This window comes from Pseudomonas sp. PIC25, from assembly GCF_002286785.1.
Lineage (GTDB): Bacteria > Pseudomonadota > Gammaproteobacteria > Pseudomonadales > Pseudomonadaceae > Pseudomonas_M.
Map to the genome: position 1 here is coordinate 1 of NZ_MUJY01000181.1, position 57,510 is coordinate 57,510.

General features: G+C 65.5%; 50 protein-coding genes and 2 tRNA genes (1 of these 52 only partly in view). 11 read left to right on the top strand and 41 right to left on the bottom strand.

Annotated elements, in window-relative coordinates; genetic code table 11:
- Positions 1-6: 6 nt before the first annotated feature.
- The 26 genes from BZL41_RS23790 to BZL41_RS23915 all read right to left on the bottom strand — a co-directional run bounded on the left by BZL41_RS23790 (position 7) and on the right by BZL41_RS23915 (position 29,602).
- Positions 7-83 (bottom strand) — tRNA-Arg (locus tag BZL41_RS23790).
- Positions 84-187: 104 nt separating this feature from the next.
- Positions 188-278, bottom strand: a tRNA-Ser gene (locus BZL41_RS23795).
- Between the two features lie 62 nt (positions 279-340).
- Complete coding sequence (csrA, locus tag BZL41_RS23800) at positions 341-526, bottom strand: carbon storage regulator CsrA (protein ID WP_084339110.1); 186 nt, start codon at positions 524-526, stop codon at positions 341-343.
- Positions 527-706: 180 nt separating this feature from the next.
- The gene (locus BZL41_RS23805) at positions 707-1,942 is read right to left on the bottom strand and encodes an aspartate kinase (protein ID WP_084339111.1); all 1,236 of its coding nucleotides are present in this window, start codon (positions 1,940-1,942) and stop codon (positions 707-709) included.
- Between the two features lie 100 nt (positions 1,943-2,042).
- Positions 2,043-4,667, bottom strand: coding sequence for an alanine--tRNA ligase (gene alaS / locus BZL41_RS23810; RefSeq protein ID WP_095601549.1), 2,625 nt, complete (start codon positions 4,665-4,667; stop codon positions 2,043-2,045).
- 145 nt (positions 4,668-4,812) lie between these two features.
- Positions 4,813-5,814: a low-specificity L-threonine aldolase gene (gene ltaE, locus BZL41_RS23815; protein ID WP_095601550.1), complete on the bottom strand. Its 1,002-nt coding sequence runs from the start codon at positions 5,812-5,814 to the stop codon at positions 4,813-4,815.
- A 100-nt stretch (positions 5,815-5,914) separates the two neighbouring features.
- Positions 5,915-6,916, bottom strand: coding sequence for a succinylglutamate desuccinylase (gene astE / locus BZL41_RS23820; protein ID WP_095601551.1), 1,002 nt, complete (start codon positions 6,914-6,916; stop codon positions 5,915-5,917).
- Between the two features lie 75 nt (positions 6,917-6,991).
- Entirely contained in the window at positions 6,992-7,273 is a 282-nt protein-coding gene (locus BZL41_RS23825; RefSeq protein WP_095601552.1) for a topoisomerase II, read from the bottom strand.
- A 75-nt stretch (positions 7,274-7,348) separates the two neighbouring features.
- The gene (gene astB / locus BZL41_RS23830; protein ID WP_095601553.1) at positions 7,349-8,695 is read right to left on the bottom strand and encodes an N-succinylarginine dihydrolase; all 1,347 of its coding nucleotides are present in this window, start codon (positions 8,693-8,695) and stop codon (positions 7,349-7,351) included.
- Positions 8,696-10,162 carry a succinylglutamate-semialdehyde dehydrogenase gene (astD, locus tag BZL41_RS23835; RefSeq protein WP_174706203.1) on the bottom strand — a complete coding sequence of 489 codons (1,467 nt, stop codon included), beginning with the start codon at positions 10,160-10,162 and terminating at the stop codon, positions 8,696-8,698. It abuts the gene before it with no gap.
- 8 nt (positions 10,163-10,170) lie between these two features.
- The gene (astA, locus tag BZL41_RS23840; RefSeq protein WP_095601555.1) at positions 10,171-11,196 is read right to left on the bottom strand and encodes an arginine N-succinyltransferase; all 1,026 of its coding nucleotides are present in this window, start codon (positions 11,194-11,196) and stop codon (positions 10,171-10,173) included.
- Between the two features lie 70 nt (positions 11,197-11,266).
- Complete coding sequence (aruF, locus tag BZL41_RS23845; protein ID WP_095601556.1) at positions 11,267-12,283, bottom strand: arginine/ornithine succinyltransferase subunit alpha; 1,017 nt, start codon at positions 12,281-12,283, stop codon at positions 11,267-11,269.
- Positions 12,284-12,467: 184 nt separating this feature from the next.
- Positions 12,468-13,688, bottom strand: coding sequence for an aspartate aminotransferase family protein (locus BZL41_RS23850; protein ID WP_095601557.1), 1,221 nt, complete (start codon positions 13,686-13,688; stop codon positions 12,468-12,470).
- Positions 13,689-14,159: 471 nt separating this feature from the next.
- Positions 14,160-15,140, bottom strand: coding sequence for a transcriptional regulator ArgR (gene argR / locus BZL41_RS23855; protein ID WP_095601558.1), 981 nt, complete (start codon positions 15,138-15,140; stop codon positions 14,160-14,162).
- Positions 15,141-15,171: 31 nt separating this feature from the next.
- A complete protein-coding gene (locus BZL41_RS23860) occupies positions 15,172-15,936 on the bottom strand; it encodes an ABC transporter ATP-binding protein (protein ID WP_095601559.1) in 765 nt (254 codons plus the stop codon).
- A 26-nt stretch (positions 15,937-15,962) separates the two neighbouring features.
- The gene (locus BZL41_RS23865; protein ID WP_095601560.1) at positions 15,963-17,075 is read right to left on the bottom strand and encodes a succinylglutamate desuccinylase/aspartoacylase family protein; all 1,113 of its coding nucleotides are present in this window, start codon (positions 17,073-17,075) and stop codon (positions 15,963-15,965) included.
- Positions 17,076-17,085: 10 nt separating this feature from the next.
- On the bottom strand, positions 17,086-17,784 hold the full coding sequence (locus BZL41_RS23870; protein WP_095601561.1) for an ABC transporter permease: 699 nt from the start codon (positions 17,782-17,784) through the stop codon (positions 17,086-17,088).
- Positions 17,781-18,470 (bottom strand): ABC transporter permease, encoded by a 690-nt coding sequence (locus tag BZL41_RS23875; RefSeq protein ID WP_084339125.1) that lies wholly within the window; start codon positions 18,468-18,470, stop codon positions 17,781-17,783. Before BZL41_RS23875 ends, BZL41_RS23870 begins: the two co-directional genes overlap by 4 nt.
- 191 nt (positions 18,471-18,661) lie before the next feature.
- On the bottom strand, positions 18,662-19,435 hold the full coding sequence (locus BZL41_RS23880) for an ABC transporter substrate-binding protein (protein ID WP_095601562.1): 774 nt from the start codon (positions 19,433-19,435) through the stop codon (positions 18,662-18,664).
- Between the two features lie 1,018 nt (positions 19,436-20,453).
- Positions 20,454-22,415 carry an acetate--CoA ligase gene (acs, locus tag BZL41_RS23885; protein WP_095601563.1) on the bottom strand — a complete coding sequence of 654 codons (1,962 nt, stop codon included), beginning with the start codon at positions 22,413-22,415 and terminating at the stop codon, positions 20,454-20,456.
- Positions 22,416-22,744: 329 nt separating this feature from the next.
- Positions 22,745-23,749 carry a TRAP transporter substrate-binding protein gene (locus tag BZL41_RS23890; protein ID WP_095601564.1) on the bottom strand — a complete coding sequence of 335 codons (1,005 nt, stop codon included), beginning with the start codon at positions 23,747-23,749 and terminating at the stop codon, positions 22,745-22,747.
- Positions 23,750-23,816: 67 nt separating this feature from the next.
- Positions 23,817-24,644 (bottom strand): CoA ester lyase, encoded by an 828-nt coding sequence (locus BZL41_RS23895; RefSeq protein WP_095601565.1) that lies wholly within the window; start codon positions 24,642-24,644, stop codon positions 23,817-23,819.
- 231 nt (positions 24,645-24,875) lie between these two features.
- Complete coding sequence (locus BZL41_RS23900) at positions 24,876-26,075, bottom strand: CaiB/BaiF CoA-transferase family protein (RefSeq protein ID WP_095601566.1); 1,200 nt, start codon at positions 26,073-26,075, stop codon at positions 24,876-24,878.
- Positions 26,076-26,202: 127 nt separating this feature from the next.
- Positions 26,203-27,549, bottom strand: coding sequence for an MmgE/PrpD family protein (locus BZL41_RS23905; protein ID WP_095601567.1), 1,347 nt, complete (start codon positions 27,547-27,549; stop codon positions 26,203-26,205).
- Positions 27,550-27,558: 9 nt separating this feature from the next.
- Positions 27,559-28,728 carry an acyl-CoA dehydrogenase family protein gene (locus BZL41_RS23910; protein WP_095601568.1) on the bottom strand — a complete coding sequence of 390 codons (1,170 nt, stop codon included), beginning with the start codon at positions 28,726-28,728 and terminating at the stop codon, positions 27,559-27,561.
- A 46-nt stretch (positions 28,729-28,774) separates the two neighbouring features.
- Positions 28,775-29,602 (bottom strand): MaoC family dehydratase N-terminal domain-containing protein, encoded by an 828-nt coding sequence (locus BZL41_RS23915; protein WP_095601569.1) that lies wholly within the window; start codon positions 29,600-29,602, stop codon positions 28,775-28,777.
- A gap of 207 nt (positions 29,603-29,809) precedes the next feature.
- Here BZL41_RS23915 and BZL41_RS23920 point away from each other — a divergent pair, with 207 nt between their 5' ends.
- A complete protein-coding gene (locus tag BZL41_RS23920) occupies positions 29,810-30,709 on the top strand; it encodes a LysR family transcriptional regulator (protein WP_095601570.1) in 900 nt (299 codons plus the stop codon).
- 160 nt (positions 30,710-30,869) lie between these two features.
- On the opposite strand, the gene BZL41_RS23925 is transcribed toward BZL41_RS23920, so the two are convergent.
- Positions 30,870-32,426 carry a sigma-54-dependent transcriptional regulator gene (locus BZL41_RS23925; RefSeq protein ID WP_095601571.1) on the bottom strand — a complete coding sequence of 519 codons (1,557 nt, stop codon included), beginning with the start codon at positions 32,424-32,426 and terminating at the stop codon, positions 30,870-30,872.
- 246 nt (positions 32,427-32,672) lie between these two features.
- Here BZL41_RS23925 and phhA point away from each other — a divergent pair, with 246 nt between their 5' ends.
- The 3 genes from phhA (at position 32,673) to BZL41_RS23940 (ending at position 35,115) form a co-directional block, all read left to right on the top strand.
- On the top strand, positions 32,673-33,458 hold the full coding sequence (gene phhA, locus BZL41_RS23930; RefSeq protein WP_095601572.1) for a phenylalanine 4-monooxygenase: 786 nt from the start codon (positions 32,673-32,675) through the stop codon (positions 33,456-33,458).
- A gap of 104 nt (positions 33,459-33,562) precedes the next feature.
- A complete protein-coding gene (locus tag BZL41_RS23935; protein WP_084339774.1) occupies positions 33,563-33,919 on the top strand; it encodes a 4a-hydroxytetrahydrobiopterin dehydratase in 357 nt (118 codons plus the stop codon).
- The gene (locus BZL41_RS23940) at positions 33,916-35,115 is read left to right on the top strand and encodes an amino acid aminotransferase (protein WP_095601573.1); all 1,200 of its coding nucleotides are present in this window, start codon (positions 33,916-33,918) and stop codon (positions 35,113-35,115) included. The genes BZL41_RS23935 and BZL41_RS23940 overlap by 4 nt, the downstream gene beginning before the upstream one ends.
- 384 nt (positions 35,116-35,499) lie before the next feature.
- On the opposite strand, the gene BZL41_RS23945 is transcribed toward BZL41_RS23940, so the two are convergent.
- The 6 genes from BZL41_RS23945 to nosR all read right to left on the bottom strand — a co-directional run bounded on the left by BZL41_RS23945 (position 35,500) and on the right by nosR (position 43,366).
- A complete protein-coding gene (locus tag BZL41_RS23945) occupies positions 35,500-36,054 on the bottom strand; it encodes a nitrous oxide reductase accessory protein NosL (protein WP_095601574.1) in 555 nt (184 codons plus the stop codon).
- Positions 36,055-36,088: 34 nt separating this feature from the next.
- A complete protein-coding gene (locus BZL41_RS23950) occupies positions 36,089-36,919 on the bottom strand; it encodes an ABC transporter permease (protein ID WP_095601575.1) in 831 nt (276 codons plus the stop codon).
- On the bottom strand, positions 36,916-37,827 hold the full coding sequence (locus BZL41_RS23955; RefSeq protein WP_095601576.1) for an ABC transporter ATP-binding protein: 912 nt from the start codon (positions 37,825-37,827) through the stop codon (positions 36,916-36,918). The genes BZL41_RS23950 and BZL41_RS23955 overlap by 4 nt, the downstream gene beginning before the upstream one ends.
- A complete protein-coding gene (locus tag BZL41_RS23960) occupies positions 37,824-39,095 on the bottom strand; it encodes a nitrous oxide reductase family maturation protein NosD (RefSeq protein ID WP_095601577.1) in 1,272 nt (423 codons plus the stop codon). Before BZL41_RS23960 ends, BZL41_RS23955 begins: the two co-directional genes overlap by 4 nt.
- Positions 39,096-39,239: 144 nt before the next feature.
- Positions 39,240-41,144 (bottom strand): TAT-dependent nitrous-oxide reductase, encoded by a 1,905-nt coding sequence (gene nosZ, locus BZL41_RS23965; protein WP_095601578.1) that lies wholly within the window; start codon positions 41,142-41,144, stop codon positions 39,240-39,242.
- A gap of 41 nt (positions 41,145-41,185) precedes the next feature.
- Positions 41,186-43,366 (bottom strand): transcriptional regulator NosR, encoded by a 2,181-nt coding sequence (gene nosR / locus BZL41_RS23970; protein ID WP_095601579.1) that lies wholly within the window; start codon positions 43,364-43,366, stop codon positions 41,186-41,188.
- A gap of 278 nt (positions 43,367-43,644) precedes the next feature.
- Between nosR and BZL41_RS23975 the strand changes: the two genes are divergently transcribed.
- Complete coding sequence (locus BZL41_RS23975; RefSeq protein WP_095601580.1) at positions 43,645-43,959, top strand: c-type cytochrome; 315 nt, start codon at positions 43,645-43,647, stop codon at positions 43,957-43,959.
- A 62-nt stretch (positions 43,960-44,021) separates the two neighbouring features.
- Here the strand turns inward: BZL41_RS23975 and BZL41_RS23980 are convergent, their stop codons facing one another.
- From BZL41_RS23980 to BZL41_RS23995, 4 genes are read right to left on the bottom strand one after another with little or no spacing between them, the layout of a single operon-like run.
- Entirely contained in the window at positions 44,022-45,212 is a 1,191-nt protein-coding gene (locus BZL41_RS23980) for an NnrS family protein (protein ID WP_095601581.1), read from the bottom strand.
- Complete coding sequence (locus BZL41_RS23985) at positions 45,199-45,441, bottom strand: hypothetical protein (RefSeq protein ID WP_095601582.1); 243 nt, start codon at positions 45,439-45,441, stop codon at positions 45,199-45,201. Before BZL41_RS23985 ends, BZL41_RS23980 begins: the two co-directional genes overlap by 14 nt.
- Positions 45,442-45,490: 49 nt before the next feature.
- The gene (hmpA, locus tag BZL41_RS23990; protein ID WP_095601583.1) at positions 45,491-46,672 is read right to left on the bottom strand and encodes an NO-inducible flavohemoprotein; all 1,182 of its coding nucleotides are present in this window, start codon (positions 46,670-46,672) and stop codon (positions 45,491-45,493) included.
- Positions 46,673-46,688: 16 nt separating this feature from the next.
- Entirely contained in the window at positions 46,689-47,036 is a 348-nt protein-coding gene (locus BZL41_RS23995; RefSeq protein ID WP_095601584.1) for a hypothetical protein, read from the bottom strand.
- Positions 47,037-47,185: 149 nt separating this feature from the next.
- On the opposite strand from BZL41_RS23995, the gene norR reads away from it, so the two are divergent.
- On the top strand, positions 47,186-48,742 hold the full coding sequence (gene norR / locus BZL41_RS24000) for a nitric oxide reductase transcriptional regulator NorR (protein WP_095601585.1): 1,557 nt from the start codon (positions 47,186-47,188) through the stop codon (positions 48,740-48,742).
- Positions 48,743-48,948: 206 nt separating this feature from the next.
- Positions 48,949-49,170 carry a hypothetical protein gene (locus tag BZL41_RS24005; RefSeq protein WP_084334555.1) on the top strand — a complete coding sequence of 74 codons (222 nt, stop codon included), beginning with the start codon at positions 48,949-48,951 and terminating at the stop codon, positions 49,168-49,170.
- Positions 49,171-49,259: 89 nt separating this feature from the next.
- Here the strand turns inward: BZL41_RS24005 and BZL41_RS24010 are convergent, their stop codons facing one another.
- Positions 49,260-50,759: a helicase HerA-like domain-containing protein gene (locus tag BZL41_RS24010; RefSeq protein ID WP_095601586.1), complete on the bottom strand. Its 1,500-nt coding sequence runs from the start codon at positions 50,757-50,759 to the stop codon at positions 49,260-49,262.
- Positions 50,760-50,970: 211 nt separating this feature from the next.
- Between BZL41_RS24010 and BZL41_RS24015 the strand changes: the two genes are divergently transcribed.
- The 4 genes from BZL41_RS24015 to BZL41_RS24030 all read left to right on the top strand — a co-directional run bounded on the left by BZL41_RS24015 (position 50,971) and on the right by BZL41_RS24030 (position 56,147).
- Positions 50,971-52,860: a methyl-accepting chemotaxis protein gene (locus tag BZL41_RS24015; protein ID WP_095601587.1), complete on the top strand. Its 1,890-nt coding sequence runs from the start codon at positions 50,971-50,973 to the stop codon at positions 52,858-52,860.
- A 431-nt stretch (positions 52,861-53,291) separates the two neighbouring features.
- Positions 53,292-54,407: a glycosyltransferase family 1 protein gene (locus tag BZL41_RS24020; protein WP_095601588.1), complete on the top strand. Its 1,116-nt coding sequence runs from the start codon at positions 53,292-53,294 to the stop codon at positions 54,405-54,407.
- A complete protein-coding gene (locus BZL41_RS24025; RefSeq protein WP_095601589.1) occupies positions 54,400-55,155 on the top strand; it encodes a DUF2334 domain-containing protein in 756 nt (251 codons plus the stop codon). The genes BZL41_RS24020 and BZL41_RS24025 overlap by 8 nt, the downstream gene beginning before the upstream one ends.
- Positions 55,152-56,147, top strand: coding sequence for a lysylphosphatidylglycerol synthase transmembrane domain-containing protein (locus BZL41_RS24030; protein ID WP_095601590.1), 996 nt, complete (start codon positions 55,152-55,154; stop codon positions 56,145-56,147). The genes BZL41_RS24025 and BZL41_RS24030 overlap by 4 nt, the downstream gene beginning before the upstream one ends.
- Here the strand turns inward: BZL41_RS24030 and BZL41_RS24035 are convergent.
- The 3 genes from BZL41_RS24035 to purU all read right to left on the bottom strand — a co-directional run.
- Positions 56,133-56,342 carry a hypothetical protein gene (locus BZL41_RS24035; RefSeq protein ID WP_095601607.1) on the bottom strand — a complete coding sequence of 70 codons (210 nt, stop codon included), beginning with the start codon at positions 56,340-56,342 and terminating at the stop codon, positions 56,133-56,135. The two genes, BZL41_RS24030 and BZL41_RS24035, sit on opposite strands and share 15 nt — an antisense overlap.
- A 125-nt stretch (positions 56,343-56,467) precedes the next feature.
- Complete coding sequence (locus BZL41_RS24040) at positions 56,468-56,899, bottom strand: CBS domain-containing protein (protein WP_084334571.1); 432 nt, start codon at positions 56,897-56,899, stop codon at positions 56,468-56,470.
- A gap of 45 nt (positions 56,900-56,944) precedes the next feature.
- Positions 56,945-57,510 carry the 3' portion of a formyltetrahydrofolate deformylase gene (gene purU, locus BZL41_RS24045; protein WP_095601591.1) on the bottom strand. The gene runs 286 nt beyond the window's last position, so only the last 566 of its 852 coding nucleotides appear in the window; its start codon lies off the right edge, out of view; the stop codon is at positions 56,945-56,947.

Here is a 57,510-nt window from a genome sequence, read left to right on the forward strand (position 1 = left end):
TCGATATGGCGCACTCAGGAGGATTCGAACCTCCGACCGCCCGGTTCGTAGCCGGGTACTCTATCCAGCTGAGCTATGAGTGCGTGGGCTGCGCATTATAGGGATCGAAATCCGATTATCAAGTGCTTTTTCGAACAAGCTCAATCACTTACCGATCAGCACCTGCATCACACCCTAGGTAATGCAATGGCGGAGAGGGGGGGATTCGAACCCCCGACACCCTTTTGAGGTGTACTCCCTTAGCAGGGGAGCGCCTTCGGCCTCTCGGCCACCTCTCCGCAACACGGGGCGCATCATACCCATCTTTGCCCCGCTTGCAAAGCCAAAAATTAGAGAAAAATTAGTGGCTTGGTTCTTGATCTTTCTCTTTCTGGATTCTCTGGTAGATCTCTTCACGGTGCACGGCCACCTCCTTCGGGGCATTGACGCCTATGCGCACCTGATTACCTTTCACACCCAACACGGTGACAGTCACCTCATCACCTACCATCAGGGTCTCTCCGACCCGGCGAGTCAGAATCAGCATTCCTTTCTCCTTCACGGTACAGGACCAACAGTCTGCAAAAAGAAAAATGGTGTCAGCGCTCGGCCGAACGGCCGGACCTACACCCAAGTATTGACCAGCCCGGATAAAAGGAAAGTTCCTCCAGGCCAGTCAAAAAAGACGAAAGGCGCGGGTTTCGTCCGCGCCTTCCGGGGCAAAGCCTCACTCGCCCTGTCGGGCCGGAGCGTCCAGCTCGAAAGCGGTATGCAGCGCACGCACCGCCAGCTCCAGGTACTTCTCCTCGATCACCACGGACACCTTGATTTCGGAGGTGGAGATCATCTGGATGTTGATGCTTTCCTTGGCCAGCGCCTCGAACATGCGGCTGGCAACCCCGGCGTGGGAGCGCATGCCGACGCCGACGATGGAAACCTTGGCGATCTTGGTGTCACCGACCACTTCGCGGGCACCGATCTCGCGGGCGGTGCTTTCCAGCACCTGCAGCGCGTTATGGTAGTCGTTACGGTGCACGGTGAAGGTGAAGTCGGTGGTGTTATCGTGCGCGACGTTCTGCACAATCATGTCGACTTCGATGTTCGCGGCGCTGATCGGGCCGAGGATCTTGAAGGCCACGCCGGGAGTATCCGGCACGCCACGGATGGTCAGCTTGGCTTCGTCGCGGTTGAAGGCGATGCCGGAAATGATCGGCTGTTCCATGGATTCCTCTTCATCAAGGGTAATGAGGGTGCCCGGACCCTCCTGGAAGCTGTGCAGCACGCGCAGCGGAACATTGTACTTGCCGGCGAACTCCACCGAACGGATCTGCAGCACCTTGGAGCCGAGGCTGGCCATTTCCAGCATTTCCTCGAAGGTGATCTTGTCCAGGCGACGGGCCTGCGGCACCACGCGCGGATCGGTGGTGTAGACGCCGTCGACGTCGGTGTAGATCTGGCATTCGTCGGCCTTCAGGGCCGCCGCCAGCGCCACGCCGGTAGTATCGGAACCGCCACGGCCGAGCGTAGTGATGTTGCCGTGCTCGTCGACGCCCTGGAAACCGGCGACCACCACAACGCGACCGGCCTTGAGGTCGGCGCGGATCTTCTGGTCGTCGATCTGCAGGATGCGCGCCTTATTGTGCGCGCTGTCGGTCAGGATGCGGACCTGGTTGCCGGTGTAGGAAATCGCCGGAACGCCGCGTTTGATCAGCGCCATGGCCAGCAGCGCGATGGTCACCTGCTCGCCGGTGGAGACCATTACGTCCAACTCGCGCGGTACCGGCTGTTCGCTGATCTGCTTGGCGAGGTCGATCAGGCGGTTGGTCTCGCCACTCATGGCGGAGACCACGATCACCAGATCGTTGCCCGCCTCGTGGAACTTCTTCACCTTCTCGGCCACTTGCTCGATCCGCTCGACGCTACCGACCGAGGTGCCCCCAAATTTCTGTACGATCAAAGCCATTTCAAAGCCGCCTAATCCCGTAAAGGGCGCCCATTAAACATTCAACGCGGCTTACCTGCCAAGGCCCGCCGGGCGTGGGGCGGCGCCTTGGCCGAGAGGCTCAGAGCCCCTGTTCGACGAAGGGCACGGCCAGCGCCAGCGCCTGGTCCAGCGCCGCGGCATCGCTGCCGCCGCCGCGAGCCATGTCGGGACGCCCGCCGCCCTTGCCGCCGACTGCCGCCGCGGCCTGTTTCATCAGATCGCCGGCTTTGAGTTGGCCGGTCAGGTCCTGGGTGACACCGGCGACCAGTGTCACCTTGCCCTCCAGCGCCCCGCCGAGCAGGATCACTGCGCGGCCGAGCTTGTTCTTCAATTGATCGACCAGCGCCAGCAGCGCATCGCCGTCCAGACCATCCAGGCGTGCGGCCAGGACGTTCACGCCCTTGACCTCGATCGCCGAGCCGGCCAGATCGTCGCCAGCCGCGCTGGCGGCCTTGGCCTTGAGCTGCTCCAGCTCCTTTTCCAACTGACGATTGCGCTCCAGCACGCTAGCCAGCTTGTCCAGCAGGTTCTCGCGACTACCCTTGACCAGCGCCGCCGCTTCCTTCAACTGCTCTTCGGCATTGTTCAGGTAGGCCAGTGCCGCCGCGCCGGTAACTGCTTCGATCCGGCGCACGCCGGCCGCCACGCCACCTTCGCTGGTGATCTTGAAGAGGCCGATGTCGCCGGTGCGGGAGACGTGAGTACCGCCACACAGCTCGACGGAGAAACCGCCGCCCATGGTCAGGACGCGTACCTGATCGCCGTACTTCTCGCCGAACAGCGCCATGGCACCCTTGGCCTTGGCGGTGTCGATGTCGGTTTCCTCGGTCTCGACCTCGGAATTCTTGCGAATCTCGGCGTTGACGATGTCTTCCAGGGCCTTCAGTTGCTCCGGCTTGATCGCCTCGAAGTGGCTGAAATCGAAGCGCAAGCGCTGGCTGTCCACCAGCGAGCCTTTCTGCTGCACATGCTCGCCGAGCACCTGACGCAGCGCCGCATGCAGCAGGTGGGTCGCAGAGTGGTTGAGCGCGGTGGCCTGGCGCACCGAGGCATCGACAGTGGCTTCGATGCTCGCACCGACCTCCAGCACGCCGCAGTCCAGCACACCGTGATGAAGGAAGGCGTTACCAGCCTTGGTGGTGTCGCGCACGTCGAAGCGCAGGCCATTGGCCGACAGGTAACCGCAATCGCCTACCTGGCCGCCGGACTCGGCGTAGAACGGGGTACGGTCGAGGACCACGACGCCCTGCTCACCTTCTTTCAGGCGCTCGACGACCACGCCGTCGCGGAACAGCGCAACGACCTTGCCGCTGCCCTGGGTGCCCTGGTAGCCGGTGAAGACAGTCTCGCCTTCCACCTTGACCAGCGCGTTGTAGTCCATGCCGAAGGCGCTGGCGGCACGGGCGCGCTCGCGCTGGGCCTCCATTTCGCGCTCGAAGCCCTCTTCGTCGAGGGTCAGCTCGCGTTCGCGGGCGATGTCGTTGGTCAGGTCGACCGGGAAACCGTAGGTGTCGTACAGCTTGAACACCACGTTGCCGGGAATGACCGAACCCGACAGTTCGGCCAGATCCTGCTCAAGAATCTTCAAGCCCTGTTCCAGGGTCTTGGCGAACTGCTCTTCCTCGGTTTTCAGCACGCGCTCGATGTGCGCCTGCTGTTGCTTCAGTTCGGGGAACGCCTCGCCCATCTCGGCCACCAGGGCGGCGACGATCTTGTGGAAGAAGCTGCCCTTGGCGCCCAGCTTGTTACCGTGGCGGCAGGCGCGACGGATGATCCGGCGCAGCACGTAGCCGCGGCCCTCGTTGGACGGCAGCACACCGTCGGCGATGAGGAAGCTGCAGGAGCGGATGTGGTCGGCCACCACCTTCAGCGATGGCTGGCCTTCCTCGGCACAACCGATGGCATCAGCCGCAGCCTTGAGCAGATTCTGGAACAGGTCGATCTCGTAGTTCGAATGCACGTGCTGGAGCACGGCGCTGATCCGCTCCAGTCCCATACCGGTGTCCACGCTTGGCGCCGGCAGCGGGTGCATCACGCCGTCGGCCGTGCGGTTGAACTGCATGAATACGTTGTTCCAGATTTCGATGTAGCGGTCGCCATCTTCTTCCGGGGAACCGGGCGGGCCGCCCCAGATATCCGGGCCGTGGTCATAGAAGATCTCGGTGCACGGGCCGCAGGGGCCGGTGTCGCCCATCGCCCAGAAGTTGTCCGAGGCGTAGGGGGCGCCCTTGTTGTCGCCGATGCGCACCATGCGCTCGTGAGGCACGCCGACTTCCTTGGTCCAGATGTCGTAGGCCTCGTCGTCGCTGGCGTAGACGGTGACCCAGAGTTTGTCCTTGGGCAGGCCCAGCCATTTTTCGGAGGTCAGGAATTCCCAGGCGTAGGTGATGGCATCGCGCTTGAAATAATCACCGAAGCTGAAGTTGCCCAGCATTTCGAAGAAGGTGTGGTGGCGCGCGGTATAGCCGACGTTCTCCAGGTCGTTGTGCTTGCCACCGGCGCGAACGCACTTCTGGCTGCTGACGGCGCGGGTGTAGGCGCGCTTTTCCAGGCCGAGGAAGCAGTCCTTGAACTGGTTCATCCCGGCGTTGGTGAACAGCAGGGTCGGGTCGTTGCCCGGAATCAGGGAGCTGGAGGCGACGCGGGTGTGCCCCTTCTCTTCGAAGAAGCGGAGGAAGGCTTCACGGATTTCTGCGCTTTTCATAGTTTCATCCAGGGAAAACAGCGGCCACGGAAACGCCGGCAAAGGGCCGCATTATATCGGCCCTGCGCCATCGGGGTAGTGCTTTGTTCGTTAGATGCCGACTACGAGCAAAGGCTCATGGGCCCGACGAACGCCAACGCCGCCCTCAGCGACGGACAGAGGCGAAGAAGTCGATCACCCGCTCGATATCGCAGGCGGATATATCCATGTGGGTCACCATGCGAAGACGTGGCGCCGCGATCAGCCAGATTCCCCGCTCGGCGGCCGCCGCCTTGAACGCCTGGGCCCGCTCGCCGGCATTCAGGTAAACCATATTGGTCTGCACCGGCTCCACCTCGAAGCCCAGGGCACGCAAGCCCTCGCCGAGACGGGCAGCATTGGCGTGATCCTCTGCCAGGCGCTCGGCCTGATGCTCCAGTGCGTAGAGCCCTGCCGCCGCCAGCACGCCGGCCTGGCGCATGCCGCCGCCGACCATCTTGCGCCAGCGCCGCGCCTTGCCGATCAGCTCGGAAGAGCCGCAAAGCACCGACCCCACCGGCGCTCCCAACCCCTTGGACAAGCAGACCGAGACGGAGTCGAAGTGCCCGGCGATGTCCCGGGCATCGACCCCGAGCTTGACCGCCGCGTTGAACAACCGGGCCCCGTCCAGATGCAGGGCGAGGCCATGGCGCCGGGTGAAATCGCGCGCGGCGGCCAGGTAGGACATCGGCAGCACCTTGCCCTGCATGGTGTTTTCCAGCGCCAGCAGGCGGGTCCGGGCGAAATGGAAGTCGTCCGGCTTGATCGCCGCCGCAACCCGCCCCAGGTCGAGCGAGCCGTCGGCCTCCATTTCCACCGGCTGCGGCTGGATCGAGCCGAGCACGGCAGCGCCACCGCCTTCATATTTATAGGTGTGCGCCTGCTGCCCGACGATGTATTCGTCGCCCCGCTCGCAGTGCGCCAGCAGACCGAGCAGGTTGCTCATGGTGCCGGTGGGGACGAAAAGCGCGGCGGCGAAGCCGAGACGTCCGGCCAAGTAGGCTTCCAGCCGGTTGACGGTGGGGTCCTCGCCGTAGACATCGTCCCCAAGTTCGGCCTGCAGCATCGCTTCGCGCATGCCGGGCGTGGGCTGGGTGACGGTATCGCTGCGCAGATCGATGACGGACATCTGAGAGGCTCCTTGATCAAGGTGTCAGGTTTGACACCCTACCCGGAGCGCCTCCGCGCCGATAGATACAGACAGGTGAAAAACCGGGCGGACGCCCGGTTCAGAGACTCGCGGGCACCACCAGAATGCCGGCGCGCAGACCGTTCTTCACCTTGGGATTGGGGAAGATGATGCGTGCGCCCTCCTCCTCGATCACCCAGCGGGTATCAGCGATGTCCTCGGCCAACAGGTAGCCCACCGGCAGCTCGCTGAAGTTCTCGATGTCATCCGGCAGATGCAGGCGGAAGCCTTCGCTGTGTTTGATGATTTCCCGGGCCACGGTGAACAGTTGCATGCCGTCCAGCCCACCTTCTTCTTCGCTCTCCGCTTCGCGCCCTTCGATGAGCTGCTCCAGCAGGGTTTCGAGACGGTCCAGCTTGACGATGCCGTTCTGCCCGAAGGGCCGTGCCTTGCCCAGCTCCAGGGTGAAGGCTTCGGCCTCCAGATGGGCGTAGGTGAAGGAGCTGAAGGTTATGCCGGTCTTGTTCTGCAGCAGCACCGCCTCGATGCCCGCCGCCTTCAACCGGGCCAGCTCCCGCTGCGAATGCGCGCGGCCATCGCGGTAGGGATAGAGCGCGAACTGCTCGATCTTCGAACCGCGAATGGCGGTGTGCAGGTCGTAGTGCAGGCGGGTGCGCCCCGGCTTGCTGAAGAAGGATGTTGCCAGACGCTCCAACTCGGCGGCACGCAACGCCTCGAAACCGCTGGCTTCCTCGTGCCGGCCGCAGAACAGCCGGTTGATGTCGTGCTCGACGTAGCGTTCGCCCCGGCGCATGGCATCGGGGTTGCCAAGCAGGAAGAGGATCCGCGCGCGCGGCCTCAGCTCGCCACGGGCGACGCCCTGGACCAGGCGGTCCAGCAGTTCGATGGGAGCGGTTTCGTTGCCATGGATGCCGGCGGAGAGCAGCAGGTCGAGCCCGCAATCGGCGGCTCCGGGCGGAGTGATTTCCAGCGCGCCTTCCGTCAGCCAGTGCAGGCGCGTCCCCTCGGCGGTCAACTGGATCTTCTCGGTCGGCTCGCGGCCGGCCAGGGTCAGGTCAAGCAGTTTGCCGAGGGCTAGCATAGGGATACCTCTACAGCCATTGATCAATCCTGGTGCGGTGGGGCCGCCTGCTGAGCGCCCCTTGTGTGGCGCCGGTCAGTGATTGCAGTCCGGGCCGTGCACATGCTCCTCGTCATCCGCCTCGATCGGCTCCATTTCCAATTGCAGGCTGACCAGGTTGGTCGCCAGCGGACGCAACAGCAGGTTGGCGTATTCCGTGTCGCTGTCCTCGACGTCCACGCCGATCAGTAACTGGCCGTTGCCGGCCTGCTGAATCCACACTTCGCGGCCTTGCCAGACCACGGCGAAACGCGTGCAAGACGTTTCCAGTTGGGTGCCGTCGGTATCTTCGAGGATCAGTTGCAGGGTATCGGACATCACATCAGCTCCAAGCTATAGGCCACAAGCTGCAAGCCTGGGCGAGCATGCAGCCTGCCGCCTGGAACTTGAAGCTCAATCGATCTGGAAGGGATAAACCGAGCCCAGTTTAAGGATCTGCGTCAGTTCATCCAATGCCGTTCTGCACTCTACCAGCAATTGTGGATCAGCCAGGTCAGCTTCGCTGAGACGATCGCGGTAATGCTTCTCGACCCAGGCGGTCAGTGCCCCGTACAGCGCGGGAGTTAGGATCACACCCGGGTTCACCGCGTTCAGCTCGTTTTCCTTGAGCGCCACGCGCAAACGTAGGCAGGCCGGGCCACCGCCGTTCTGCATGCTCTGCTTGAGATCGAAGACCTTCACCTCGCGGATCGGGCCGTCCTCGGCCGTCAGGCGTTGCAGGTAGCGCCAGACGCGCTCGTTGAGGCGGCACTCCTCGGGCACGATCAGCAGCATGCTGCCGTCGGCACGGGTGAGCAGTTGGCTGTTGAACAGGTAGGACTGCACGGCATCCTCGACGCCGACCGCCTCGCGCGGCACGCAGACCGCCTGGAAGCGGCCGCCGCGGCGGCCCAGCTTGTCGTGCAGCTCGGCCAGCACGCGATCGGTCTCGAGGAAGGCATCCTCGTGGTGGAACAGCACTTCGCCGTTGCCCACGGAAATCACGTCATTGTGGAACACACCCTGGTCGATCACCGCCGGATTCTGCTGGGCATAGACCACGCCCTCCTCGTCGAGCCCGTGCAGGCGGGCCACCGCCTGGCAGGCTTCCAGGGTCTGCCGCGCCGGGTAACGCTGCGGCGCCGGGAAGCGGCTGTCGAAGGCGCTGCGGCCGAAGACGAAGAACTCCACGCCGGCTTCGCCATAGCTCTTGCAGAAGCGGGTGTGGTTGGCCGCCCCTTCGTCGCCGAACTGGCTCACCGCCGGCAGCGCCGCGTGGTGGGCGAAGTGCCGAGGGTCGGCAAACATGGCGCCGAGCACACGGCTGGTGGTGGGGTGCTCGATGGAGCGGTGGAACTTGCAGTTCAGGTTGGCGGCGGTGAAATGCACGCGGCCGTCGGCGGTGTCGGCACTCGGGCTGACCGTGCAGGCGTTGGCCGTCCACATGCTGGAGGCCGAGCTGCAGGCCGCCAGCAGCGGCATGGCTTCCTTGGCGGCCTTCTGGATCACCTCGGCATCGCTGCCGGAGAAGCCCAGACTGCGCAGCGCGGCGACATCCGGGCGCTCCTGCGGGGCCAGCACGCCCTGCTTGAAGCCCATCTCCATCAGCGCCTTCATTTTCGCCAACCCCTGCAGGGCGGCTTCCTTCGGGCTGGAGACCGCCTGGCTGTTGCTCTGCGACGCTACGTTGCCATAGGACAGGCCACCGTAGTTGTGGGTAGGGCCGACCAGTCCGTCGAAATTCACTTCATAGGCTTTCATTTACAAACTCACTCCCGGGGTCAGGGTAGCGGGCAGGCTGAGGGCTTCGCTTTCCAGAGAGGCGACCGGATAAGCGCAGTAATCGGCGGCATAGTAGGCGCTCGGACGGTGGTTGCCGGACGCGCCGATCCCGCCGAAGGGCGCACTGCTGGCGGCACCGGTGAGCTGCTTGTTCCAGTTGACGATGCCGGCGCGGCTTTCCACCCAGAACTGCTGGTAACGCTCGCGGGAATCGGACAGCAGGCCGGCGGCGAGACCGTATTGGGTCGCGTTGGCTTCGGCGATGGCGGCGTCGAAGTCGGTGTAGCGGATCACTTGCAGCAGCGGGCCGAAGAACTCCTCGTCGGGGCGCCCGGCCACAGCGGTGACATCGAGGATACCCGGCGTCAGCAGGGCAGCATCCGCCTCCAGCTGGGTCATCGTCAGCAGGGCAACGGCGCCCTTGGCCAGCAACGCGGCCTGGGCCTCGAGCAATTGGCGAGCCGCCAGCAGGGAGACCACCGAGCCCATGAAGGGCGCCGGCTGCTCATCGAAGCGGCCGACCTTGAGCTGCCCGGCGACCTGCACCAGCCGCGCCAGCAGCGCATCGCCCCAGGCACCCTGCGGCACCAGCAGGCGGCGCGCACAGGTGCAGCGCTGGCCGGCAGAAATGAACGCGGACTGGACGATGGTGTAGACGGCGGCATCCACATCGGCGACCTGATCGACGATCAGCGGGTTATTACCGCCCATTTCCAGGGCGAGGATCTTGTCCGGACGACCGGCGAACTGCTGGTGCAACAGGTTGCCGGTACGGCTCGAACCGGTGAAGAACAACCCGTCGATACCAGCATGTCCGGCCAATGCGATGCCGGTCTCGCGGCCCCCCTGCACGAGGTTGAGCACGCCAGCCGGAATCCCGGCCTCAATCCAGCATTTCACCGTCAGCTCGGCGACTTTCGGCGTCAACTCGCTGGGCTTGAACACCACGGCATTACCCGCCAGCAACGCCGGCACGATGTGCCCGTTGGGCAGATGACCGGGGAAGTTATACGGGCCGAATACCGCCACCACGCCATGCGGTTTATGTCGCAGCACGGCGGTGGCGTCGGCCAGCGGGCCGGACTTCTCACCGGTGCGCTCGCGGTAGCTCTGGATGGAAATGGCGACCTTGTTGACCATGCTGGTCACTTCGGTGGCGGCTTCCCACAGCGGCTTGCCGGTCTCCTCTCCGATGGCGCGGGCCAGTTCGTCGCCGTGCGCCTTGAGGGTGGCGGCGAAGGTTTCCAGAATCGCGATGCGCTCTTCCAGCGGGCGACGGGCCCAAGCCGGGAACGCGGCACGCGCGGCCTGCACGGCGGCGTCCACCTGCATGGGGCTGGCGTCGGCGCCCTGCCAGAGCACGGCCTGGCCGACGGGGTTGCGGGATTCGAGGGCGTCGCCCTCGCCGGCCTGCCAAGCGCCAGCGATGTAATGGGTAGTCATGATCGGACTCCTTAGTTCGCCAGCGGCTTGGCCGACAGGGGCACGGCGCGGACCTGGGCTCCGGGGCTGAGTTGCAGGCGCCTGGCGGTCAGCGGATCGACCACCAGGGTGCCGGCGGCCATCCGCGCCGGTGCGGCGGTGATGCGGCATTCCTCGCGCTTGCGGTTGTGGATCACGAACGGCGTGGCGTCCTCGCCCGGCGTCCCCACCGCCAGCACCAGCGGCAGGCTGTCGCGCACCGCGCGAATCTTGCTGGTCTCGCACTCGATGGCAGGGCCGGCGTCGAAGATGTCGACGTAGCCCTGGTAGCTGAAACCTTCCGCCTTGAGCATCGCCAGCGCCGGCTCGGTGTCGGGATGGACGCGGCCGATGACGTTGCGTGCCTCTTCCGAGAGGAAGCAGGTATAGAGCGGGAACTTGGGCATCAGCTCGGCGATGAACGCCTTGTTGCCCACGCCGGTCAGGTAGTCCGCCTGGCTGAACTCCATCTTGAAGAAGTGCCGGCCGAGGCTTTCCCAGAACGGCGAACGGCCGTCGGCATCGGACACGCCGCGCATCTCGGCGAATATCTTGTCGCCGAACAGTTCCGGGAACTCGGCGATGAACATGAAGCGCGCTTTCGACAACAGACGCCCGTTCAGGCCGGTGCGGTGGTCGGCGTGGAGGAACAGCGAGCACAGCTCGGAGTTGCCGGTGAGATCGTTGGCCAGGAACAGCGTCGGAATCTGCCGGTGCACATTCAGTTCCTGGGAGGCGCTGACGGTCAGGCCGACGCGGTAGTTGTACCAGGGTTCGCGCAGGCCGACGGCACCGGCCACGGCGGAAATGCCCAGCACCCGACCGTCATCGTCCTCGAGAACGAACAGGTAGTCCGCATCGGCACGCTCGGCCTCGCCGCGGAACGCCTTCTCCGCCCAACCGACCCGGTGCGCGAGGCGCTCCTCGTTGGCCGGCAGGGTGGTGAGACCGGCGCCGGTGCTGCGCGCCAAGTCGATCAGCGCCGGCAGATCGGCACTGCGTACGGGACGAACGATCATAGATCCTCCGGATCAGCTATAGGCTTCACGCGCGAGCCGGTGCCCGAAGGCTGCGGCTCGCCGCTTCAATTCAAACCGCGACCAGGCGCACGCTGGAGCCTTCGCCGACACCCAGCGCTTCGGCCGCTTCGGCCGAGAGGGTCACCGGCTTGCCGGGCACCCAGTCCAGTTCGGCGACGATCGCGCGGTAATCCTGCAATTGGCCGTTGGCGACCAGATAGGGACGCCCGCCCTTCCCCGGCTCGCCGACACGTACCGGCACCACGCGGCTCTGGGCGATGGAACGGATGCCCGAGGTGCGCGCATGCAGGGTCGGGCCGCCATCGAAGATGTCGATGTAGTGATCGGTCTCGAAGCCTTCGCGCATCAGGATGTCGAAGGTGATCTGTGCCCGCGGATGCACCTGGCCCATGGCTTCCTGGGCGGCATCCGGCAGCAGCGGCACGTAGATCGGGTAATGCGGCATCAGCTCGGCGAGGAAGGTGCGGCTCTTCAGGCCGCACAGGCGTTCGGCCTCGGCGTAGTTGATGTCGAAGAAGTTGCGTCCGACAGCGTCCCAGAACGGCGAGTCACCGTGCTCGTCGCTGTAGCCGACGATCTCCACCACCACCGCATCGGCGAAGCGCTCCGGGTGGTTGGCGAGGAACAGCAGGCGGCCACGGGAATTCAGCTCGGAGGCGGTGGTGCCGACCAGCGGCGGCTCCACGTAGAAACTGGTGAGCAAGCTGTTGCCGGTGAGGTCGTGGCAGAGCGACAGAACGTGGATCTTGTTGTGGATCTTCAGCTCACGCGCGGCATGCACGAAGGTCTCGTTGCGGAAGCTGTAGAACGGCTCGGAGTAGCCGGCCGAGGCGACGATGCCGGAGCAGCCCGCCAGACGGCCGCTCTCGCTGTCCTCGAGGACGAAGAAGTAGCTCTCCTCGCCATTGAAGCTGACTTCCGCGGCGAAGGAGGCTTCCGAGGCGGCGATCTTGTCGCGCAGGCGCTCGGTATCGTCCGGCAACGAAGTGACACCGACCGGACTGTCCGCGGCCAGACGCTGAACCTCGGCCAGATCGGCCATTTGCGCGGGGCGCATCACCAGCATGGTGTCACTCCTTCTTTCAAGAAAAGCTCCGAGGCTTCGGCGAAGCGCTCAGAGAAGGCCATGGCCCCGGGCCACGGCAGCACTGGAAACGGTCATCCCTGGATGGATCGCGGCACTGCCCTGTGCCGCGTTCGCTCTTTCAAGCGTAGGCCGTACCAGCGGCACGGCCCGGAGGGATGGGGCCTCAGCCCCGGGTCAGATTGGCGACTGCTCGTTCGAAACGCGCCAGGCCTTCGTCGATGTCGGCGTCCTCGACTACCAGACTGGGAGCGAAGCGCACCACGTCCGGGCTGGCCTGGAGCACCATCAGCGCCTCTTTTTCGGCGGCGTTCAGTACGTCCTTGGCCTTGCCCTTCCAGGCATCGGTCAGCACGCAGCCGATCAGCAGGCCGAGACCACGCACCTGGCTGAACAGGCCATATTCGCGGCCGATCTGCTCGAGGCGGGTCTTGAAGCGGTCATGCTTGGCCTTGACCCCGTCGAGCACTTCGCGGGTGTTGACCACATCGATCACCGCCTCGCCCACCGCACAGGCCAGCGGGTTGCCGCCGTAGGTGGTGCCATGGGTGCCGACGGCGAAATGCGCGGCGATGTCGGTCTTGGTCAGGATGGCGCCGATGGGGAAACCGCCGCCCAGGCTCTTGGCGCTGGAGAGGATGTCCGGCACCACGCCGTAGTGCATGTAGGCGAACAGCTCGCCGGTGCGGCCCATGCCGGTCTGCACTTCGTCGAAGATCAGCAGTGCCTTGTGCTCGTCGCAGAGCTTGCGCGCGCCTTCGAGGTAGGCCTGGTCGGCCGGCAGCACGCCACCCTCGCCCTGAATGGGCTCGAGCACGACGGCGCAAGTCTTATCGGAAATGGCAGCCTTCAGCGCCTCCAGATCGTTATAGGGCACATGGGTGATGCCCTGGATCTTCGGCCCGAACCCATCGGAGTACTTCGGTTGGCCACCGACGCTGACGGTGAACAGGGTGCGACCGTGGAAGCTGTTGGTGGCGGCGATGATCTCGCACTTTTCCGGCCCGAACACGTCATGGGCGTAGCGGCGGGCCAGCTTGAACGCGGCCTCGTTGGCCTCGGCGCCGGAGTTGCAGAAGAACACGCGCTCGGCAAAGGTGGCGTCGACCAGCTTGTGGGCCAGGCGCAAGGCCGGCTCGTTGGTGAATACGTTGGAGACGTGCCACAGCGTGTTGGCCTGCTCGGTCAGAGCGCCGACCAGGGCCGGGTGGCAATGACCGAGGACATTCACTGCGATGCCGCCGGCGAAATCGATCAGCTCGCGTCCGTTCTGATCCCAGACTCGGGAACCCTGGCCTCGCACCGGAATAAAAGCGGCGGGGGCATAGTTGGGGACCATCACCTGGTCGAAATCGGCGCGTGCTACCGGCGCATGTTCAGCGGACATCGAAGTTCTCCTGCCTGGATAGGGGCGAGTGATGAATGGATTGTAGGGACTGATTCCGGGTCGGCATTGCCGACATGCGACAACTTCTTACAGCCGAAACCCGATAAATCCCGAAGCTTATGCAAATGCGACAGAAAGCGTCGGGAAGGCGCAGTTTAAACATTGGACAGGGCCGGAGCGCAGGGCCGACGAGACTTTTTCCAGGCACGACGAAAGAACGCTCCCTCCACCCGGGCAGCAGCGCAAAAGAGCGGAAAATCGGGCCCTGACAAGCCGCCACGGAGGACCGAACAAGGGTCAGGAACGGATTGAACGCACCTCAACCACGCTGAACAGAACGACTCCGATGGCAACCGGCACCAACGTCGGCCCGACCGCCGCCTCCGCAAGGCAACCGGGAGCATCGTCTCAAGCGGAAAAAAACAGGCCTCTAAAAGACAAAACCCGGATAGATATCCGTGTTTACGACCATTAACCACGTTCGACGGACGAAGGCGACAGCTCGAACGGATGGTTGCTGCGCCGCTGGTTGCGATCCTCCCGCGGCGTCGCGCCGAAGAAATTGCGATAGGCGCTGGAGAAGTGCGGACCGGAGCTGAACCCGCAGGACAGCCCGATCTGGATGATCGACTTGCTGGTCTGCATCAGCATCTGCCGCGCCTTGTTCAGGCGCAGCTCCAGATAGTACTGACTGGGCACGCGATTGAGGTACTGCTTGAAGATGCGCTCGAGTTGCCGACGGGAAACACAGACGTGCTGGGCAATCTCGTCGGTGGTCAGCGGCTCCTCGATGTTGGCCTCCATCAACAAGACGGCCTGGGTCAGCTTCGGATGGCTGGAGCCAAGGCGGTTCTGCAGCGGAATGCGCTGGCGCTCCCCACCCTCGCGGATGCGTTCCACCACCAGCTCCTCGCTCACCGCGCCGGCCAGCTCGGCGCCGTGGTCGCGGGCCAGCACCGCCAGCAGCAGGTCCAGCACGGCCAAACCGCCACAGGCGGTCAGGCGGTCGCGGTCCCAGTCGAACAGATGGCTGGTGGCGATCACCTTGGGGAAGCGCTCGGTGAAGTCGTCCTGCCAGCGCCAGTGCACCGCTGCCCGGTAGCCATCGAGCAACCCGAGCAGGGCCAGCGGATAAATGCCGGCAGACAATCCGCCAACCACGCAGCCGGCACGCACCACCTGGCGCAACGCACTGGCCAGCGCCGGCGCCAGTTGGGTCGGCGGCTCGTCGGCAACCAGGAACAACTTCTGACAGCCCTCCAGCTTGCCCGCCCAGGGCTCGCCTGGCAGCCGCCAGTCACCCTCGGCGACCGGCTCGGCCTGGAGAAACAGGAGTTCGTACACCACGTCGGGGTGGACGCGCTGGGCAACGCGCAAGGCTTCCTCGGCCAGCGCCAGGGTCATTGCCTTGGTGCCGGGCCAGATCAGGAAGGCGATTCGATGTGAGGTCATGTCAGGGCAGTTTAGGCGAGATGGGAGAAGCTTACTTCAAGCTGCCGGAAAGGAACTGCTTCAATCGCTCGGACTGAGGATTCACCAGCACCTCCTTCGGACAGCCGCGCTCTTCCACCAACCCCTTGTGCAGGAACACCAGCTGGTTGGACACCTCGCGGGCAAAGCCCATCTCATGGGTGACCACCACCATGGTGCGGCCTTCGGTCGCCAGGTCCTGCATCACCTTGAGCACTTCGCCGACCAGTTCAGGGTCGAGGGCCGACGTCGGTTCGTCGAACAGCATCACCTCCGGCTCCATCGCCAGGGCACGGGCGATGGCCACACGCTGCTGCTCGCCACCGGACATGTGCCCCGGATAGGCATCCTTGCGGTGCGCCACGCCAACCTTGGCCAAGTAGTGCTCGGCCTTTTCCTGGGCCTCCTTCTTGGTCACGCCGAGCACGTGCACCGGCGCTTCCATGACGTTTTCCAGGGCGGTCATGTGCGACCACAGGTTGAAATGCTGGAACACCATGGACAAGCGCGAGCGCATGCGCTGCAACTGCTTCGGATCGGCCGCCTTGAGCGCACCGTCCTTGTTGGCGACCAGCTTCAGCTCTTCGCCATTGAGCAGAATCTTGCCGCCGTGCGGCTGTTCCAGCAGGTTGATGCAGCGCAGGAAGGTACTCTTGCCGGAGCCACTGGAGCCGATGATGCTGATCACATCGCCCGCCTTGGCCGCCAGGGAGACGCCCTTGAGCACTTCATGGCTGCCGTAGCGCTTGTGCAAGTCCTGGACTTCGAGTTTGTACATGGTGTCGATTCTCTGAAGGCAATGGATCAGTCGTTGAGCAGGCGACCCTGGCGGATCGGATCGCGGCCGGCCACCTTGGCCAGCCAGTAGCCCGGCCGGGCATAGCGTTGGCGTTCGATGGCGAAGAGCACACCGGATACCGAGGCGTGCACCGTGGTACAGCGGTCATCGAGCGGATCGATGACCTGGAACAGCGCGTCGCCCCGCTCCACCCACTCGCCTGCCCGGCGCAGGAAGCTGACCACCCCGGTATGCGGCGGGAACAGCAGCTCGGTCCCTTCGAAGGGCATGCCCTCGCAGCAGCTCTCCGGTGCCGCCGGCCAGTCGCCGGCGATCAGCCCTTGCTCGGCGAGGAAACCGAGGATCGCCTCGGCATGGGCATCCGCCTGTTCCGGCGTGGTGTCGGTCACCCCCGCCAGTTCCACCGTGGTGGCCAGGCAGGCCAGCGGAATGTCCGCCTGCGGGAAGGCACGGGACAGCCGCAGCCAGGGCAGCGAGCAGGATTCGTCGAACGAACTGCCGCCAGAGTCCTCCGCCAGCAGTGCCACGCCAGCCCCCAGCCGCGCGGCCAGGGAGCGCCACTGCGGCCAGTGCTGCGGCAAGGCGTAGAGATGAATGGCCGCATCGAAATCGCAATGCAGGTCGAGCACCACGTCGGCGTCGCAGGCATGGCACAGCAACAGGCGCTGCAGCCCTTCCAGCTCGCTGGCCGGCGCGGGCAGTTCCTCCAGCACCTCACGCATGGCCTGGCGAATCAGGCGCACGTTGGCGCTGGCGTCGTCGCCCAGGGCGTTACCAATACGCGGCCGCACCAGCGCTTCGAGATCGACGAAGCCACGGTTGAAGTTCTTCCCGCTGGCCTGTTCGAAACGCCCGTGATGCAAGCCCTGGACGAACTGCGCGAGACCGATCGGGTTGGCCACCGGCACCAATTCGATGACGCCGTTCAGGCGCCCTTGCGCCTCCAGCGCGGCGAGCCGCTGCTTGAGCGACCAGGCGGTGCGCATGCCCGGCAGCTCGTCGGCGTGCAGGCTGGCCTGGATGTAGGCCTTGCGCTCGCCCTGGCCGTAGCGGAACACACTGAGACGGCGCTCGCTGCCCAGGGTCATCCAGGGCAGGCAATGATCGATGCGTTGCATGGGCTGCTCCTCAGGCTTTGCGCGGCGCCATGTAGCCGAGCCAGCGGCGTTCGGCGCGCTTGAACAGGCGCACCAGCACGAAGGTCAGGCACAGGTAGAAGACCCCCGCGGTGATGTAGGCCTCGAACGGCAGGTAGTACTGCGAGCTGACGGTACGCGCCGCGCCGGTGATGTCGATCAGGGTAACGATGGAGGCCAGGCTGGTGGTGTGCAGCATCATGATCACCTCGTTGCTGTACTGCGGCAACGCACGGCGCAGCGCGGACGGCAGGAGGATGCGACGGTACAGCTTGAAGCGCGACATACCCACCGCCTTGGCCGCTTCGATCTCGCCATGGGGCGTGGCCTTGAGGCTGCCGGCGAGAATTTCCGCGGTGTAGGCACTGGTATTGATGGCGAAGGCCAGGCAGGCACAGAAGGTCGCGTTGGAGAAATAAGGCCAGAGGAAGCTCTCGCGCACCGCGGCGAACTGCGCCAGTCCGTAGTAGATCAGGAACAGCTGCACCAGCATCGGCGTGCCGCGAATGACGTAGGTGTAGAGCCAGGCCGGGAAGTTCACCGCCGGTTGGCGGGAGACCCGCATCAGCGCCAGCGGCACCGCCACGGTCAGGCCCACGGCCAGGGAAATCAGCAGGAGCTTGAGGGTAACCAGAACGCCGTTGAAGTACAGCGGCAGGTTTTCCCAGATCACGGAGAAGTCGAGGATCATAGTTCAGCCGCCTTGACGCCAACGCTGTAGCGTTTCTCCAGGAAGCGCAGGGCCAGCAGGGAAACGCTGGTCAGCACCAGGTAGAGGGCCGCCACGGCCAGATAGAAGGTGAAGGGTTCGCGGGTGGCATCCGCCGCGCTCTTGGCCTTGAACATCATGTCCTGCAGGCCGACCACCGAAATCAGCGCGGTGGCCTTGGTCAGCACCAGCCAGTTGTTGGTGAAGCCCGGGATGGCGAAGCGGATCATCTGCGGCACCAGGATGCGGAAGAACACTTGGACCCCGCTCATGCCATAGGCGGCGCCCGCCTCGCCCTGCCCTTTCGGAATCGCCATGAAGGCGCCACGGAACGTCTCGGAGAGGTAGGCGCCAAAGATGAAACCGAGGGTGCCGACACCGGCGGCGAAGGCATCGATCTCGATGTAATCCTCGTAACCCAGCATGGGTGCCACGCGGTTCACGATGTCCTGGCCGCCGTAGAAGATCAGCAGGATCAGCACCAGGTCCGGAATACCCCGGATCACCGTGGCATAGGCGTCGCCGAGCAGCGCCAGCCATTTGATCGGCGAAAGACGGAAGGCCGCGCCCAGCAGGCCGAGCAGGATGGCCACCGCCATGGAAGTCAGGGCTAACAACAGGGTGAGCCAGGCACCGTCGACGATGGTCGACCCATAGCCGTTCAGCATGATCTCAAGTCCTCATGCAGCGCCCCCGGGAACCGGGCGGCGCCGGAAACGAAAAAGCGGCACAACAGTCAGGTTAGCCCCGAACGATCCCTCCCGAACCGCTCCGGCCCCGCATCCGGAGGAATCGTCCCTCCTTCCGCTTCACGCTGCGTCCTGCGCGAACCCTGTCGTGCCGCTTTCGGAGAAAGCGATTACTCGCCGTAGACGTTGAAGTCGAAGTACTTGTCCTGGACTTCCTTGTACTTGCCGTTGGCACGGATCGCCGCGATGGCCGCGGTGATCTTGTCGGCCAGGGCCTTGTCGCCCTTGCGTACGGCGATACCGACGCCTTCGCCGAAATACTTCGTGTCGGTGTAGTCCGGGCCGACCAGGGCGAAGCCCTTGCCTGCGTCGGTCTTGAGGAAACCGTCGTCGATGTTCACCACGTCGGCCAAGGTCGCGTCGAGGCGGCCGGCGGCGAGGTCGAGGAAGATTTCGTTCTGCGAGCTGTAGCGGACCACTTCGATACCGGCCGGCACGTAGACGTCGGTAGCGTAGCGGTCATAAATGGAGGCGCGCTGCACGCCAACCTTCTTGCCCTTCAGGTCGACCAGCGGGTCCTTGATCTCGGTACCGGCCTTCATCGCCAGCTTGGCGGGGGTGTGGTAGTACTTGCCGGTGAAGTCCACCGACTTCTTGCGCTCGTCGGTGATCGACATCGACGACAGCACCGCGTCGAACTTACGCACCTTCAGCGCCGGGATCAGGCCGTCGAACTCCTGCTCGATCCACTTGCACTCCACTTTCATCTCTTCGCAGAGCGCATTGCCAATGTCGTAGTCGAAGCCGGTGATCTTGCCTTCGGGAGTCTTGTAGGCGAAGGGCGGGTAGGCCGCTTCGATGCCGATGCGCAGGGGCTTTTCCGCCATCGCCAGCGGCGACAGCACGGACAGCGCCATGGCGCCGAGAAGTACGATCTTTTTCATCGTGATGACTCCTTCGAATGAGGGTTCAGCGATTGGCAGAATAGGACTCGCCCAGGCCGCTTCCAGTCCAGCGGCAACGCAACGACGCGGAGTATGGACCCCGGAAAGCGTCGCCATCTTCGCCGAACGGACGAGCGCAGAGGTTCCGGCTGGGTGAGCGGCATTCTAGCGATAGGCCCAAAGCCGATATTTCTTCAATGCGACAAGTAATTACAAAAGCGCCGGAGGCAGCAGGGATGCAGGTTGACAGCGGAGGGAAAAACTGATTACGCGAATGATCCAGAACCAGTATATCTAGCAATTAGTGATCCATAAATTCCATAGCCGCTCTAGAACGGTACTCACTGTCTTTATCTTTATTCCAGCCGTGTCATTTTTCGCCCCATCGCGGTGCCGATTGTTCCCGATGCACCCGGTTGGAGCACATAGCGTTACAGAGAGGTGTTACGACGGCAGACCGTTTCGTCTGCCGATAAAAATCAGGGAAGCGTGACCTACTGGTCGAGGCTTTGAGTAATGGAAGGTCCCTGGAAAGAGAAAGCTTTGTATGCGTTAAGCGTCTAACCCAATCTCTTCCGTATTCGTAGACAGCCCTCTCCCCGGCCCCTCTCCCGTAAACGGGAGAGGGGGATTCGTACTGCTTGACGTAACGAAGTGAGCCGACGCTTTGGCATCGCCAGAAAGTTTGCAGAAGAGGCGGGGCCAACTTCAGACCCCGTCAGGAAGCCGAGCGGAATCGCCGTGTGGGGGCCGGCCGGGGAAGACGAGCAGCATGGATACCGCGAGAGCTGCGATTGGCCAGGGATGGCCCTTCGCGGGGAGACGCCTAGTTCGGATGCCGGGGCAAGCCCTCTTGGTTACTTCCGGGGCGACAGCCAGAAGCGACTCGCCGGGAGGCGAAACAAGAAGCCTCTACTGAACTCGGTAATGGGTTTGACTCAAATCCCCCTGGCGACAAGGGCCAAAAAGAAACGCCCCGCACGGCTCGTGACCGGCGGGGCGTCTTCAGACAGCCTGATCAGGCGCAGGCGGCCTGCATGCTGCGATGCGTGTCGATAAGGTGCTGCACCACACTGGGATCGGCCAGGGTGGAGATGTCGCCGAGGGAATCGTATTCGGCGACCGCGATCTTGCGCAGGATGCGGCGCATGATCTTGCCCGAGCGGGTCTTCGGCAGGCCCGGCGCCCACTGGATCACGTCCGGCGTGGCGATCGGGCCGATTTCCTTGCGGACCCACTGTTTCAGCTCCAGACGCAGGGCCTCGGAAGGCTCTTCGCCGGCGTTCAGGGTGACGTAGACATAGATGCCCTGCCCCTTGATGTCGTGCGGCATGCCGACCACCGCGGCCTCGGCCACTTTCGGGTGGGCGACCATGGCGCTCTCGATCTCGGCGGTGCCCATGCGGTGGCCGGAGACGTTCAGTACGTCGTCGACGCGGCCGGTGATCCAGTAGTAGCCATCCTCGTCGCGGCGCGCACCGTCGCCGGTGAAGTACATGCCCTTGAAGGTCTTGAAGTAGGTATCGACGAAGCGGTCATGGTCGCCGTACAGGGTACGCGCCTGGCCCGGCCAGGAGTCGATGATCACCAGGTTGCCCTCGGTGGCGCCTTCCAGCAAGTTGCCCAGGTTGTCCACCAGGGCCGGCTGCACGCCGAAGAACGGGCGGGTCGCCGAACCCGGCTTGAGCGCGGTGGCGCCGGGCAGCGGGCTGATCAGGACGCCGCCGGTCTCGGTCTGCCACCAGGTATCGACGATCGGGCAGCGGCTCTGGCCGACGGTCTCGTAGTACCACTGCCAGGCTTCCGGGTTGATCGGCTCGCCGACCGAACCGAGCAGGCGCAGGCTGGAGCCATCGGCGCCCTCCACCGCCGCCTTGCCCTGGGCCATCATGGCGCGGATCGCGGTCGGTGCGGTGTAGAGGATGTTGACCTTGTGCTTGTCGACCACCTTGGCCACGCGGGTGACGTCCGGGTAGTTCGGCACGCCTTCGAACAGCACGGTGGTCGCACCGTTGGCCAGCGGGCCGTAGACGATGTAGCTGTGGCCGGTGACCCAGCCCACGTCGGCGGTGCACCAGTAGACCTCGCCCGGACGGTAGTCGAACACCCGCTCATGGGTCAGCGAGGCGTACAGCAGGTAGCCGGCGGAGGTGTGCAGCACGCCCTTCGGCTTACCGGTGGAGCCGGAGGTGTAGAGGATGAACAGCGCTTCCTCGGCGCCCATTTCCTTCGGCGCGCAGACGCTGCCGGCGACCTTCATCAGGTCTTCGTACCAGATGTCGCGATGGCCGTGCCACTTGATGTTCCCACCGGTGCGCTTGACCACGATGATCTTCTGCACGCTGGCGGTTTCCGGGTTGGTCAGTGCCTCGTCGACGTTTTCCTTCAACGGGGTCTTCTTGCCGCCGCGCACGCCTTCGTCGGCGGTGATCACCACCTTCGAGCGGCAGTCGATGATGCGACCGGCCAAGGCTTCCGGCGAGAAACCGCCGAACACCACGGAATGGATGGCGCCGATACGCGCGCAGGCCAGCATGGCCACCACCGCTTCGGGGATCATCGGCATGTAAATGGTCACCACGTCGCCACGGTGCACGTCCTGGCCGCGCAGGGCGTTGGCAAACTTGCAGACCTGCTCGTGCAGTTCGCGGTAGGTGATGAGCTTGTGTTCGGACGGATCGTCGCCTTCCCAGATGATCGCCACCTGGTCGCCACGCTCTTCCAGGTGACGGTCGAGGCAGTTGTAGGAGACGTTCAGCGTGCCGTCGGCGAACCACTTGATATCCACGTGGTGATCATCGAACGAGGTCTGCTTCACCTTGGTGAAAGGCTTGATCCAGTCCAGACGCTTCGCCTGCTCGCGCCAGAAGCCATCGGGGTTGATCACCGACTGCTGATACATGGCCTTGTAGGTGGCCTCGTCGGTCAGCGACCGGGCGGCGACCTCGGGACGCACGGGGTAGAGGGAAGCAGCGCTCATGACTAACACCTCGGTGAGTAGTTGTTTTTTATGGCGCCTTTTGTAGCCCTCCCCCTGCAAGCGAACCATTCGACCATGGTCTTACCGGTCTACGACCATGGTCGTGCGTTACCCATGCGAGGGCTCTGGCATGCTGGTTCTAGCGGATAGGACGAGGTCGGCTCGGGGAAGAATGGCCACGCAGAACGGGGGGTGGCAGGGGCGAATTCATTCGCCCAATTGTCATGCCGTGATCCGGCGATGATGCGTACGACTTCGCCCCAAGCGCCACCCGCAGCCCGGATAAGCGCCAGCGCAATCCGGAAATCTCACCGCACCAGACGCACGCCTCAGGGCCGGTTGGCGGCCTGTGCCGCCTCGATCAGATCGCGGCCGATCTCGCCCTCGAATTTCTGCCACACCGGCTTCATCGCCTCGCGCCATTCGGCACGCTGCGCCGGGGTGAGCACGAGGATTTCGCTGGTGCCGGCGGCGGCGATGCGCGCGCGGGCTTGCTGGTTGAGCGCCTCGGCCTGGCGGTTCACCTCGACGGTCACTTCGTCCACGACCTTCTCCAGCGCGTCGCGCACGTCGGCCGGCAGGCCGTTCCAGAAGGTCGCGTTGGTGATCAGCATGTAGTCGATAACGCCATGGTCGGATTCGGTGAGGTACTTCTGCACCTCGTGGACCTTCTGGCTCTCGTAGTTCGACCAAGTGTTCTCGGTGCCGTTGACCACCCCGGTCTGCAAACCCTGGTAGACCTCGGCAAAGCTCATCTTGCGCGGGTTGGCGCGCACCGCCTTGAACTGCTCCTCCAGCACCCGCGACGCCTGCACGCGGAACTTCAGGCCGCGCGCATCCTTCGGCTCGCGCAGCGGCTTGTTGGCGGAGAGCTGGCGCATGCCGTTGTGCCAATAGGCCAGGCCGAGGATGTTCTTGTCCTCCATGGCCTTGAGCAGCGCCTTGCCCTGCGGGCCTTTCTGGAAGCGGTCGACGGCGCCCAGGTCATCGAACAGGAACGGCAGATCGAACAACTGAATCGGCTTGGCGTATTGCTCGAACTTGGCCAGCGACGGCGCCAGCAGGTGCACATCGCCGAGCAGCAGCGCCTCCATCTCCTTGCCGTCGCCGAATAACTGAGAGTTCGGGTAGACCTCCACCTTCACCCGTCCGGGCAGGCGCTCTTCGGCGAGCTTCTTGAACAGCAGCGCCCCCTGCCCCTTCGGCGTGTTGTCCGCCACGACGTGGGAGAACTTGATAACGATGGGCTCGGACGGCGCCGATTCGGCATGCGCCAGACCGGCGAGGGACAACGACAGGGCGCATAGGAGTGCGCGGAATATCGACTTCAGCATGGTGCATACCTCTTGTTCTTGTCAGTGCTGAAAAGGGAATGGCGCGCCGCCTCGCGGCGAGAACGCCCTATGCCGGATCGAGCCCGGCGCGTTGCAGCAGGCGGCGGGCGCGGCCGATCACCGGCGCGTCGACCATCTGCCCATCGACCACGAACACCCCGTCGCCCGAAGCGTTCGCGGCCATGATCCGGCGTGCCCAGGCGAGTTCCTCGGCGCTGGGCATCAGCGCTTCGTGGACCACCGCGACCTGGCTCGGGTGGATGCACAGCAGCCCGCCGAAGCCCATATCACGAGCGTTGCGCGCGGCCTCGGCGAGCCCGTCGTGGTCGGCGATGGCGGGAAACACGGTGTCCAGCGGCGCCGCCAGCCCGGCCGTGCGGCTGTGCAGGAGCAGCGCGTAGCGGGCCTGATCGAGGATACGTTCGGCGGCCGCGCTGCCGCTGGAAATCCCCAGGTCGAGGCCGAGGTCGAGACCGCCGAAGGACAACCGCTCGACACCGACGCTTCGGGCGATTTCCGCCAGCGCCAGCAGCCCCGCCGCGCTTTCCACCAGCGGCCAAACCGGCTTGCCGCAGGCCGCCGCCACAATCGTCTGGGCAACGCTCTCCACCTTGGGCAGCAGCACGCCGATCACGCCGGAATAGCGCTGGCACAGCGCGAGATCGGCGGTTTGGCCGGGGTGGCCCGGGGCATTGATCCGCACCCGCACACAGGCATCGGGATTGGCGGCGAGGAACGCATCCAGATGGGCACGCGCCTCCTCCTTCTGCGCCTCCGGCACGGCATCTTCGAGATCGACGATGACCGCGTCGGCACCGCTGACCAGGGCCTTGGGAATACGCTCCGGCCGGGTCGCCGGGACGAACAGGGCGGAGCGGATGAGCGTGGTGTTCATGGTGTGTCCTATGCAAAAAACCGTTGGCGAGATCGATCCGAGATAACGCGATATCACCGCATGTCTGTTCGCGAATGAATTCGCTCCCACAAAAGGAGCCATCTGCATAGCCCGGCGTACGCCGATGCATCGCCGGGCGGATTTATCCGCCCGCGAGGCTCCGCCGAACGAATGCATCTGCCCCTTCACGTAACCCTGTAGGAGCCAGCTCTGCTGGCGATCCGTGCGTCTCTACACCGCACCGGCCTCACGCAATTGCCGGATATCGCTCTCGGCGAACCCCAGTTCGGCGAGCAGGGATTCGGTGTGTTGGCCCAGCGCTGGCACCGGATCCATGCGCGGGGCGAAGGCGTTGTTGCGTCCCGGCGGCAGCAGGGCCGGCAGCGGGCCGGACGGGCTGTCCACCTCGCGCCAACAGTCGCGTGCCTGCAATTGCGGATGCGCCCAGACACCGGCCATGTCGTTCACATGGGCGTTGGCGATCTGCGCGGCCTCCAGCCGTTCGATCACCTGTTCGGCGCTGAGCCCGGCGAAGGTCTCGACGATCAGCGCCCGCAGCACCTCGCGATTGGCCGAACGCTTGAAATTGGCGGAGAAGCGCTCGTCGCCAGCCAGTTCCGGCCGCAGCAGGACCCTCTCGCAGAACAGTTGCCACTCGCGCTCGTTCTGCAGGCCGAGCATCACGGTGCCGCCGTCGCCGGTGGGGAACGGCCCGTAGGGGTAGATGGTGGCGTGGGCGGCGCCGGCGCGCGGCGGCGGCGGTGCGCCGTCGAAGGCGTAGTACAGCGGGTAGCCCATCCACTCCACCAGGCTTTCCAGCATGGACACATCCACCCGGCTGCCCTGTCCGGTCTTCTCCCGCAACATCAGTGCGGAGAGCACGCCGGTGTAGGCGTACATGCCGGAAGCAATATCGGCGATGGAGCAGCCGGCCTTGGCCATCTGGTCCTCGCCGGGGCCGCCGGTCACGGAGAGGAAGCCACCCTCGCTCTGGATCAGCAGGTCGTAGGCTTTCTTCTGCTCGTACGGGCCGCCTTCGCCGTAGCCGGAAATGTCACAGACGATCAGCCGCGGAAAGCGCTCATGCAGGGCCTCGAAGGACAGCCCCATGCGCGCCGCCGCGCCGGGTGCGAGGTTCTGTACCAGCACGTCGGCCTCGCCGAGCAGGCGCTCCAGTACCGCCATGGCCTCGGCGCGCTTGAGATCGAGGGTCAGGCTTTCCTTGGAACGATTGGTCCAGACGAAATGGGAGGCCAGCCCCCTCACCCGCTCGTCGTAACCACGGGCGAAATCGCCGGAGCCGGGGCGTTCCACCTTGATCACCCGCGCGCCGAGGTCAGCCAGTTGACGAGTACAGAACGGCGCGGCGATGGCGTGCTCCAGGCTGACCACGGTGATGCCGTCGAGGGGACGTTGTTCGCTTGCGTTCATTGTTTTCATACCTACCTTTTGCAGGAGCGGATTTATCCGCGAAGATGTCCGCCATCCGGCACAGCAGAAGCTGCCTGACACATTGCATTCGCGGATAAATCCGCTCCCACGGAATGTTCGGTTCGCGTCAAAGCAGATTGCCCAAGTCATCGGTTCCACGCAGGCGCCAGACCCGCTCGATCAGCACGCTGGCGTCATCCGGGTGGTAGCCGCCGAAGGCCAGCAGACGGCGGAATTTGTCTTCCAGTTCGAGGCGTGAGAGGCCGTTGTCCGGGTCGCCCTTGGGGCTGTCGATGGCACCGCGCAGGATGCGACCGTCGGTGGTGGCCACCTCGATGCGGCCCAGCCAGCGCGCCGGGTAAGCGCTGTCCACCTCGGGATCGAGGACCATCCGCACCTTGTCGCGGAACGCCGCCACCCGGGGATCGCCCAGGGCGAAGCGCTGGAACTCGGCGAGTCCGGCCTTGCCGTGCACCGCGATCAGGCCAAGCACGGTCCCCATGGAGAACTTCGCCTGGTGCACACTCTGCGGCACCGTCACCCGGCCGAGCACGTCGAGCGCGCCCTGGTGGACACGGGCGGTGACGGCAGAAATGGCCTCGGCCTCCAGCCCCTCGCGCCACATCAGGTCGAGCAGCGCATCGGCGGCCGGGTGGGTGTGGCGGCAGGAGGCGTGGTACTTGAAGGAGGTTTCCAGGATCGCCCAGCGCTGGCCGAGGCGGTCGGCCAGTCGGCTCGGGTCGGCATCGCTGGACATGCCGGCCGCCATGCCCTGCTCGCCTTCGAGAATATCCTGGGCGCCGGTCAGCCCGTCCGCCGTCAGGTAGGCGGCGAGCAGGCCATCGGCGGCGGCCTTGGCGGTGTGCAGTTGCTTGGAGTCGGCAGCGTCGCGGAGGAACTGCCAGAGCCCGGCAGCCTGGGTGCCGGCACTGCCCAGCAGGTGCAGCATGCGCGCGGCGTCGAAGTCCATCAGCTTGCCCACCGCGACAGCGGCGGCCAGGGTGCCTACAGTCGCCGTGGTGTGGAAGATGCGGTAGTGCGAGCGGCCGAGAAATTCGCCGATGCGAATGCCCGCCTCGTAGCCGGCCACCGCCGCCAGGATCAACTCACGGCCGGATTTGCCCAGGTCCTGCGCGGCGGCCAGTGCGGCCGGAAACACCACCGTGGCCGGGTGCAGCACCGAGCTGTTGTGCAGGTCGTCCTGCTCCAGCAGGTGCGAGCTGGCGGCGTTGACCAGGGCGGCGAAGTACGCCGAAGTGCCGCGCCCGCTGACCAGAATGCGCGCCGCGCCATCGGCCGGCCCCATGCGCTCGGCATAGCGCTCGAACAGTGGGATCGGCTGCTGGCCACGAGCGGCCAGGGCCGAACCGAGCCAGTCGAGGAACAGCTCCTCGGTGCAGGCCACCACGTCTTCGGGCAGGTCGTCGTAGCGGAGTGCGGCGAGGAAGGCGGCCAAGGTGTTCGTCTGGGACATGCGGGCTCCTCAGAAGCTGCGCGGCAAGTCGAGCAAGTGCTCGGCCACGTAGGACAGGATCAGGTTGGTGGAGATGGGCGCCACCTGGTACAGGCGCGTCTCGCGGAACTTGCGCTCGACGTCGTACTCGCAGGCGAAGCCGAAGCCGCCGTGGGTCTGCAGGCAGGCATTGGCCGCCTCCCAGGAAGCCTTGGCCGCCAGATACTTGGCCATGTTGGCGCTGGCCCCGGCATTCAGCCCGGCGTCGTACTCGCGGCAGGCGCGCCAGCGCATCAGGTCGGCCGCCTCGATCTCGATGTGCGCCTCGGCGATGGGGAACTGCACACCCTGGTTCTGCCCGATGGGCCGACCGAACACCACGCGGTCGCGGGCGTATTGGCTGGCCTTGTCGACGAACCAGCGGCCGTCGCCGATGCACTCGGCGGCGATCAGGGTGCGTTCGGCGTTGAGGCCATCGAGGATGTAACGGAAGCCCTTGCCCTCCTCGCCGATCAGACTCTCGACCGGCAGCTCCAGGTTGTCGAAGAACAGCTCGTTGGTCTCGTGGTTGACCATGTTGGCGATGGGCTGGACGGTCAGCCCATTGCCGATGGCTTCGCGCAGGTCGACGAGGAAGATCGACATGCCCTCGGACTTCTTCTTCACCTCGGCCAGCGGCGTGGTGCGCGCCAGCAGGATCATCAGGTCGGAATGCTGGATGCGCGAGATCCACACTTTCTGGCCGTTGATGACGTAGCGCTCGCCCTTCTTCACCGCCGTGGTCTTGATCCTGGTGGTGTCGGTGCCGGTGGTGGGCTCGGTGACGCCCATGGATTGCAGACGCAGTTCGCCAGCGGCGATCTTCGGCAGGTACTCGCGCTTCTGCGCCTCGCTGCCGTTCCGCAGCAAGGTGAACATGTTGTACATCTGGCCGTGCACGGTGCCGGAGTTGCCGCCGCAGCGGTTGACCTCCTCGAGAATCACCGAAGCCTCCGCCAGGCCCAGGCCGGAGCCGCCGTACTCGGCCGGGATCATCGCCGCCAGCCAGCCGGCACGGGTCAGCGCTTCGACGAAGGCTTCGGGGAAACCTTTCTGCTCATCGACCTTGCGCCAGTATTCGGCGGGGAACTCCGCGCAAAGGGCGCGCACGCCGTCACGGATGGCGTTGAGTTCTTCTGCATTCTGATGGTCATTTGTCATGCCGTTGCTTCCTCGTTGCCAGCGAGAGCGAGTCCCGCCATACACCTCACTCGAATTCCACCTCTGCCCGCTGCGCCAGGCCCGCCTGATCGCCCGCCCACAGCTCGGCACGGCCGGGGGCAGTGAGCCGGCCGCCCACTTCGAACGGCTGCGGCGCAATCAGCGGGCGCAGACCGCGATAGGCGAAGTGGCGCAGGCGTGCTTGCGGATTGGCACGGCAGAAGGCACGCAGGTTGAGGGTGGCGATCAGCGGGCCGTGCACTACCAGCCCGGCGTAGCCCTCGCCCTCGGTGGCGTAGGGCCAGTCGTAATGGATGCGATGGCCGTTGAAGGTCACCGCCGAATAACGGAACAGCAGCGTCGAGCTGGGCGTCACCGCCTCGCGCCAATCGCCTGCGATCAGAGGGTCGCCGCTGGAGGTTTTCGGCGGGCTGGGTTCGCGGTAGACGATGTCCTGCTCTTCGCGCAGGGCCAGCCGGCCGCTCTGGAAGTAGTCGTGGCGCAGGGTGACGAACAACAGCGCGCCGGTCCGTCCGTGCTTTTCCTCGACATTGAGGATGGTGGTCACGCGGCTGGCCTCGCCCCCGGCCCGCAGCGGTTCGAAGAATTCGAAACGCCCGCCGGCCCACATGCGATTGCGTCCCTCGGCCCGCGGCAGGAAACCGCCGCGCGCCGGGTGGCCGTCGCCGCCCAGACCGCTCTCGGTCACGGCCTCCTGAAAGAAGCACCAGTGCCACAACGGCGGCAGCGCCTCGCCGGTCGCCGGGGTCGGTTCGCCGAAAGTGGCGGCGATGCGTTGAAGCAAGGTACCGCTCAGCGTGTCGTGGGTTTCCTCGGTGAGCCCGATCCAGGCGGAGAACGCAGCGTCGCTCATGGTTATCTCTCGCGGCAGTTGTGATCTGCCGGCAAGGATGCAAGGCGCACCGCGTTCCGGGAATCAGTGTTTATTTAACCCAGCGTTCGATTATGCTGAACGCCACGCACAGCGGGCCGTCCTGCTCCCCACTGTATGAAGACGCGGAGCGTCTCGGTCTGCATGCCCACGCGGAGCGTGGGAACGATCAAAAACCAGAGGCTCACCATGCACTTCGATCTGGCCGACCTGCGCCTGTTCATCCACATTGCCGAGGCGCCGAGCCTGACCCAGGGCGCCCGCCGCGCCTTTCTCTCCCCAGCCGCCGCCAGCGCGCGGATCAAGGCCCTCGAAGGCCAGCTCGGTTCGCGCCTGCTGTACCGCGACAATCGCGGCGTCGAGCTGACCCCGGCCGGCCAGCGGCTGCTGCAGCACGCCCGGCTGATCATGCGCCAGGTGGATTACCTGAAGAGCGAGTTCACCGAGTACGGGGCCGAAGCGGCCGGGCACATTCGCATCTTCGCCAACACCACGGCGGTCACCGAATTCCTCCCCGAGGTCCTCGCCGGCTTCCTCGCCGACCGCCCCGGCGTCACGGTGGACCTGCAGGAGAGACTGTCGCGCGACATCGTGCGCGGCGTGCTGGATGGCTCCACCGACCTCGGCATCATCGCCGGGCCGGTACAGGCGCCCGGCCTGCAAGTGCTGCACTTCAGCACCGACCGGCTGGTGCTGGCGGTGCCCGTCGACCATGAACTGGCCACCCGCGAACAGGTGAAATTGCACGACACCCTTGCCTTCCAGCACATCGGCCTGCACGAAGGCAGCACCCTGCTGAGCTTTCTGCGCGAACGGGTGGAGCACTTGGGCGAGCAGTTGTCGCTGCGCATCCAGGTGTCGAGTTTCGAGGCGGTGTGCCGGATGATCGAGGCCGGCGTGGGCATCGGCATCATCCCGGAGTCGGCGGCACGCCGGCACAGCCGGACCATGCGCCTGGCGGTGGTAAAACTGGACGAGCTTTGGGCGGTGCGCGAACGCAGCATCCTGGTTCGCGAACTGGAGGCGTTGCCGGGGAGCATCCGCGCGCTGATCGCCACCCTGCGACAGGAGCCCGATCCGGCGCGTTGAGCGGGCAAAAAAGAGGGCGACCCATGAGGCCGCCCGCCCAATCCATTCCGGGAAACGGAATGTCCAGTAACGCTTGCGTCCAGATCACGCAGATTCGGACGGCCCCTTTTTACCCAGCGAGCCAGGATACGGCCATTGCACCAAGGTCGTAGAGAAGGAGCTATTCCTTCCCGCCAAGCCCATGCTGGCGCAGCTTGTTGGCGATGGTGGTGTGCGACACGCCCAGCCGCTTGCCCAGTTGGCGGCTGCTCGGGTGTTCGGCGTAGAGGCGCTCCAGCACGGCCTTCTCGAAGCGGCCAAGAATGTCGTCCAGGCTGCCCTCGGTGGAGAACTCGCCCAGCGGCTGCGGCGCGCCGTAGTCCGGCAGGCGGATGTGCTCGGGCTTCACCGTGCCGCCCTCGCACAACGAGACCGCCTGGAACAGCACGTTCTCCAGTTGCCGCACGTTGCCCGGCCAGTGGTAGTGACTGAGCCGCTCGAACGCCTGCGGTGCCAGCTTCGGTAGCGAACAGCCGATCTGCCGGCTGGCCTGGTCGAGGAAGTGCTCCACCAGCGGCGCCAGTCCGTCGAGGCATTCGCGCAGGGGCGGAATGTGCAGGCTGAGCACGTTGAGGCGGTGGTAGAGGTCCTGGCGGAATTCGCCACGGGCACAGAGTTCGGAGAGGTCCTGCTGGGTGGCGCAGATCACCCGCACGTCGAGGTAGACCTCCTCGTCGCTGCCGACCCGGCGGAAACAGCCATCCTGCAGAAAGCGCAGCAGCTTGGCCTGGAGGCGCGGGCTCATTTCGCCGACGCCGTCGAGGAACAGCGTGCCGCCCGCGGTCAGTTCGAGCAGGCCGAGCTTGCCCTCCGGGCGCGCCCCTTCGAAGGCGCCGGGGCCGTAGCCGAACAGTTCGGTCTCAGCCATGGATTCCGGCAGGCCGGCGCAATTCAGTGCCATGAACGGCGACTGCCCGCGCGGGCTGGCCAGGTGGCAGGCACGGGCCAGCAATTCCTTGCCGGTGCCGGTCTCGCCTTCGATCAGCAGTGGCGCGTCCAGCGGTGCCATGCGTCGCGCCTCGCGGACCACCGCGGCCATCACCTTGGAACTTTGGAAGATGCTGTCGAAGCCGCGCAGCTCCTGTTTGCGCACGTTGTAGATGCGCTCGCCGACCCGGTCTGCCCGGTGCAGGGTGAGCACCGCGCCGGCCAGGGCATCGCTCTCGTCGTGCTCGGTCTGCAACGGGGCGATGTCGGCGAGGAAGATGTCGCCCTTCACCTTCACCCGCAATCCGTTGATCCGCGCCTTGTTGGCGCGCACCAGCTCGGGCAGGTCGAAGTCCTCGGTGTAGCGCGACAGCGGAATGCCCGGCACCTCGTCGACGCGCACGCCGAGTAGCTGGGCCGCCGCCCGGTTGGCGGCGACGATGGAGCCGCCCATGTCGATGGACAGCACGGGGAAGTCCAACGCGCCGAGCAGCGCGTTCAGCTCCAGGTGACGGCGCTCGCTGGGCATCAGCCCGACGCGCTTGACGCCGAACACGCCGTGGATGGCTTCCAGCTTCGGGCGCAGGGCCTGGAACTGGAGATTGATCAGGTTCGGGCAATGCAGGTAGATGGCGTTGCCCTGCTCGCCGCCGACCTCGCCACGCGCCACGTTGATGCCGTAATCGACCAGCAGGTTGAGAATGTCGCGGAGGATGCCGACACGGTTCTGGCAATGGACTTTGATGCGCATAAAGGACCACGGTCTGTTGGTTACGGCCTTTTTTCGTATGTCGGCCTTAATTTTCCGTCAAGAATATGTGACAGATCGACGTACCAGCAAGGCCAAACCAAGCCAATTCGAGAGTATCGTAAGTTTTTCTTTACGATATTTCTGGAAAACAGCGCAGCAGACCTTGTGAGCAGGGCTGTTCCCGGTTGGCTTTCGTGTTTTTCATGGAGTCAACACAACAACAAAGCCCGCCCTCAGGAGGCGCCTATGAAAACCACGCAGTACGTGGCCCGTCAGCCGGACGAGCATGGTTTCATTCATTACCCCGAAGCCGAGCATGCCGTCTGGAACACACTGATCACCCGCCAGTTGAAGGTGATCGAGGGTCGCGCCTGCCAGGAATACCTGGACGGCATCGAGCAGCTCGGCCTGCCGCATGACCGCATTCCCCAGCTCGACGAGATCAACCGCGTACTCCAGGGCGCCACCGGCTGGCGCGTGGCGCGGGTACCGGCACTGATCCCGTTCCAAACCTTCTTCGAACTGCTGGCCAGCCAGCAATTCCCGGTGGCCACCTTCATCCGCACCCCGGAAGAACTGGACTACCTGCAAGAGCCGGACATCTTCCACGAAATCTTCGGCCACTGCCCGCTGCTGACCAACCCCTGGTTCGCCGAATTCACCCACACCTACGGCAAGCTCGGCCTGAAGGCGAGCAAGGAAGAACGCGTCTTCCTCGCCCGTCTGTACTGGATGACCATCGAGTTCGGCCTGGTCGACACCCCGGCCGGTCGTCGCATCTACGGCGGCGGCATCCTTTCCTCGCCGAAGGAAACCGTCTATTGCCTGTCGAATGAACCCGAGCACCAGCCGTTCGACCCGCTGGAGGCGATGCGCACTCCGTACCGCATCGACATCCTGCAACCGCTGTACTTCGTGCTGCCGGACCTCAAGCGCCTGTTCGACCTGGCCCACGAGGACATCATGGCACTGGTCCACCAGGCCATGGCCCTCGGCCTGCACGCGCCGAAATTCCCGCCCAAGGCGGCCTGACGCACATCACTGCGTAGCGCGCAGGCCGGGCCGGACGACGCGACCCGGCCTGCGTACGGACTACGCTTGACCCCGTTCGCACCGATTCATTGAAGGAACCCACCATGACCGCACTCTCCCAAGCCCATTGCGAAGCCTGCCGAGCCGACGCGCCGAAAGTCTCCGACGACGAACTGGCCGAGCTGATCCGCCTGATTCCCGACTGGAACATCGAGGTCCGCGACGGAATCATGCAGTTGGAAAAAGTCTTCCTGTTCAAGAACTTCAAGCATGCGCTGGCCTTCACCAACGCGGTCGGCGAGATCGCCGAGGCCGAGGGCCATCACCCCGGCCTGCTCACCGAGTGGGGCAAGGTCACCGTGACCTGGTGGAGCCACTCGATCAAGGGCCTGCACCGCAACGACTTCATCATGGCCGCCCGCACCGATGAAGTGGCCAAGACCGCCGAGGGCCGCAAGTGAAGCATTTCAGTGCCGTCGCCCGGGTGCCGGGCGACCCGATCCTCGGCCTGATGGAGGCGTACCGCGCCGACCCGAACCCGGCCAAGCTCGACCTCGGCGTCGGCGTCTACAAGGACGCTCAGGGCCTGACGCCGATTCCGCGCGCGGTAAAGCTCGCCGAGCAGCGCCTGATCGACAGCGAGACCACCAAGACCTACGTCGGCGGCCACGGTGACACCGTCTTCGGCTCGCTGCTCTCCACCCTGGTACTCGGCGCCGGTTCGCCGCTGCTCGCCGACGGCCGCGCCGGCGCCACCCAGACCCCCGGCGGTACCGGCGCGCTGCGCCTGGCCGGCGACTTCATCGCCCACTGCCTGCCGCACCGGACGATCTGGCTGAGCGACCCGACCTGGCCGATCCACGAGACACTGTTCGCCGAAGCCGGCCTGCGGGTGAAGCACTACCCCTACGTCGGCCGCGACAACCGTCTCGATGTGGAAGCGATGATCGCCGCCCTCAGCCATATCCCGGCCGGCGATGTAGTGCTGCTGCACGCCTGCTGCCACAACCCCACCGGCTTCGACCTCGGCCAGGACGACTGGCGCCGGGTGCTGGAAGTGATCAAGGCGCGCGAACTGCTGCCGCTGATCGACTTCGCCTACCAGGGCTTCGGCGATGGTCTGGAGGAAGATGCCTTTGCCGTGCGCCTGTTCGCCGAGGCCCTGCCGGAATTGCTGGTCACCAGCTCCTGCTCGAAGAACTTCGGCCTCTACCGCGAGCGCACCGGCGCGCTGATCGTCTGCGCCCACGACGCCGAGAAACTCACCGACGTGCGCAGCCAGCTCGCCTCGCTGGCCCGCAACCTCTGGTCCACCCCGCCTGCCCATGGCGCCGCGGTGGTCGCCACCATCCTCGGCGATACCGAGCTGAAAGCGCTGTGGCAGGACGAACTGGACGCCATGCGCCGACGCGTCGCCGAGCTGCGCGTGGGCCTGGTCCAGGCGCTGGAACCCCACGGCCTGCACCAGCGCTTCGCCCATATCGCCCGGCAGCGCGGCATGTTCTCCTACACCGGCCTCACCGCCGATCAGGTGATCAGGCTGCGCGACGAGTTCAGCGTCTACCTGGTCGGCAGCGGCCGCGCCAACGTCGCCGGCATCGACACCAACCGCATCGACGACCTGGCCAAGGCCATTGCCAGGGTCTGCGGTGCTTGAGACAGATTCGTGACACCCCTCGCTCCCCACCGGCCTTCGGGCCGGTTTTTTTTGGGGTTTGGGATGTGCCGGTGGGCGAATGAATTCGCCCCTACAACAGGACCGATGGTTTTTCGTAGGAGCCAGCTCTGCTGGCGAAGCATTGCCGAGCCCGGTTCGCGAGCAAGCTCGCTCCTACAAAAACACCACATCGCAACGCCTGGGTTGGGCGAATGAATTCGTCCGACAGGACCGATGGCTTTTCGTAGGAGCCAGCTCTGCTGGCGAAACATTGGTGGGTCCGGTTCGCGAGCAAGCTCGCTCTACAAAAGCAAAAGCGCAACGCCGAAAACACCCGTAAGGGCGAATTCATTCGCCCTTACAAATCGGCATGCCCGAAACGGGTCAATGCGCCATTCCATGCCCGCTGTGCCCAGCGTGCTCATCATTCCCGGTATGCATCATCTGTAACTGTTCCAGGCCGATTTCGTCCCAGCGCAACACCTGGCCGCCGCGGGCAGTGGCCATGCCTTCGGCGGCGAGGCGGTCGGCGAAGGAGGCCAAGGTGACACCCATGGCGCCCTTGAGGTCCGAACCGATCACGTAGTAGGCCTTTTTCGCGTCGATCAGATGGCTGTCGTCCGGGCGGTTCCACTCGCTGCGGGTCATGTCGTGCACATAGAGGGTCACGTTCAGGTTGCGGTTCTCCGGCTGCAGCCACCAGACGAACATCTCCTGCACCGAGCAGAATTTCTTCACCGCGCCGGAGGCTTCCACCGCCTCGCCCTTGGGCCCCGGCAGTTCGCTGATGACCATGCCGCAGACGTGGCATTCGTCGTCCGGGTGGAACGCCACGGGTCCGGCAGGGGCTTGCGTCGCCGGTTCGTTGCAGGCCGCCAGGCCCAGGCAAAGCAGGATGGCGGTGAGGTGGCGCCAGCCGCCGGTGGGTATCGAGAACATCGTGGTCATCCTTCTTGCAGTGAATTCGTCGGGGTCATACCTGGCGGCGGGCGAACGACCGCCCGGCCAGCGCCAGCGCCGCACCGGCCCAGGCCACCAGGGCCAGCCACAGGAGTGTGTTGCCCAGCGGCAGCTCGCTGCCCAGGCTCATCACGCCCATGCCATTACCGACGGTGTCGAAACCGGAAAGGTTGATCAGCCGGTAAAGGTCGGCCGGGTTGAACAGCAGCAGCCAAGGCAGCCATTCGGGGTCGAAGCGGCCCTGGCCGAGCACCAGCAGCGCCAGCAGCACCAGGTCGAAGACCAGCACGAAGAGGAACCAGACACCCAGCGCTAACCCGGCCGCGCTGGATTTCTCCGTCACCCTGGCACTGAGCGCGTAGGCCAAGGCGAGGAACACCAGCCCCAGCAGCAACGACGACAGCATGAAGCGGCCGAAGGCCCAGGCCAGCAGGCCGACGTCCACCTGATCGACCAGCAGGCCGATCGCCAGCGCCGCGCCGCCGAAGCCGATCAGGGTGGCGAGGCCGAGGATCAGGCCGTGACCGAGGAACTTGCCGAGCAGGATATGGCCCCGCCCCAGCGGGTAGGTCAGCAGCAACAGCAGGGTGCCGCCCTCGTCCTCGCCGACGATGGCGTCGTAGGCCAGCAGCAGCGCGATCAGCGGCATGAGGAAAGTGGCCAGGCTGGCGAGGCTGGCGATGGTCGCCGGGATCGAGGTGAAACCCACCTGCCCCGACGCCGCCGCGCCGAACCAGGCGATGCCGACGGCAAGCACGGCGAACAGCAGACTGATAGCGAGCAGCCAGCGATTGCGCAGGCCGTCGCGGAGTTCCTTGCGGGCGATGGTCCAGATCGGGTTCATGCGTGTTCGCTCCGTACCGCGCCCATGAAGTGGCGATAGAGATCTTCCAGGGACGGCTGGTGGACTTCGATGTCGGCCGCCCCGCCCTCTTCCAGCAGTTGCCGCAGCAGGCCGAGCTTGCCGGCGGCCGGGGTGTCGATTTCCAGACTGTGGCCGTTGATCCGCCGCGCCGTGTGCCCGGCCGAAACCAGCCGTTGCAACCAGGGCTGCGGGTCGTCCAGGCCGGCGGCGCGGATGCGTACTGGCAGTCCGGCTTCCAGGCGCAGGGCAGCCAGGGTGCCCATGGCCTGCAGGCGTCCCCCGGCGAGGATGGCGGCACGGTCGATGTGCGCCTCGACGCCGGGCAGCACGTGGGAGCAGAGGATGATGCTGCTGCCCTGCTCGCGCAGGCGGTCCACCAGCCGGTAGAGCGACTGGGTGGCGATCGGGTCGAGGCCGACGGTGGGCTCATCGAGCAACAGCAGGCGCGGTGCGCCGAGCAGCGCCTGGGCCAGTCCGAGGCGCTGGCGCATGCCCTTGGAGTAGGTCTTCACCCGCCGGTCCGCCGCCGCGGCGAGCCCCACCTCATCGAGCAGCGCGTCCGCCTGACGTACGTCCGCGCCTTTGAGACGGGCGAAGTGGTGCAGCGTCTCGCGTCCGCTGAGCTGGGGGTAGAAGGTCACGTTCTCCGGCAGGTAGCCGAGCTGGCGGCGGACCGACAGGCTCTCGGCACACTCACCGAGCACCGTCACCCGCCCCTCGCTGGGGCGCAGCAGGCCGAGGATCAGCTTCATGGTGGTGGTCTTGCCGGCGCCGTTGTGGCCGAACAGGCCGAGCACTTCGCCCGGCGCCAGGCGGAGGTGGAGGTCGTCGAGCACGGTGAGTGCGCCGAAGCGCTGGCTCACGCCTTCGATATCCACGGCATTCATGGGGTGTCCTCCGTGGCCGCCGGCGGCGACCAACGCATCAGGGGGTGGCTGTCTTCGACGCCCGGCGAGCGGATCACCGGGAAGGCCCGCTGCACCCAGCGCAGCAGCTCGATGCCGGGGCTGTGCATCAGCAAGCGCACCTGGGGGTAGGTCCAGAGCAGGCGGTCGACGTTGTCGTTCGGTTCGTAGGCGACGTCGCCGAGGCCGTCGCCGTTGCGGTCCCAGCCCAGGTAGTCGCTCCAGTAGTTGCCGCGTCCCTCGTGGGACCACTCCTGGCGGCGGGTGGCGACGTACTTGACCTGCTGGCGGTTGTTGACGAAGGCGTTGCCGGCGATGCGGTTGTCCTCGGAGCCGGCGGTGAGGTGGATGCCCAGGGCGCTGCCCTCGAAGCGGTTGCCCTCGATCTGGTTGAACAGCGAGTTGTAGATGAACAGGGCCTTGCCTTCGGCGCCGGAGATCATTGCATCGCCGTCGCCACCAGGGCGTACGTCGATGACTTGGTTATCGCGCACTGTCGAGTAAGTGATGTAGTTCATCAGGATGCCGTAGTTGCCGTCCTGCTCGGAGCGGTTGCCGATCACGGTGAGCTGGCGGCTCTGCATCAGCGCGTAGCCGGTGCGGGTGCGCAGGGTGGCGTTCCCGACGATGCGGTTGTTGTGGGAGAACATGTAGTGGATGCCGTAGCGCAGATCGCGCAGGCGGTTGCCTTGCAGCAGGTTGTCGTTGGAGGTGTCGATATAGATGCCGTCGCGTACGTCCCGGATGCGGTTGTCGATTACCTGGGCGCCGTTCACGGCGTAGAGATGCACGCCGTTACCGCGGTCCTGGGAGCGCAGGCGGGTATCGCCTTCGATGTCGTTGTCGCGGATCAGCGCCCCGCGGCTGGCATCGACCCAGACACCGAAGCCCGGCCCGCTCAGGCGGTTGTGTTCGATATGCGCGTTGGCAGCCTGACGTTCGACGAATATGCCCGAATCCATGGCGCCGAGATCGCGGCCCCAGTTGCGTAGGGTGCAGCCGCGGACGGCCACGTCCGACGCGACGAGGGTCAGCGCGCTGCCGGTTCCGTCGGCGTCCAGGATGGCGCCCTCGGCACAGCGCAGGGTCAGCGGACGGTCGATACGGAAATTGCCGTGGTACTCGCCGGCCGGGAGCTCCCAGTGCTGGTCGCCCACCGACTTCAGGGGCAACTCATCGAGCGGCCGGGTATCCGCCAGAGCCTGGCCAAGACAGGCGCAGAGCGGAAGGAAGATCAAGGTGCGCAGCATGGTCGGTACCGACAACGGCTCAAGTCCAGTAAATGCCCCGTCCGGGGCTGAATACGTGCCGCGCGCCGGTATCGGCCAGACGCGCGGCTCAATCGAGCGGCGGCGGGAAAAGTCGCTCCTCATCCCGCCTCGCTCCTTACCCCATCAAGCCGGCTCGACGATCATCCGGCCCACCATTTCCATGTGCAGGGCGTGGCAGAACCAGTTGCAGTAGTACCAGTGCACCCCCGGCTTGTCGGCGGTGAAGGTGATGGACGAGGTCTGCTGCGGGCTGATCTCCATGCTCACGCCGTGGTTGACCATGCAGAAGCCGTGGGTGACGTCTTCGATCATGTCCATGTTGGTGATCACCACGGTGACTTGGTCGCCCTGCTTCACGTTGAACTCGGTGATGCCGTAGGTGGGCGCGGTGGAGGTCATGTAGACGCGGACCTTGTTGCCGTCGCGGATGACCTTGTTGTCGGTCTCCAGCTTCACCCCGTCCTTGGCGGCCATGGCCACGGTGTCGGCGAAGAACGGGTCGTCGCGGCTCCAGATCTTCTTCGTCCGGATCTGGTCGCGGTGGGCCAGGATGCAGTCGTGCGGCTCGGCGAAGGTCGGGCCGTCATGCACCAGGCGCATTTCCTCGCCGGAGATGTCGATGAGCTGGTCGTTCTCGGCATGCAGCGGGCCGACCGGCAGGAAGCGGTCCTTGGAGAACTTGCAGAGCACCACCAGCCACTTGCCGTCGGCATCGCGGGACTCGGTGAGCGACGCGTGGTTGTGGCCCGGCTGGTACTGCACGTCGAGCTTCTGGCGGATATAGGCAACCTTCTCGCCCTTGTAGGCGCGGATGGCATCGTCCAGGTTCCATTTCACCACCTGGCTGTCGATGAACAGCGTGGTGTAGGCGTTGCCGCGGTTGTCGAAGGTGGTGTGCAGCGGGCCGAGGCCGAGTTCCGGCTCAGCGATCACCACCTCGCGCGGGTCCTTCAGCTTGTTGTCGAAAAGGTCGTCGAGACGGGCGATCTCGATCATCGACACGGTGGGCGACAGCTTGCCGTTGGCGATGAAGAAGCGGCCGTCCGGCGAAGTGTTGAGGCCGTGCGGGTTCTTCGGCACCGGGATGTAGCGGGTCAGTTCGGAGCCTTCGCGACCGTCCACCACCGGCACCTTGGAATCGCCGAGGGTCTTGAAGCGGCCCGCCTTGATCGCCGCCTCGATGCGCGGAATGTTGAACACCACCACCCAGTCGCGCTCGTTGCGCATCATCCCGGCCAGGTCGGTGGCCTTCTCCGAGTTGTAGCAGGTGGCGGCGGCGTACTTGCCGCTGTAGTCGGCGTCGGTGTTGTCCAGGTTGCCGTCGACGATGACCTGGAAGGCCACTTCCATGGTGTCCGCGTTCACCGCGTTGAACATCGTGTAGCGTTCGGCGGCGTCGAGGTTCTTCAGGTTGCTGCCATCGTTCGGGTGCGGGATGACGAACTCGCCGTTGCAGAACACGTACTGCGTGCGCGGCACCTTCTGCAGACGCAGGCCGTGGATGGCCTGGACGTTGGGAACGGTCACCATCTTGTCGCACTTCATGATGTCCAGGCGGATACGTGCGACGCGGCTGTTGGCCTTGTCGTTGATGAACAGGTACTTGCCGTCGTAGCGGCCGTCGGTCATGGAGATGTGCGGGTGGTGGCTGTCGCCGTTGAGGAAGCGCGCGCTGTCGCCCAGCACCCGCCGGCTTTCGTCGGTCAGGCCCCAGCCGGTGGCCGAGTCGACGTTGAACACCGGGATGCGCATCAGCTCGCGCATGGACGGCACGCCCAGCACCCGGACCTCGCCGGAGTGGCCGCCGCTCCAGAAGCCGTAGTACTCGTCCAGTTCACCGGGCTCGATGTGGATCTTCTGCTGCGCGTCCTTCACCGCCGCGGCCCAGGATTCGCGGCTCATCACCGCGCCGCCGAGGGCAGTGGCGCCGGCCAGGGCGGTGAGGCCGGTGGCGGCGGTGGCGCCGAGGAAACCGCGGCGACTCAGGCCGAGTTTTTCGTCGTCCCGCTCCGTCTTCTTGTCACTCATGGGTCTTGCTCCTGTTGGCAGTCATCGTTTGAGGTGTCGGTTCAGTCGGTGATGTCCAGCTGCACCACGGCGATGGTTTCCATGGCCGCGGCCGGCGCCGTCTTGTCGCGCTGGCGACGCTTGCGCTTGGCGATCAGCGGCGGGCACTTGCTGGCGTTGTGATAGGTGACCTGGCAGTCCAGGCAGTGGTGGCATTCGTTGGCGTCGATCCGCCCGTCCGGGTGGATGGCCTGGATCTCGCATTCATGGGCGCAGAGCTGGCAGGGGGTGCCGCACTCCTTGCGCCGCTTGAGCCAGTCGAACAGGCGCAGGCGGCTGGGGATCGCCAGGGCCGCGCCCAGCGGGCAGATGTAGCGGCAGTAGACCTTGCGGGTGAACACGTTGATCACCAGCAGGATCACGACATACAGCACGAACCACCACTGACGGTCGAACTTCAGGGTGATGGCGGTCTTGAACGGCTCCACTTCGGCGAAGCGCTCGGCGGTGGCCATGGATTCCAGGGAGAGGCCGAACAGCGCCAGGAGGATCAGGTACTTCACCGCCCACAGCCGCTCGTGCACGGCGAAGGGCAGCTCGAACTGGCGGATCTTCAGCTTGCGCGCGACTTCGTTGATCAGCTCTTGCAGGGCGCCGAACGGGCACAGCCAGCCGCAGAACACGCCCCGGCCCCAGAGCAGGATGCTCGCCGCGGTGAAGGTCCAGAGGATGAACAGGATCGGGTCGCTGAGGAACAGCTCCCAGCGGAACCCCTCCATCAGTGCATGGACGAAGGTCAGCACGTTGACGATGGAGAGCTGCCCCAGGGCGTACCAGCCGATGAAGCCGACGGTGAACACCAGGTAGGCGCGGCGCAGGTTGTGCAGCAGGCGCGGGAAGCGCACGAAGTAGTCCTGGAGGAACAGGATCACCAGCAGCACGCCGAGGCCGACACCGAGCACGCCGATCTGGAACGCGCGGCCGTACCAGATCGACACCCACATCGGCCGGGCCGCTTCTTCCGCCGCTGCCAGCTCTTCGGCGGTGGGTGCCGGGCGCTCGAAGTAGATCTCGGGAAGCTGGTAGTCCAGTTGGAAGCTGGCGAATTCGCCACTGGTCGGCCCGGTCTGGCGGCGTACCAGCAATTCCAGGCCCCAGGCGTTGCCCGGATCGAACTCATGGTGGTCGCGGACGATGAACATCCCCAGCTCGGCGAAATCCGGCGCACCCTCGATGCGCAGGCCGCCCAGGCGCTGGAAGTCGAGATCGCGGAAGCTGATGGTCTCGCCGCCCTGGCGCATCTGGATGCGGTCGAAGATGCCGCCGCGCACGTAGCCCGAGCCCTTGAAGGAGTACAGGCCGTTGCCCAACAGGACGATGGCGTGCTCGCCGGGCTTCAGTTCACTGGTCAGCCAGTCGTACTGGTTTTCCCCGAGCAGGTTGCGGCCGATGCCGGGTACGTCGAGCTGGGCCACGTAGAGGTCGATGAACGTGTCGTCGCGGCGGTCGGCGGGAGCGGCTTCCACCCCTTCGGCAGGGCTGCCGACGAAGGCTTCGTCCACTTGGCCACGGGTCAGGTGCAGACGGCGGATCGCGCCGTTGCCGGTCAGGGCCGTCCAGTCCGCTGGCTGGAACAGGTCGCGCCGGATCAGCGCCGGCTTTTGCTTCCGGGCCGCCGCCTCGTCGACCAGCCCCAGCGAGACCGCCACCTTGTGCGCCGCGCGCATGATCGTTTCGTTCACCACCATCACGGTCACTGTGGCACCGGTGACGGCATCCACGGTGATGGTCTCGGGGTCGCTGGAATGCCCGACCACCACCCGCCGACTCACCTCGATGCCGCGGTACTTGTCGGTGAAGTCGTGGAGCTTCTGCTCGGGAATGCCCACCAGCAGGATCGGCTCGTGGTGCTCCAATACGTAGGCGTCGCGGATCACCCCGTCGGGGCCAAGCAGCACCTGCAGATTGACCGGCTTGCCAGAGTACGCCGGGATGTCCACCACCTGACGGGTCTGGAAGGCATAGGCGAGCGTCTTGCCGCCCGCCGTGACGGTACGCACCTGGAAGTCGCCGGCCGGCTCGGACAGCGCTTCGGCCTGCGGGAACACCGTGCGAATGCGCTGCCACTCGCGCTCGCCGTCATTGGCGGCGGCATGCAGCGGAACGGACAGGAGGCAGGCCAGCAGCAAAAGCCAGAACGAGAGGGGCGGAACGTCGAGGGTGCGGAGGCGCGAGAGGGACATGGGGTGGACGGCAACTGATATCAAGATGGGTCCACGGTAAAAGAGCGCTCGGCTCGCTCTCCTTGACCAAAATCAAGGAGCCCTCCCCCGCTGCCACTCCCTTGACCCCAGTCAATAAGCGCCATCGCAAGGGAGCAGCCGCCAGCATTCTTGACCTCGATCAAGAGCCCCTTCACGTACCCGGCCTAGCATCGCCACGACGCGGGGCGGCTGACGCCGCGCCGACGACACCACGCATAACGCAGGCGCGAACGCCGCGCCCAACCTGAGGACACCTTATGAAGAGATTTGCCCTGCCGCTGCTGGCCGGCGCGTTGCTGCTGCCCGCCCAGTCCCTGCTCGCCGCCGATGGCGAAGCCCTGTTCAAGAGCAAGCCCTGCGTAGGCTGCCATACCATCGACAGCAAACTGGTCGGTCCGGGACTCAAGGAAGTCGCGGCGAAGTACGCCGGCCAGGCCGACGCAGCGGCCACCCTGGCCCAACACATCAAGAACGGCACCCAGGGCAACTGGGGCCCCATCCCGATGCCGCCAAACGCAGTGACCGAAGAAGAAGCCTCGGTCCTGGCCAACTGGGTACTGACCCTCAAATGAAAAAACGGGTGGTCCGGCATACCGGACCACCCATTTCTCTTGCTACGGGTCGAATCGAACGATCAACCCGGATGCCCATCCACCCGCGTCTGGCACAGCATCGGCGCGTAGCGCCACAGATAGATCGCGAACGCCAGCGCCCAGCAGATCCCCGCCAGCCATAGTGCCGGCAGCGGCCAGACACTCACCAGCACCACCCGCGAAAGGGTCCCGACGTGCAGCAGGGCGAACGCCGTGGCGACGCCACTCGGCAGCTCCAGCGCACGACCGGTATGACCGAGGGTGACACGGGCGAGCATCGCCAGGATCAACCCGGCCATGGCGCCCACAGTGAGCGCATGCAGGGCCTGGCTGGCATTGCCCAGCAGGCCGGTATGCCAGGCCGCCATGCCGAACAGCGCCAGCACCAGCCAGGCATAAGCCACGTGCAGAGACCAGAGCAACGGCACGCGCCAGTAGGCCTTGTCGTGCCAGCGCAACAGCCGCCAGAGGTGACCGGCGCCGAGGGCCAGGAACAGCACCGCACCCAGCGGCCCCGGTTGCAGCAGCGGCCCGGCCGCGGTGAGCAGCGCCACCAGGATGCCGCCGGCCAGCAGCGACAAGTCGAGCCAGAGGATCGGCTGCACCATCTCCACCCGGCCGAGGCCACGCTGGGTGAAGAACGGGATCACCCGGCCGCCGATCATGCCCATCAAGGCCGCGATCAACCAGAGTCCAGCGAGGACGCCACGCCGTTGCAAACCGTCATCGCCCAGGCCTAGCCCGGCGAGACTGAGCAGGTTGGCCGCCGCCATCAGGCCGAGCACCAGCACGATGGGGTAGTTACGCTTCTGCCGCACCGCCCAGAGCATGCGCGCCATGACCACCGCCACCGCCGGCAGGAACAACGCATCCAGCAGGATCACCGCCGGCACCGGCGCACCGCTCAGCCAGGCCAGGCGGCCTGCCAGCCAGAGTCCGGCAAGCAGCCCCAGCGGCCGGCCGGACAGGCCGGGCCGACCGGTCCAGGTCTGCACCGCCGTGAGCAGGAAGCCGGCGACGATGGCCACGCCGAAACCGAACAGCATTTCGTGACGGTGCCACGCCAGCCAGCCACCCGCTGGCTGCCAGCCGGGCAACAGGCCACCCAGGGCCAGCAGCCAGAGCGGTACGGCGATCAGCGCGTAGGCCGCACCGCCGAGAAAGAACGGCCGGAACCCCAGGCGAAACACAGGCGGAATCGCCATCGCCCGGCGGCGATCAACAATGAGCACAACGACTCTCCTTCTTCTGCTGAGCCAGCAGACGCATCACATAACCGATCTTTAGCAGGGCCGGGCCCAGCACCGTCAGCGCATGCGCGCCGACCAGCATACCGAGCGCCAGCCGGGCCTCGAACAGATAGGCACCGGCCAACCCCACCAGCAACAGCAGCAGACCGCCCAGCAGGAGGGAGTCGGCCAGCCGCCGAAGACGCCACGGACATTCGAACCACGAAACCATGCGTTGTCTCCTTTCTACCGGGCGGCAGGCTGTGCCGCCTTGATCGGAATCAGTTATCCAGTGCCGAGGCCGGCCCGAAGAACTCGTAATGGCATTGCCCCTCCGGCACGCCCAGCTCGCGCAGATGCCGCTTCACCAGGGCCATGAACGGCTTGGGCCCGAGGAAGTAGGCGTCGAGGTCGCGCTCCGCCGGCAGCCAGTCGGCCAGACGCTCGCGGCTCAGCAGGCCGACGGCATCCGCCCGTTCGTCAGGGCGCGGCTCGCTGTAGCAGACGTAGTGTCTGAGTTGCGGATGTTTTGCCGCCTGCCCGTCGAGCCAGTCGCGAAAGGCATGCACACCGGCATGCCGGGCGCAGTGGATGAAATGCACCGGCCGGCCGCTCGGCAGCACCGCCTCCAGCATGCTCAACGCCGGGGTGATGCCGACCCCGGCGGTGATCAGCGCCAGCGGCTTGCGCGACGGACGCAGGACGAACTCGCCCGCCGGCGGGAACAGCTCCAGGCAGTCGCCTTCCTTCACCTGTTCGTGCAGATGACCGGACACCTTGCCGCCCGCCTCGCGTTTGACGCTGATGCGGTAGTCGCGGCCGTTCGGTGCGGCGGATAGCGAGTAGTTGCGGCGCACTTCCTCGCCGTCGATGACCAGGCGCAGGCCGATGTACTGGCCCGGCAGGAAATCCGCCAGGGCACCGCCATCGGCCGGGCGCAGATGGAAGGAAACGATCTCATCGCTCTCACGCACCCGCCGCACCACTTCGAACGACCGCGTCCCGCGCCAGCCGCCAGGTTGGCTGGCGCTGGCGGCGTAGACTTCCTCTTCCGCCCCGATCAGCAGGTCGGCCAGTTGCTGGTAGGCGGCCGCCCAGGCAGCGAGCACTTCGTCGGTGGCGACCTCTTCGCCGAGCACCTCGCGAATCGCCCGCAGCAGGCAGGCGCCGACGATGGGGTACTGCTCGGGCAGCACCTGCAGCGACACATGCTTCTGCACGATCTGTCCGACCAGCGGGCCGAGGGCTTCGAGCCGGTCGATATGGCGCGCGTACATCAGCACACCGTTGGCCAGTGCCCGCGGCTGGTCGCCGCTGGCCTGGTGCGCCTGGTTGAACAGCGGGCGCACTTCCGGGTGCTCGCCGAGCATGATCCGGTAGAAATGCTGGGTCAGGGCTTCGCCGCCGGTTTCCAGCAGGGGAACGGTGGCTTTCACAAGGGCACGGTGTTGAGCGGATAGCATCATGGGCTCCGTCGATTTATTGGGAGGGGTGGAGACGCCCGTTCTCGCGACGGACCTGCTGGCCTACGGAGAACTCGGCGTTGGGAGAACGCACGTCGACTTCCCCGGTCGCGGTCTTCACCCGGTAACCGGTCTGGCTCAGGCCGCTGGCATCCTGGACGGTGCGCCCGGCGAACAACCCGAGACCGCCACCCACCAGGGCGCCGATCGGACCGCCGGCCGCGCCGCCGACCAGCAGCCCACTGAGGCCGCCGTATACGGCGCCAGCCGTGTTGTCGCGCTGGACGGCCACCACTTCGTCGGCCTGGACGGATGCACTGGCCAGCAGGCTGGCCGCGACGATGAACCTGAGGGAAAACTTCATACTTGACTCCTCTGACGTGCTAGGTTTCTCTCCCTCTATATTCCAGTTTTCATGCCAAAAATTAATCTCTTATAAATCAATAAGTTGATAAAAATAGAGGTCGTTATGACAACGAAATATCGCTGTCCTAACGACAACAGAGAGTCAGAATGACCACGAACCCCTTGCTCAGCGCCCTGCTCCCCCTGGTCGACGACCTGACCCGCGATCTCCCCGACGGCGAGCGCTATCGCCGCCTGCTGCAATCCCTGCGTGAACTGATGCCGTGCGACGCGGCAGCGTTGCTGCGCCTGGAGGACGACCAACTGGTCCCGCTGGCGGTGGACGGCCTGAGCACCGACACCCTCGGACGTCGCTTCAAACTGGCCGAGCACCCGCGTTTCACTGCCCTGCTGGCGCGCAATGGGCCGACCCGCTTCGCCGCCGACGCCGGATTGCCCGATCCCTATGACGGCCTGGTCGAAGGTCATCGTGGCCATCTCGAAGTCCATGACTGCATGGGTTGCCCGCTGTTCATCGACGATCGTCCCTGGGGCCTGCTCACCCTGGACGCCCTCGACCCGGCGCGCTTCGGCCGGATCGACCTGGACAACCTGGAAACCTTCGCCCGCCTCGCCGCCGCCACAGTGAAGGCCACCGAACGCCTGAGCAGCCTGGCGCTGCGGGCGGAGAACGAGCACCAGCTCGCGGAGACCTACCGCCAGGCCGCCAGCCAGGCACAGAGCCGCGAACTCATCGGCCAGAGCCCGGCGCATCGGCGGCTGCTGGAAGAAATCGAACTGGTGGCGGGCAGCGACCTGACCGTGCTGATCAGCGGCGAGACCGGCGTCGGCAAGGAACTGGTGGCCCAGGCCATCCATGACCGCTCCAGCCGCTCCAACCGCCCTCTCATCAGCCTGAATTGCGCGGCCCTGCCGGAAACCCTGGTGGAGAGCGAACTGTTCGGCCACGTACGCGGCTCCTTCTCCGGCGCGGTGGGCGATCGCAGCGGCAAATTCGAACTGGCGGACGGCGGCAGCCTGTTCCTCGACGAGGTCGGCGAGCTGCCGCTGAGCGTCCAGGCCAAGCTGCTACGGGTGTTGCAGAGCGGGCAGTTGCAACGGGTCGGCTCCGATCGCGAACATCGGGTGGATGTCCGGGTTCTGGCCGCGACCAACCGCGACCTCGCCGAAGAGGTGCGCGCCGGGCGTTTCCGCGCCGACCTCTATCACCGGCTCAGCGTGTACCCGTTGCAGGTCCCGCCGCTGCGCGAACGCGGCCGCGACATCCTGCTGTTGGCCGGCTATTTCCTCGAACAGAACCGCCCGCGCCTGCGGGTGCGCAGCCTGCGCCTGGCGGCGGACGCCCAGGCCGCGCTGCTGGCCTACGACTGGCCGGGCAACGTGCGCGAGCTGGAACACCTGATCGGCCGCGCCGCTCTCAAGGCCCTGGCCGCCAGCGGCGAGCGGCCACGTATCCTCAGCATCGGCGCCGCCGATTTGGACCTGCAGCCGCGCCGCTCCCCCGGCGAGCAGGCAGATGTCGTTGCCGTTCCCGGCCCGGCCGTCGAGCTGCGCCAGGCCCTGGACGACTATCAGCGCCAACTGATCGCCGCCGCCTTGCAACGCAACCAGGACAACTGGGCCGCCACCGCCCGCGACCTCGGCCTGGACCGCGCCAACCTGCATCGCCTGGCACGTCGTCTCGGTCTCAAAAGCGCCACCTGAAAACCCGACAGCCCCGCACGCCGGGGTTTGCGGCTGGACGGACGAAGCCGCTTCGCTATAATCGCCAACCGTACGTTCCGGGAACTTGAAACGCGGAACGTTGCCTCAGGAAAACGGCTGTTTCTCGCAGCCACCATAGGCGACCGTAGCAGCGAAAACCCACCTTTTTCGCGTTGTCGCCAACCTGCCATAGCAAAGGAAACACAGTGACGAAAGACGAACTGCGCGCCGAACTGGAGCGTCAGGCGAAGCGTTATAAGGATATTTACGGCGGAGAAGTCACCACCTACGCCGCTCAACCGGACCCCGAGCGCAAGCCATGGCGCAAGCGATCCAACCTTCTCGACCAGGCCTTTCAGAAAGAACTGGAGCGCATCGAGAAAGAAAAAGCCAAGAAAGAAGCCTCCGCGACCGACAATCCGGACTGAGAGCGGCCGCACAGCCCGCAGCCGCCGGTCTCAGAAAAGGCTCTACGCCAGGCGCTCAGCGACTCGCCGCCCAGCGTGGCCCCGCCGGGTCAACGCCGCTTGCCGCCCAGTAGAGAGCCCATCAGCCCTCGCGCCAATTGCCGCCCCAATTGATTGGCCGCCTGGCGCAAGGCCGTTTTCATCACCTGACCGGCAAGGCTGCCAATCAGGTCGCCGGCCATTTCGCCGAAACCGCCACCGCCCGCTCCCGTGCCAGCCGAAGGCTTCGGCGCCGGAGCCGCCGAGGCTTCGCTCGCCTTCGCCGCGCGGGCGGTGAGCATTTCATAGGCCGATTCGCGATCCACCGGCTTGTCGTAGCGCCCACCCAGAGGCGACTGGCGAATGAGCGCCGCGCGCTCGGCCTCGTTCAACGGGCCGATCCGCGATTGCGGCGGCGCGATGGCGACCCGCTGGACCATGGCCGGCGTGCCCTTCTCTTCCAGGGTCCCGACCAGCGCCTCGCCGATGCCCAGCTCGGTGAGCACGCTCAAGGCATCGAACGCCGGATTCGGCCGGAAACCTTCGGCCACCGCGCGCAGGGATTTTTGCTCCCTGGCGGTGAAGGCGCGCAAGCCGTGCTGGATGCGCAGGCCGAGCTGAGCGAGGATCGGGTCCGGCAGGTCGGCGGGCGACTGGGTGACGAAATAGACGCCGACGCCCTTCGAGCGAACCAGGCGCACCACCTGTTCCAGACGATCCTGCAACGCTTTCGGCGTGTCGGCGAAGAGCAGGTGGGCCTCGTCGAAGAACAGCGCCAGCAGCGGTTTATCCGCATCGCCGCGCTCCGGCAGTTGCTCGAACAGTTCGGCCAGCAGCCAGAGCAGGAAGGTGGCGTAGACCTTCGGCGCCTCGTGCACGAGGCGGCTGGCATCGAGCAGATGGATACGGCCCCGGCCTTCCGCCGTCGGCTGGAGGATGTCCTCCAGTTGCAGGGCCGGCTCGCCGAACAGGGCCTCGGCGCCCTGCTGCTCCAGGGTCGCCAGCCGGCGTAACAACGCCTGGGCCGAGGCCGAGGTGAACAGGGCGCTGTCGTCGCCGAGCAGGCTGGCGTCGTCCTTCAGGTGATTGAGCAGCGCTTTCAAGTCTTTCAGATCGAGCAGCAACAGGCCTTCGCGATCGGCCACTTGAAAGGTCGCATAAAGCGCCGCCTGCTGGCTGTCGGTGAGGCCGAGCAGATTGCCCAGCAACAACGGCCCCATCTCGCTCAGGGTGGTGCGCAACGGATGGCCGCTCTGCCCGTGAACATCCCACAGCGTCACCGGGTAGGCCCGCGACTGATGGTTCAACCAGGGCATACCGGCGATGCGTTCGGCCACCTTGCCTTGAGGGGCTCCGGCGGCACCGAGGCCACAGAGATCGCCCTTGATGTCGGCAGCGAACACCGCCACCCCGGCATCGCTGAACGCCTCCGCGAGCCGTTGCAGGGTCACCGTCTTGCCGGTACCGGTGGCGCCGGCGATCAGGCCGTGGCGGTTGGCCAGTTTCAAGGCCTGGCCAATGGGCTGGCCGGCCGGGTCGGCTCCGAGCAGGAGCCTGTCAAGCATGGGCATCGTGCCCTCCTTTCCATTAAAGCTTTCTGACGGGTCGGCCGATAAAGCGGTCATGACGCCAACCCCATCTGGCCGTCAGCGGCAAGGATGTCACAGCGAAGCCATTCAAACTTCCGCACCCCACTAGCTTTTCCATGCGATCAGCTAGCCATGCGCAAATAGAGAACGAGTTCGAAAGACGGGTGCCAACTTCCTACCGGACACACAAAGAATGACCAATAACCTGAAGTTCAGCCACAAGATCCTGCTCGCCGCCTCCCTGGTGGTCATCGCTGCCTTCACGCTGTTCACGCTGTACAACGACTACCTCCAGCGCAACGCTATCCGCGAAGACCTCGAGGGCTACCTCCACGAGATGGGCGAAGTGACCGCCAGCAACATCCAGAACTGGCTGTCCGGGCGCATCCTCCTGGTGGAAAGCACCGCCGAGGCGATTGCTGGCGACAGCGAGCCGGACAAGGTCATCGGCCTGCTGGAGCGCAAGTCGCTGACCTCCACCTTCAACTACACCTACCTCGGCACCGAAGACGGCAGCTTCACCATGCGTCCGGATGACCAGATGCCGGAAGGCTATGACCCGCGTACCCGCCCCTGGTACAAGGACGCGGTGGCCGCCGGCGGCTCGACCCTCACCGAGCCCTACGTGGACGCCGCATCCGGCAAGCTGATCATCACCATCGCCACGCCAGCACGACAGGGCAGCAACTCGGTCGGCGTGGTCGGCGGCGACCTCAGCCTGGAAACCCTGGTAAAAATCATCAACTCCCTGGACTTCGACGGCATCGGCTATGCCTTCCTGGTCAGCGCCGACGGCAAGGTACTGGTGCACCCGGACAAGGCCATGGTGATGAAGTCGCTGCGCGACCTGTTCCCGCAGAACACGCCGCGCATCAGCACCGACTTCAGCGAAGTCGAGCTGAACGGCGAGACACGCATCCTCACCTTCACCCCGGTCGAAGGCCTGCCGTCGGTGCGCTGGTACATCGGCCTGTCCGTGGACAAGGCCAAGGCCTACTCCATGCTCAGCGAATTCCGCGCCTCGGCGATCATCGCCACGGTGATCGCGGTGATCATCATCATCGCCCTGCTCGGCATGCTGATCCGCGTGCTGATGCAGCCGCTGCACGCCATGGGTCGCGCCATGCAGGACATCGCCCAGGGCGAGGGCGACCTGACCAAGCGCCTGGCCATCCAGTCGCAGGATGAGTTCGGCGAACTGGCCACCGCATTCAACCGCTTCGTCGAGCGTATCCACGCATCCATCCGCGAAGTCGCGGCCGCCACCGGCCAACTCAACCAAGTGGCCAAGCTGGTGGTGAACGCTTCCAACTCGTCGATGGCCAACTCCGATGAGCAGGCCAACCGTACCAACAGCGTCGCCGCGGCGATCAACGAGCTGGGCGCAGCCGCCCAGGAGATCGCGCGCAATGCCGCGGACGCCTCGCACCAGGCATCCGACGCCCGCCACCAGGCCGAGGACGGCCGTCAGGTGGTGGAAAAGACCATCAAGGCGATGAACGAACTGTCGGCCAAGATCAGTGCGTCCTGCGCCAACATCGAGGCGCTGAACAGCAAGACCGTGAACATCGGCCAGATCCTCGAGGTCATCAAGGGCATCTCCGAGCAGACCAACCTGCTGGCGCTCAACGCGGCCATCGAGGCGGCGCGCGCCGGGGAAGCCGGCCGTGGTTTCGCGGTAGTGGCCGACGAAGTACGCAACCTGGCGCACCGCACCCAGGAATCGGCCCAGGAAATCCAGAAGATGATCGAGGAGCTGCAGGTCGGCGCCCGCGAATCGGTTTCCACCATGACCGAGAGCCAGCACTACAGCGAAGAGAGCGTGCAGATCGCCAACCAGGCCGGCGAGCGCCTGGGCAGCGTGACCCAGCGTATCGGCGAGATCGACGGCATGAACCAGTCGGTGGCCACCGCCACCGAAGAGCAAACCGCGGTGATCGACTCGCTGAACATGGACATCACCGAGATCAACACGCTGAACCAGGAAGGCGTGGAAAACCTCCAGGCCACCCTGCGTGCCTGTGGCGATCTGGAACAGCAGGCCACCCGCCTGAAGCATCTGGTGGACAGCTTCCGCATCTGACCCGACGATGGTGCGCCTCGTCTCTACGGAGCGAGGCGCTCCCGGCTGCTCCCCCGCTCAGCCCCTCCCTTCGACTAGGCAGCCCCCAGCTGCGAGGCGCCTGCATACCGCCCGCGACCCTCTCCATCTCAGCACCTGCACTACGCTTTCTTTCAGGCGGATCGAGGAGTCGCCCCTCGGAAAAAGCCCATCCTCAAGGCCTTCCGATAGCCAGCGGAACGAACATACGCACCCGTCAGCGGTCCACTTCTTGGCTAGCGGCCTGTTTGGCTGGTTCGGCCCCGTCGTTGCGGCATCGGGCCCGGTGGAGCATCGCGGAGCGGACCTTGTCCGCCACAGCACCTCGCTTCGGCCTCTCGCCGCCGACTCCGGTCGACGAACCTGCCGTACAGGCCCCTGGCAGACACGCTCAGTCAGAGGAAGCTTCGAAAGTGCACATCGCTGATATGACCATGTTCTACGCCCCGGCCAGCGGAGGGGTGCGCACTTATCTGGATGCCAAACACCGCCGCCTGTGGCGCTACCCGAATGTCCGCCATAGTGTGCTGATCCCCGGCGCACGGTACTGCCAGCATGGCGGTATCCATGAAGTGCCGGCCCCGGCCCTGCCCTTCGGCCACGGTTATCGCTTTCCGATCCGCCGCGGCCCTTGGCGCAAGGTATTGCGCACTCTGCGGCCGGACCTCATCGAGGTGGGCGACCCCTACCTCACCGCCTGGGCCGCCCTGGATGCGCGCCGCCATCTGGACGTCCCGGTGATCGGCTTCTACCACTCGGACCTGCCGCTTCTGGTGAGCAACCGCATGGGCGTCTGGTTCGGTAACAATGTGGATGCCTACGTCGGCAAGCTGTACGGCCATTTCGACCGGGTGCTCGCCCCCAGCCGGGTCATGGCGGAGAAACTGCTTCGCCTCGGTGTTCGGGACGTCCATGTCCAACCCCTGGGCGTGGACCTGGAGACCTTCCAGCCGAGCCGCCGCGATCCGCAACTGAAGCGCGAACTGGGTCTTGCGGAAGACAGCCGCCTGCTGATCTTCGCCGGCCGCGGTTCTCGGGAAAAGAACCTGCCGGTGCTGCTCGATTGTGCCCGCCGCCTGGGCGAGCCGTACCACCTGCTGCTGGTCGGCTCGCATATGCCGGCACGCGTGCCGCGTAACGTCTCGGTGATCGACCACTTCTGCAACGCCGACGAAGTCTCGCGGCTGATGGCGAGCAGCGATGCCCTGCTCCATGCCGGCGACCAGGAAACCTTCGGCCTGGTGGTCCTCGAAGCCATGGCCAGCGGCATTCCGGTGGTCGCGGTGCGCGCCGGGGCGCTGGCGGAAATCGTCCCGGAAAGCTGCGGCGAGCTGTGCAAGCCCAACGACGGCGCGGCGATGGCCAACGCCGTACGGGCACTGTTCGAACGGGACGTGGAACAGCTCGGCCGCCAGGCTCGCCAGCATGTCGAGCGCCAGCACGGCTGGGATACCGTGGTGCAGGGCCTGCTCGGGCATTACCAGGCGGTGCTCGGCGTTACCCCCGAGCGGATCGCACGCCATGCCTGATCGCAGCCTGCAATTGGTCCTGCACGATGTCGCACCGGAAACCTGGCCGGACTACCGCGGCTTCGTCGAGGCGGTGGACCGGCTGGGCCAAGTCCCCATCACGTGGCTGGTGGTGCCGAACTTCCATCGGCGCAACCCGCTGGAGCGGGACGACGGCTTTCGCCGCTTGCTGGACGAACGCCTGGCTCGCGGAGACGAACTGGTGCTGCACGGCTATTTCCACTGCGACGACGGGCCGCCTCCGCGCACGCCGCGGGAGTACGTCATGCGCCGCCTGTACACTTGGGAGGGCGAGTTCTACGCACTGGACCACACCCAGGCCCGTGCCCGCCTGGAGGCAGGCGTCGAGCTGTTCCAGCGCTTCGACTGGCCGTTGCGAGGCTTCGTTGCGCCGGCCTGGCTGATGAGCCAGGGCACCCGCCAGGCACTCCGTGAGCTGGGATTCAGCTACACGAGCACGCCCAACCACCTCTACCGGTTGCCGGACTTCACCCCGATCGAAGCCCCTGGCCTGGTCTGGAGTGCCCGCAGCGCCTGGCGGCGCCGGTTATCCTGGGCCGTCAGCCGGAGCCGCGAGCACCTGTTGCAACAGGCCGAAACACTGCGCCTCGGCCTGCATCCGGTGGACATGCGCCACGGGCTGTCGCGGCAGTACTGGCTGGACGCCCTGGAACGCCTGCTGGAGAGCGGACGCGAACCACTGACCAAATCGGTCTGGCTGGCGCGACGCTGGTTGACGACCCCATGAAACGCCTGCTCTGGCTGCTGCCCTGCCTGCTGATCGCCTTGCTGATCCCGTTTCTGCTGGGGGGCAGCGACATGTGGCAGCGGCTGGCCAGTTTCCCCTCGCAACTGTTGCTGGCCATGCTCGGGATGATCCTGCTCTGCTGGCTGCTCAACGCCCTTCGTCTACGCCTGCTGCTGGCCGAACGCGCCCGGCAACTGGGTCGGATAAAGAGCATCGGCGTGGTCATGGCCACCGAATTCGCCATCTGTGCCACGCCCGGCGGAACCGGCGGACCTCTGACCCTGATGGCGCTGCTGGCGCGCAACGGCATCCGCCCGGCACGCAGCAGCGCGCTGTTCGCCATCGACCAGTTGAACGACCTGCTGTTCTTTTTCTGCGCCTTCGTCGGCATCCTGCTGTACGGCCTGTTTCACCGGCTGACGCCCAATCTGGAGAACATGCTCGGCCTCAGCGCCGTACTGTTGCTGGCCGGCTTCGCCGCGATCATCGCGCTGGCCCGCTATCACCGCGCCCTGATTCGCGGGAGCGGCCACCTGCTGGCATGCTTGAAAGTGCGCCGGGCGCGGCGCACTCACCTGGCGCGCAAGCTGCTGCACTTCCGCGATGCCCTGCGCGACAGCCTCAACCTGCCGCGCCGACGGCTGGCGCTGATCTTCCTGCTCACCTCCGCGCATTGGGGGCTGCGCTTCAGCGTGCTGTACCTGGCGCTCTACGGGCTGGGCGCCGATATCCAGTGGGCCTGGACCTTCCTGATCCAGATGCTTGCACTCAGTGCCGGACAATTAAGTCTGCTGCCCGGTGGTGTGGGCGGGACGGAGCTGACCTCGGCCGCCCTGCTCGCCCCGCTGGTGGGTAAGTCCACCGCCGCCGCGGCGATCCTGATCTGGCGGGCGATCACCTACTACTTCTACCTGCTGGCCGGCGGCCCGGCGTTCCTGTTGCTCGCCGGACGCCCCTTCCTGCGCCGCCTGATGCGCCTACGCAGCGGTTGAAGGCGGGTCGCCGTCCGTTTTCCCGTCTGGCTGGGCAGGTTGCTCGTCAGGATGGAGGGAGCGCCACAGCGCCTCGGCACCGGGGAACTCGGTGCCGTCCTCGTCGCGTAGCGCTTCCGGGTCGTAGCGGCGGACACAGCCTTCGCCCAAGGTTGGCGGCGGATGCGAGGTGGCACGATCCAGTGGATCTTTCATGGCATTGATCTCCAAGCAGCGATGCTCACAGTGCTTACGAGCCTCCCCGATCATCCGATAATCCGCACGCCAAGCGATAGGCGAAAGCTACCTACAATCAGATCACTGAGTTCAGGCGGGGCGCCTCAACTGGCAATCTGTTCGCCCTGGTCATGCTGGGCGAATTCCTTCACCGCGCGGAGCACGTCGTGCCGGCTGATCTGTCCGACCAGCCGGCCGTCCTCCACCACCGGGAAGCGGCGCCGGCGACCGCGCAGGAAGCGCTCGGACACTTCGATGATGTCCGCCTCGGGAGAGATGGTCTCCACCTCGGTGGTCATATAGCCGCTGACCGTGACCGTGCCGCCCACGGACTCGTAATAAGCGCCGGAGAGGATGCCGCGCAGGCAATCGCCCTCCGACAACAGGCCGATCAGGTGCCCCTGGGAGTCGACCACCGGCGCGCCGGAAATACGGTGCTCCAGCAGACGGTTGATGGCAGTGAACAAGTCCGTATCGGAACGGAATGTCACCAGGTGACGGGTCATGTAGTCCCGGACCTTGATTGACTTGAGCATGGACGAACTCCTCTGTCGTACGCCGACCGGCGCACGCCAGCAAGTTCAGTCGAAAACCACCGTCTTGTTGTCGTGCACCAGAACCCGGTCTTCCAAGTGATAGCGTAGCCCACGGGAGAGCACCATCTTCTCCACATCCTTGCCGAGACGGACCATATCCTCGACGCTGTCGCGGTGGGTCACGCGTACCACGTCCTGCTCGATGATCGGGCCGGCATCCAGTTCCTCGGTGACGTAGTGGCAGGTGGCGCCGATCAGCTTCACACCCCGCAGGGACGCCTGGTGATAAGGCTTGGCGCCGACGAAGGACGGCAGGAAGCTGTGGTGGATATTGATCACCCGGTGGGCGTACTCGCGGCACAGTTGCGGCGGCAGGATTTGCATGTAGCGGGCCAGCACCACTGCATCCGCGCGATATTCGCCGACCAGGCGCGACACCTCGGCGAATGCCGTCTCCTTGTCGTGCGGAACCACCGGGACATAGTGGTAGGGAATGCCATGCCACTCCACCATGCTGCGCAGGTCGTCATGGTTGGCGATGACACAGGGGATTTCGCAATCCAGCTCGCCGCTGTGCCAGCGGTGCAGCAGATCGGCCAGGCAATGGGACT

Coding starts and splice junctions, on each gene's coding strand:
- astA (WP_095601555.1), bottom strand. CDS start 11,196: ATGATCGTTCGTCCCGTACGCAGTGCCGATCTGCCGGCGCTGATCGAC.
- BZL41_RS23805 (WP_084339111.1), bottom strand. CDS start 1,942: ATGGCTTTGATCGTACAGAAATTTGGGGGCACCTCGGTCGGTAGCGTC.
- BZL41_RS24035 (WP_095601607.1), bottom strand. CDS start 56,342: ATGAAAGATCCACTGGATCGTGCCACCTCGCATCCGCCGCCAACCTTG.
- astE (WP_095601551.1), bottom strand. CDS start 6,916: ATGCTAGCCCTCGGCAAACTGCTTGACCTGACCCTGGCCGGCCGCGAG.
- norR (WP_095601585.1), top strand. CDS start 47,186: ATGACCACGAACCCCTTGCTCAGCGCCCTGCTCCCCCTGGTCGACGAC.
- BZL41_RS23975 (WP_095601580.1), top strand. CDS start 43,645: ATGAAGAGATTTGCCCTGCCGCTGCTGGCCGGCGCGTTGCTGCTGCCC.
- BZL41_RS23900 (WP_095601566.1), bottom strand. CDS start 26,075: ATGAACGCAAGCGAACAACGTCCCCTCGACGGCATCACCGTGGTCAGC.
- BZL41_RS23865 (WP_095601560.1), bottom strand. CDS start 17,075: ATGCAACGCATCGATCATTGCCTGCCCTGGATGACCCTGGGCAGCGAG.
- BZL41_RS23875 (WP_084339125.1), bottom strand. CDS start 18,470: ATGCTGAACGGCTATGGGTCGACCATCGTCGACGGTGCCTGGCTCACC.
- BZL41_RS24025 (WP_095601589.1), top strand. CDS start 54,400: ATGCCTGATCGCAGCCTGCAATTGGTCCTGCACGATGTCGCACCGGAA.
- BZL41_RS23905 (WP_095601567.1), bottom strand. CDS start 27,549: ATGTCCCAGACGAACACCTTGGCCGCCTTCCTCGCCGCACTCCGCTAC.
- BZL41_RS24030 (WP_095601590.1), top strand. CDS start 55,152: ATGAAACGCCTGCTCTGGCTGCTGCCCTGCCTGCTGATCGCCTTGCTG.
- BZL41_RS23825 (WP_095601552.1), bottom strand. CDS start 7,273: ATGTCCGATACCCTGCAACTGATCCTCGAAGATACCGACGGCACCCAA.
- BZL41_RS23925 (WP_095601571.1), bottom strand. CDS start 32,426: ATGCGCATCAAAGTCCATTGCCAGAACCGTGTCGGCATCCTCCGCGAC.
- astB (WP_095601553.1), bottom strand. CDS start 8,695: ATGAAAGCCTATGAAGTGAATTTCGACGGACTGGTCGGCCCTACCCAC.
- nosZ (WP_095601578.1), bottom strand. CDS start 41,144: ATGAGTGACAAGAAGACGGAGCGGGACGACGAAAAACTCGGCCTGAGT.
- aruF (WP_095601556.1), bottom strand. CDS start 12,283: ATGCTGGTGATGCGCCCCGCGCAAATGGCCGATCTGGCCGAGGTTCAG.
- BZL41_RS24010 (WP_095601586.1), bottom strand. CDS start 50,759: ATGCCCATGCTTGACAGGCTCCTGCTCGGAGCCGACCCGGCCGGCCAG.
- BZL41_RS23960 (WP_095601577.1), bottom strand. CDS start 39,095: ATGCTGCGCACCTTGATCTTCCTTCCGCTCTGCGCCTGTCTTGGCCAG.
- BZL41_RS23870 (WP_095601561.1), bottom strand. CDS start 17,784: ATGATCCTCGACTTCTCCGTGATCTGGGAAAACCTGCCGCTGTACTTC.
- argR (WP_095601558.1), bottom strand. CDS start 15,140: ATGACCTCACATCGAATCGCCTTCCTGATCTGGCCCGGCACCAAGGCA.
- phhA (WP_095601572.1), top strand. CDS start 32,673: ATGAAAACCACGCAGTACGTGGCCCGTCAGCCGGACGAGCATGGTTTC.
- ltaE (WP_095601550.1), bottom strand. CDS start 5,814: ATGTCCGTCATCGATCTGCGCAGCGATACCGTCACCCAGCCCACGCCC.
- BZL41_RS23995 (WP_095601584.1), bottom strand. CDS start 47,036: ATGAAGTTTTCCCTCAGGTTCATCGTCGCGGCCAGCCTGCTGGCCAGT.
- BZL41_RS23850 (WP_095601557.1), bottom strand. CDS start 13,688: ATGTCCGCTGAACATGCGCCGGTAGCACGCGCCGATTTCGACCAGGTG.
- nosR (WP_095601579.1), bottom strand. CDS start 43,366: ATGTCCCTCTCGCGCCTCCGCACCCTCGACGTTCCGCCCCTCTCGTTC.
- acs (WP_095601563.1), bottom strand. CDS start 22,415: ATGAGCGCTGCTTCCCTCTACCCCGTGCGTCCCGAGGTCGCCGCCCGG.
- BZL41_RS23880 (WP_095601562.1), bottom strand. CDS start 19,435: ATGAAAAAGATCGTACTTCTCGGCGCCATGGCGCTGTCCGTGCTGTCG.
- BZL41_RS23895 (WP_095601565.1), bottom strand. CDS start 24,644: ATGAACACCACGCTCATCCGCTCCGCCCTGTTCGTCCCGGCGACCCGG.
- csrA (WP_084339110.1), bottom strand. CDS start 526: ATGCTGATTCTGACTCGCCGGGTCGGAGAGACCCTGATGGTAGGTGAT.
- BZL41_RS23945 (WP_095601574.1), bottom strand. CDS start 36,054: ATGTTCTCGATACCCACCGGCGGCTGGCGCCACCTCACCGCCATCCTG.
- BZL41_RS24040 (WP_084334571.1), bottom strand. CDS start 56,899: ATGCTCAAGTCAATCAAGGTCCGGGACTACATGACCCGTCACCTGGTG.
- BZL41_RS23950 (WP_095601575.1), bottom strand. CDS start 36,919: ATGAACCCGATCTGGACCATCGCCCGCAAGGAACTCCGCGACGGCCTG.
- BZL41_RS23890 (WP_095601564.1), bottom strand. CDS start 23,749: ATGCTGAAGTCGATATTCCGCGCACTCCTATGCGCCCTGTCGTTGTCC.
- BZL41_RS23860 (WP_095601559.1), bottom strand. CDS start 15,936: ATGTACAAACTCGAAGTCCAGGACTTGCACAAGCGCTACGGCAGCCAT.
- hmpA (WP_095601583.1), bottom strand. CDS start 46,672: ATGCTATCCGCTCAACACCGTGCCCTTGTGAAAGCCACCGTTCCCCTG.
- BZL41_RS23985 (WP_095601582.1), bottom strand. CDS start 45,441: ATGGTTTCGTGGTTCGAATGTCCGTGGCGTCTTCGGCGGCTGGCCGAC.
- BZL41_RS23935 (WP_084339774.1), top strand. CDS start 33,563: ATGACCGCACTCTCCCAAGCCCATTGCGAAGCCTGCCGAGCCGACGCG.
- BZL41_RS23915 (WP_095601569.1), bottom strand. CDS start 29,602: ATGAGCGACGCTGCGTTCTCCGCCTGGATCGGGCTCACCGAGGAAACC.
- BZL41_RS23920 (WP_095601570.1), top strand. CDS start 29,810: ATGCACTTCGATCTGGCCGACCTGCGCCTGTTCATCCACATTGCCGAG.
- alaS (WP_095601549.1), bottom strand. CDS start 4,667: ATGAAAAGCGCAGAAATCCGTGAAGCCTTCCTCCGCTTCTTCGAAGAG.
- BZL41_RS23955 (WP_095601576.1), bottom strand. CDS start 37,827: ATGAATGCCGTGGATATCGAAGGCGTGAGCCAGCGCTTCGGCGCACTC.
- BZL41_RS23910 (WP_095601568.1), bottom strand. CDS start 28,728: ATGACAAATGACCATCAGAATGCAGAAGAACTCAACGCCATCCGTGAC.
- BZL41_RS24015 (WP_095601587.1), top strand. CDS start 50,971: ATGACCAATAACCTGAAGTTCAGCCACAAGATCCTGCTCGCCGCCTCC.